Raw genomic sequence first — 56778 nt, 5'->3', positions numbered from 1 at the left:
CCTGGGACCCGGCGGCAGTGGCGTGACCGGCCCCTCCGGCATGCCCGTCCGCTCCCGCGTGCCCGGCATGCCCGCAGCCCGCCGTACCGAACGCCCGGTCGACGGCGCGCTCCAGCTCGTGCGCGAGGAGCACGTGCGCCAGCCTGCTCTGGCTCCTGCTCGCGAAGTCGACCTCGCGCAGCGCCAGGCGGACGCCGTGCACCGCGTCGTCGCACAGCCTGCGCACCTCGGCGAGTCCGGTGCCCGTCGCGGCGATCGGGTTCCACGCGCCGGTCTCCGCGTCCTCCGCCAGGTCCTCGACGGCGTCCAGCAGGTGGGCCAGCCGCCCGAAGAGCCGGCCCGCCTCCTCCAAGGGCGCCTTGTTGCCGGGCCGTCCGGCGAGGACGGCGGTGTAGCCGAAGGCCGCGGCGGTGGCCGTCTCGGTGGGTTCGGTCACCGTCAGCAGCGACGTCCCCGTACCGGCCAGCGCCTCGATGCCGGCCTGCCGTTCGACCGCGTCGACCAGCACCGCGGTGTCGAACCCGAGGTCGGCTCCCGTACGGGCACCGGCGCGGTCCCACTTGGCGGCCACACGGCGCGCCGCCGCGGCGACCGGGCGGCGCGCCAACACGCCGTCGCCGTCGGCGACATGGTCGCGCATCTTCGCCGACGCCAGCACCAGCGAGACCGAAGCGGCGAGCCGCGCGCCCTCGCCCTTGGCCACGGAAGCGGTGCGCATGCCGCGCAGCGGGCACGGGCCCGCCGTGCGCCGCCAGGAGTTGGCGCCCTCGTCCGCCGGTGACTGGGCCTCCACCAGGACCGAGATGACCAGACCGTCGTAGTTGGTGGCCGCGCGTGCGAACTGTCCGTGGTCGCCGCGCAGCGCGAGGCACAGTCCGCACAGATGCGCCATCCATTCCGTGCGCATGGCCTCTGACAACCGGTGCCGGCATGGCCTTATGATCCCGAACAAAACCCAGCCCCCGTGTGTGGTGTGAATGGACCCGGGCATCCTAAACACCTGACCACCCGACCCGACCGGGGCCCTCACCTCGCCCCCGAATCGCCCGCCGTAACCGCATATGCCCAGGTCCAGGGCGCAAGAAGGGGCCTACGGGGTTTCTGACGCACCGCCAACCGGTTTGCACCAGATGCGTCACGAAATGCTCGTCCGGCGGCCATCCGCTTGGCACACCATCCGCATCATGGACGACGATAGGGATGCGGACGGAACACACCGCGTGTGAGAGGAGGCGTTCATGGGATCGGTGCGCAAGGCGAGTGCCTGGCTCGGCCTCGTCGACGACAGCGATGACGAGCGCTACTACGACGACGACTACGCCGAGGGACCCGAGCCCGGCGACTCCTGGGTCACCAACCCCAAGGTGCGCGTGGCGGACGAGGCCGCGCAGGAGCAGGGAACGCGCATCGCCACCGTCACCCCGGACGGCTTCCGCGACGCCCGGGGCATCGGCGAGCTCTTTCGCGAGGGGGTGCCCGTGATCGTCAACCTCACGGGCATGGAGCCCAACGACGCCAAGCGCGTCGTGGACTTCGCGGCCGGGCTGACGTTCGGGCTGCGCGGCTCCATCGAGCGCGTGGCCAACCGCGTCTTCCTGCTGACCCCCGCCGACTACAAGGTGGTCAGCGGCGAGCCGGTGGGGCGGGCGAACGGCGGCTTCTACAACCAGAGCTGAGGTGCGCGGCGCCGGCCGCGCACCCGGGCGAGGGCTTACCGGAACGCGTCGAGACCGGTGAGCGCCTTGCCCAGCACCAGCTGGTGCATCTCCACCGTCCCCTCGTACGTCAGCACGGACTCCAGGTTCGTGGCGTGCCGCATCACCGGGTACTCCAGCGAGATCCCGTTCGCACCGAGGACCGTCCGCGCCGTCCTGCAGATCTCGATCGCCTCCCGCACGTTGTTCAGCTTTCCGAAGCTCACCTGTTCCGGCCGCAGCGTCCCCGCGTCCATCCGCCGCCCCAGGTGGTGGGCCAGCAGGATCCCCTTGTGCAGCTCGACCGCCATGTCCGCCAGCTTGGCCTGGGTGAGCTGGAAGGCGCCGATCGGCTTCCCGAACTGCTCGCGCGTGCGCGCGTAGTCGAGCGCGGTCTCGAAGCTCGTGCGCGCCGCGCCCATCGAGCCCCAGACGATGCCGTAGCGCGCGTGGCTCAGGCAGCTCAGCGGGCCGCGCAGGCCGGTGACCTCCGGCAGCACGGCGTCCGCGGGCAGCCGCACCTCGTCCAGGACCAGCTCGCTGGTGACCGAGGCGCGCAGCGACCACTTGTGCCGGATCTCGGGCGCGGACAGGCCGGGGCGGTCGGTGGGCACGACGAAGCCCCGGATGCCGCCGTCGGTCTGCGCCCAGACCACGGCGACGCCGGCCACCGACCCGTTGGTGATCCACATCTTGCGGCCGGTCAGCACCCAGTCGCCGCCGGCGTCGCGCTTGGCGTGCGTGCGCATGCCCGCGGGGTCCGAACCGTGGTCGGGCTCGGTCAGGCCGAAGCAGCCGATGGTCTCGCCCGCCGCCATCGCCGGCAGCCACCGCTGCTTCTGCTCCTCCGAGCCGAAGCGGTGGATCGCGTACATCGCGAGGGAGCCCTGCACGGAGACCAGGGAGCGGATGCCGGAGTCGGCGGCCTCCAGCTCCAGGCAGGCCAGGCCGTACTGCACGGCGCTCGCGCCCGCGCAGCCGTAACCGCTCAGCTGCATGCCGAGGGCGCCGATCGCGCCGAGCTCGCGGGCGAGCTCCCGGACGACGGGGAGTTCGCCGGACTCGTACCACTGCGCGATGTGCGGGAGGACGCGGTCGGCGGCCCACTGCCTGACGGTGTCCCGGACGGCGCGGTCCTCGTCGGTGAGGAGGTCGTCGATGCCGAGGGGGTCATGCGGGTCGAACACGGGTGCCTCCGGCGGGTGCGGGCGAATGAGTGATCGCTTCGCCAGCACGCTACGGCCGGGTAACCCGGGCGTCCAGCCCCTGGGGGTAGCGGTGGTTCCGGCACCGCCGGACAGCCCCGCGGTGGTGGCTCGCCACTGCGGCGGGGGAAGGGCCCTGAGGGCAAGCCCCCAGTCCCCCGCAGGGGTTTCGGGAAGGGGCGGGACCCGGGCATCTCCCTCCGCCGCGACGGCGGGCAGCCACCCGCTAGCTGACCGGCGGTGCCGAACCCACCTCGGCCGGCGCCGGAGGCGTGGCCGCCCCGCACTCCATCGCCCGTGGCAACCGCAGCGCGGCAACCGCCCCCACCAGCAGCAAGCACGCGCTCAGCGCCAACGTCACGTGCAACCCGTGCACGAACGCGTCGCGCGCGGCGACCCGCAGCGCCGCCCCCGCCGGTCCCCCCAGCCGGGAGGCGACGTCGTAGGCCTCGCCGAGGGAGTGGCTCGCGGAGGCGCCGGCCGCGCTCGGGACGCCGGGGACGGAGGCGACGCCCGGCGCGTAGGCGGCGTTCATGACGCTGCCCAGCAGGGCGATGCCGATGCCCGCACCGAGCTGGTACGAGGTCTCGCCGATCGCCGCGGCGCCGCCCGCGGACTCCGCGGGCGCCTCGCTGAGCATCGACTCGTACGCGCCGAAGAGCGTGGTCTCCAGGCCGAAGCCGAGCAGGACGAAGCAGCCGAAGAGCACTCCGGGCCGGTCGTGGAGGCCCATCGCGGTCAGCGAGGCGACGGCCGCGGCGGTCAGCACGAAGCCGAGGGCGACCATCGCGCGGGGGCCGAGCCACTGGAGCATGCGGGAGCCGACGAGTCCCGCGGCCATCGCGGCGAGCGTGAGCGGCAGCAGCCGCAGCCCGGTCTCCAGCGGGGTGAGCCCGAGGACGAGCTGGAGGTACTGCGCGGCGATCAGCTCCAGGCCGACGAGCGCGAGCATGGCGAGCACGATGCACCCGACGGACGTGCCGAAGGCGGGCCGGGAGAACATCCGCAGGTCGACGAGCGGGTGGGCCCGCCGCCGCTGCCGACGGACGAAGAGGACGAGCAGGGCCGCCCCGACCGCGCCGGGGACGACCGTGCCGAGCGAGAGCGCCTCGCCCGTGCCGGCCCGCTTGACGCCGAGGACGAGCCCGAACAGCCCGAACGCGGCCATCAGCGCGCCGGTCACGTCCCACGGCCCGTCGCGGGGCCCGGTCGACTCGGGCAGGAGCCACCGTCCCACCGGCAGGGCCGCGGCCATCAGCGGGATGTTGATGAGGAAGACCGATCCCCACCAGAAGTGTTCGAGGAGGAAGCCGCCGAGCAGCGGTCCGACCGCCGCGCCCACCGCGGCGACCGCGCTCCACACGCCGACGGCGAGGGCCCGCTCGCGCCGGTCGGGGAAGACCTGGCGGAGGATGGACAGCGTCGCCGGCATGATCATCGCGCCGCCGGCGCCGAGCAGTGCGCGGGCTCCGATGAGCACTTCCGGGGTGGGGGCGAAGGCGGCGAGCGCGGAGGCGGTGCCGAAGAGCCCGTAGCCGAGCAGCAGCACCCGGCGGCGGCCGACGCGGTCGCCGAGAGTACCGAAGAGGATGAGCAGCGAGGCGCACACGAGCGGGTAGACGTCGACGATCCAGAGCAGCTGGATCGCGCCGGGCCGCAGGTCCTCGGTGACGGCCGGGACGGCGACGTGCAGGACGGTCGCGTCGACGGCGACGAGGAGCAGGCTGACGCAGAGGACGACGAGGACGGTCCAGCGGCTCACCCCGGCGCAGGCAGAGGGCCCGTACGGCGGCCGCTGCCGCTGTCCGCGCCGGTACCGCTGCCGGGGGACGCCGCCGGCCCGCGGCGGGCCGGCCGTGGTCGTCCCGGACATTCACACCTCCGTGTCATGCGCTCGCCGCCGCCCGCGGGTCCTGGGGACTGTGGACCGCGTGGCGTCGTCGGCGAGTGACTCGACAGCGTACGCGAGTCCCGGGCACGGATCCGTGTGCTCCGTCACCGTCCGGGCCGATCGTGGAGGCGCTCCGCTCATGCTGGACAATTGATCGGTGACTGATCTTGTTTCTCCCGCCGGTACGGGCGCCGGGGCTCCCCTGCCCCGGGCCGCCCTCCGGGCGTGCGGCGCGCTGCGCCGTGCGCTGCCCGCCCTGCTGGTCTACGCGGGGGTGCGGGCGCTGGGGATCGCGGTCCTCGCGGTGTGGGGGTCCTGCACGGGCAAGAGCCCGCACCAGCTGCTCTCGGCGCGCTGGGACTCCATCTGGTACGCGCGCATCGCCGGGCAGGGCTACGGCTACACGCTCCACCTGCCGGGCGGGAAGGTCCATTCGGACCTGGCGTTCTTCCCGCTGCTGCCCTGGCTGGAGCGGGGCCTGTCCGCGGTCTTCCCGCTGTCCGCGGGGGACGCGGGCCTGGTGGTCAGCGCGGTGTCGTCGCTGCTGGCCGCGTGGGCGGTCTTCCTGATCGGGGAGCGGCTGTACGGGCGCCGGGCGGGGGTGGCCCTGGTGGCGCTGTGGGCGGCGCTGCCGGTCGGCGTCGTGCAGTCGATGGCGTATTCGGAGTCGCTGTTCACGGCGCTGGCGGCGTGGAGCCTGTACGCGGTGCTGACGGGCCGCTGGGTGTGGGCGGGCGCGTTCGCGGCGCTGGCCGGGCTGACGCGCCCGGTGGGTGCGGCGGTGGTCCTGGCCGTGTGGCTCGGGGTGCTGGTCGCGCTGCGGCGCGGGAGGACGGGGGAGCCGCCGCGCCCGGAGCCGCGGGAGCAGGCCCGGATGCTGCTGGGTGCGGTGCTCGCGCCGCTGGGCTGGCTCGCGTACTTCGCGTGGGTGGGCGTGCGGACGGGCGGCCCGGCGGGCTATCTGGACGTGCAGGGCGGCTGGGGCAACGGCTTCGACGGCGGGCTTGCCTTCGGCTCGTTCGTCGCGCAGCGGCTCTTCGGACCGGCGTTCGCCGCGGGGCTGGGGCTGCTGGTGGGCGTGGGTCTGGTGCTGTGGCTGTACGCGGCGTGCGTGCGGCAGCGCCAGCCGCTGCCGCTGCTCGGTTACGCGGGGGCCGTGCTGCTGCTGGCCCTGACGGCGAAGGGGTACTTCGGCTCGAAGCCGCGCCTGATGATGCCGGCGTTCCCGCTGCTGCTGCCGCTCGCGGTCGCCGCCGCGCGGGCACGGCCGGTGCGGGCGGTACTGACGGTGAGCACGGTGGTGCTGGTGTCGGCGGTGTACGGGGCGTTCTGGCTGAACGGCTCGGGTCCCCCGTGATCCTTCCGCCGCCGGTCCGCACCGCCCCGGCCCCTGATCGTTTTCCGGGTGATCGTCCGTACCGGCTCCCGGGCGCCCGGAAAACACCGCGGAACACCCGGGCCAATCCCCGATAAACGACGGCGCGGAATACGAAACAAAACGGCCCCGGCAGCCGTGCGGAGAGGTCCCGGAATTTCCGGTGCGATGGTTGTCCCGGGGAATCGAATGTGGCGCATGTCATGGCTGAGACGCATTCCACATCACATCGTCATCACAAACAGGCCCGATCGGCCGAAGCTTCCTGTCACTCAATGTAACGTCGATTGAGTGCGTACCAACGACGAGCTCGTCCAAGCGGAGGAGCGCCCGACCGACCCCGTGCGGCCGCGGATGACCCGGACCCGCCTCGGGATCTTCGTGGCCACCTCCGTGGTGTACCTGGCGATCGTGGTCGGCGTGCTCACCACGTCCTGGCCGGTGCGGTTCGACTGGCAGGTCATGCTCTTCCGGCCGTACAAGCAGTGGCCGGAGATCCACACCTTCCTCGACTACTTCGTGGTCCTGGGCCAGCGCGGCCCGACCGCCGTCGCGGTGGCCGCCTGGCTGGGCTGGCGCACCTACAAGCAGGGGACGCTGCGCCCGCTGCTGGTCCTCGGCACGTCACTGCTGCTGCTCAACGCGACCGTGGGCGCGGCGAAGATCGGCATGGGCCGGCTCGGTCCGCACTACGCCACCTCGATCGGCTCGAACGAGATGTTCGCGGGCGGCGACATATTTCCCTCCGGGCACACCGCCAACGCCGTGGTGACCTGGGGCGTCCTGGCCTATCTGGCCACCACCAAGCGCACCCGCCGGGTGGCCTCGGTGATCGCCGCGCTCCTCGCGCTGGGCGTCGGCATGACGACGGTCTACCTCGGTACGCACTGGATGAGCGACGTGACCCTCGGCTGGACCGCGGGCCTGCTGGTGCTGCTCGCCCTGCCCTGGTTCGAGGCGCCGATGGCCCGGGCCGAGGTGTGGCTGCTGGCCCTGTGGCGCCGGGTGCGCGAGCGCGGTGTGCTGGTGCCCGTCCCGGTGGCTCCGGTGCCGGTGGCCGCCCCGCGCGCCCCGGCCGACGACGAGCAGCCGGCCCGCGAGCCGGTGGGCGTCGGGAGCCGTACGGCGGGCGTCCGCGCCGGCGAGGGCCGGCCGTACCTGCCGGCCCGGCCGCACACGGCGCGCTCGGAGCGGACCCCGGTCACGCCGACCGGCAGCCGCCGCCCGCCCAACCCGGACCGGGTGCCGCGCACCCCGCTGGGCCCGGCCTCGGGCCGCGGCCGGACGGTGGGCGGCTGACGGACCGTAGCCTTCGCTGCGCACGACGGCGGCCCCGGAACCTCTGCGGAGGTGCCGGGGCCGCCGTATTACGGTCGCCCCCCCGCCAAGGCGCTCATCCCTTCCAGCAGCGCTTCACGACGCCGTCCTCGGCCTCGAAGTTCAGCCGGCCCGCCACGTACTCCATGGTAACGATCGTGCCCGGCGCGAGGGCGCGCACGGTGGACCAGCCGCGGGCGCGGGCCCGCTCGGTCGCGGCGGCGGTGCCGAGGCCCACGTAGGCGGTGAGGTCGTCGTCGGGGTCGGCGGGGAGGTGCGGTAGAGGTGCCATGCCCGTCACCGTAGGCCGCTCCCGCCGCCGGACGGAAGCGGAGGCGGGCGGGGAGCGGGAGGGGGCGGCAGCACGCCGCCGTGGCACCGCCGTCCCCCGGCGGTCACACTTCTGTCACAGAGAACCCGGCGTGGTTTGCCGTGGAATGTTTCACCCCTACGGGGTTTTCGGCGCGGTACCGGGCGTCTTCACAAAGCGTGGGCGGGAAATGCACGACTCCTTTTCCGCACGCTCCCGGAAAACTCGCGAACGAGGGCCCGAATGAGCACACAAGGGACCCGTCGGATATTGCGGGTCCGTGTTCACGGTCATAGGAATGATGCGGTCCGGAAGCATCCGGAATAAATAATTCCGAATCTGAGGCACCCTCGCGCGCCGGGCGCGGGACGAGCATCATGGCGTGAGCCCGCAAGCCCGTCGAGGTGCACGACCGAGCGATCGAGGGAGCGCAGATGGGGACGGACACCGCGCAGGCGACCACCGGCCCGGTGCGGGAGCGCCGACCGGGCAGGCTCGTCGTCGGCTGGCTCACGACCACCGACCACAAGACCATCGGCAACCTCTACCTGATCACCTCGTTCGCCTTCTTCCTGGCGGGCGGCCTGCTGGCGATGCTGATGCGCGCCGAGCTGGCCCGGCCGGGGCTGCAGTTCATGACCAACGAGTCGTTCAACGAGGCCTTCACGGCCCACGGCACGATCATGCTGCTGCTCTTCGCGACCCCGGCCTTCGCCGGCTTCGCCAACGCGATCATGCCGCTGCAGATCGGCTCGCCGGACGTGGCCTTCCCGCGGCTCAACATGTTCGCGTACTGGCTCTACCTCTTCGGCGGCCTGATCGTGGTGAGCAGCCTGCTGATGCCGCAGGGCGGCGCCACCTTCGGCTGGACCGGCTACGCCCCGCTGAACAGCATCGTCCGCTCCCCCGGCATCGGCACCGACATGTGGATCATGGGGCTGGCGCTCTCCGGCTTCGGCACGATCCTCGGCGCGGTGAACTTCCTGACCACGATCATCGGGATGCGCGCCCCCGGGATGACGATGTTCCGGATGCCCGTCTTCACCTGGAACGTGCTCTTCACCTCGGTCCTGATCCTGCTGGCCTTCCCCGTCCTGGCGGCGTCGCTGCTGGTGCTGGAGGCGGACCGGCGGTTCTCGTCCCTGGTGTTCGACTCCGCCGGCGGCGGGGCGCTGCTGTGGCAGCACCTCTTCTGGTTCTTCGGCCACCCCGAGGTCTACATCATCGCGCTGCCGTTCTTCGGCATCATCAGCGAGATCATCCCGGTGTTCTCCCGGAAGCCGATCTTCGGCTATCTGTCGCTCATCGGCGCCACCATGGCCATCACGGCCCTGTCGCTGGTGGTCTGGGCGCACCACATGTTCGCCACCGGGGCGGTGCTGCTGCCCTTCTTCTCCTTCATGTCGTTCCTCATCGCGGTGCCCACCGGCGTGAAGTTCTTCAACTGGATCGGCACGATGCTGCACGGCTCGCTGTCGTTCGAGGCGCCGATGCTGTGGGCCGTGGGGTTCCTGGTGAGCTTCCTCTTCGGCGGCCTGACCGGGGTGATCCTCGCGTCGCCGCCGCTGGACTTCCACGTGACGGACACCTACTTCGTCGTCGCGCACTTCCACTACGTGGTGTTCGGGACGGTGGTGTTCGCGACGTTCGCGGGCTTCTACTTCTGGTGGCCGAAGCTCACGGGCAAGATGCTGGAGGAGCGGCTGGGGAAGGTCCACTTCTGGACGCTGTTCACGGGCTTCCACCTCACCTTCCTCGTCCAGCACTGGCTGGGCGCGCAGGGCATGCCCCGCCGGTACTCCGACTACCTCGCGGCCGACGGATTCACGGCGCTCAACACGGTGTCCACGATCGGCGCGTTCCTGCTGGGCCTGTCCAACCTGCCGTTCTTCTACAACGTCTGGAAGACCGCCAGGTACGGCAAGCCCGTCGGCGTCGACGACCCCTGGGGCTACGGCCGCTCGCTGGAGTGGGCGACGTCCTGCCCGCCGCCCCGGCACAACTTCGTCGCCCTCCCCCGGATCCGCTCCGAGTCGCCCGCGTTCGACCTGCACCACCCGGAGGTGGCCCGGGCCGCCGCCCCGAAGGCGGCGCGAGCGCCCGGGGCGGCCGGCTCCTGACCGTCAGCCCGCGACGGGCGGGCGCTCCTCGATCCGGACCGCCAGGTCGTTGTCGGCCGTGTAGTACGGGCCGGCCTGGGCGGGCGCGTACTCCGCGTCGACGGGCAGCGCGGGGTAGGCGAAGATCTGCTGCTTGTCCACGATGTCGTCGAGGAGGCGGGCGACACGGGCGGGGGCCGAACCGTCCGCCGGGCACAGCCACAGGTCCCAGACGTCCAGGCCGCCCCGCCACTCCGCGGCGAGCCGGGCGTAGTCCAGGGTGAAGGAGAACTCCTGGCCGGCCTCCTCGGCGGAGGCGTCGTCCGCCGGCTTCTCCTGAGCGACCGGAGCCGTGACGACGAGGTCGGGCGCGCGGCGGCAGCGGGCCTCCACGACGGCGCCCGCGAGCCAGGCGGCCGCGTCCGCGACGCGGTGCAGGCGGCCGTGGGCGGTCAGCCCCGAGGCGTCCGGGTGCAGGTCGCCGGCCTCGGCGTGCGGGGCCCGCAGCCAGCTGCGCAGCGAGAGGTTGCCGTGCTTGGTCGCGTACGGGATGCGGACCGCGAGCGGCGAGGTGCTCGGCCCGGGTCTGCGGTCGACCAGCGATCTGAGGTCGGCGAGGCCCGGCACGAGGCGGCGGGGCTCGGCGTCGGCGAAGGCGACGTAGACGTCCCAGCGGCCTTCGGGCAGCGCGACGGTGCTGGGCAGCACGGCGCGCAGCCGCCCCTCGCCGTCGGGCGCGAGCGGCAGGCGGACCTCCTCCGCCTCGTCGTCGCCACGGCGGCGCAGGACCAGCGCGGCGGTCCAGTGGCCCGGTTCGCTGAGGTCGGGGCCGGAGCCGGGGGCGTCGAGGTCGAAGGTGAGCCCGCCCGCGGAGTCCGCGATGCAGTCGGCGCGCGGCGGTGCCGGGGCAGACACGATGGTGCTCTCCTCGGGGGTGGTGGAGCCGCCGGAACCGGCGGCGTTCGCGGGCACGGAGGGTTTGCGGTGCTCGGGCGTCATGCGGCACGCACCCGGCGCAGGGCGGAGCGGCTCGCGTCCGTGGTCCTGAACGCGCTGCTGAGCAGCGCACCACGGGTGCGGTGCAGCGAGCCGCGCAGGGCGCCGCGGGCCACCAGGTCGCCGAAGAGCTGCTCGTAGCGGCCGGCGACCTCCGCCGGGTCGAAGCGGGCGGAGCTCGCGAGCGCCGCGCGGCCCATGCGCTGCCGCAGCTCGTCGTCGTTGATCAGCTTCAGCAGGCCGGCGGCGATCTTGTCGGTCTTGCCGACCGGCACCAGCAGGCCGTCCACGCCGTCGTCGATGATCTCGCCGGGGCCGTGCGGGCAGTCGGTGGAGACCACCGGCAGGCCGCAGCGCATCGCCTCGACGATCGTCATGCCGAACGACTCCAGGCTGGAGGTGACGGCACCGATGGAGCCCTTGACCCACTCGGGGTCCAGGGGATTGGCGGGGCCCATGAGGAAGACGTGGTTGTAGAGGCCGCGCTTGTCGATCAGGGCGCGCAGCTTGGCGCGCTCGGCGCCCGCCCCGTAGATCCGCAGCTTCCAGTCGGGGCGCTCGGCCACGACCTTCTCGAAGGCGCGGATCAGCACGTCGTAGCGCTTGGCGGGGGCGAGCCGGCCGGCGGCGACCACCCACTTGCCGGTGCCGTCGGCCGGGGCCACGGCCGGGGCGGGGATGCTGTTGGGCACGGCCTCTACCCGCACGCCGGGCAGCCGCATCAGCTTGCGGTAGGTCGCGGCGTCGGCCTCGGTCACGGTGGTGACGGCGTCCAGCCGCGGGTAGTGCGTGCGCAGCGTCAGCTTGAGCGGCTGGGAGTGGGTGCTCAGCGTCAGGTGCTCCTGGCCGACCCGGACCGGGCCGCGGCGGGCCTGCTGGGCGATGTGCACGTTGAGGCCGGGGCGGGTGCCCACGACCACGTCGCAGTCCAGGGTGCGCAGGTGCTCGGCGATCCGCCGGTCGGTCAGGGCGCTGTACTGCTTGTAACGGCCCTCGGTGGCGGGGAAGACCGTGGCGGGGCGCTCGTACTCCGGGTCGTCGCCCTCGTAGCCCGGCGTGCCCTTGCGCAGGTCGACCAGGTGGCGCAGGCGCACCTTCCCGCCGGGCGAGAAGACCGGCTCCTCCCGGTGGCGGAAGACGGAGACGACCTCCACGTCGTGCTGCTCGGCGAGGGTGCTCGCGAGGTTGAACGTGGTCCGGATCGTCCCGCCGATGCCGTACGCGTTGTGAATAAGGAATGAGATGTGCATTCGTCCCCAGCCGGTCGCCGCGGACATTCCTTCCAGCCCGCCTACCGGAAGATTAGACCGTGGTACGCGCCGGGAGGTTGGCCCCGATCGCCAACTCGTTACGCGTGACCCCCGCCGCGGATCGCCCGTTGTGCTCTTACGAACCGGGAACCCCCGTGTGATACGCACCGATATCTAGGAGCCACCCGTGCCGCGCATGCTCGACGTCAGTGAGGACGTCCGCGCCGAGATCGGCGACGAAGAGGCCGAACGACTGCTGGGCGGCGTCACCGCCCCGGGCAGCTACGACTGCACGTCCTGCCGCACACCGGGCGACACGGACCGGGAGCGGACCAGCACCGTGCTCTTCGTCGGCGAGGAGACGGCCGTGCTCGCCTTCGCGCACGCCGCCTGCATCCCCTCCCAGGTCGTCGCGGTCTCCGAGGAACAGCTGCAGGGCGCCGTGCGCTCCATCCAGGGCGAGGGCGAGCAGGCCGGTGCGCCCCAGCTGCCGGCGCCCGCCGCCATGCCCACGCTGACCGCCGCGCCCGACGGGCCCGTACAGGCCGAGCTGGGCGTCACCAGCGGCCTCGTGCTGATCAAGGGCGACCTGCACCCGGCGCTCGTCGTCGAGCCGCTCGGGCCGATCGCCCGCCCGGGCACGTCCGGGCCGGTCGACGTCTTCCTGCCGCTCCTGATCGAGCAGGGCTTCGCGCCCGTCGCCACCGTGGAGCAGGTGCCGCCGCCCACCCCGGGCTGGTCGGTGCTGCTGGCCATGGGGCAGCTGCACGCGATCCTGATGCCGGGCGTCGCGGGCGGCCAGCCCAGCGCGTGGTGGCAGGCCCACCAGGCGATGCAGGTGGCCCCCGAGTGGCGCTCGGCGGTGAACAAGACCAAGCGGGTGCTGGTCTTCGCGGCGCCCGTCGGCACGATCGGCTCGCAGCCGCGGGAGGACCTGCTGCGCGAGGCCCTCGACCGGGCGGCGGCCGCCGGCCGGCTCGTCGCCGCCTCCATGCCGCTCGCGGGTACGTGACGAGAGCCGTGCACCCCGTGCACCCCGCCGGACAGGCTCCGGCGGCCCATTACGGGCCGGGCCCGCATCCCCCGGGCCACGGGCTCGTTGGCTCGTATGTGCACTCATACGAGCCTGCCCCGCGGATTCCGTACCCGAACCACATCCCCGGTATGCGCCCACCCCGCGACACCACCCCGCAGAGCCATCCCGTCTCGGTCACCCCGATCTACGATGCGCTCTACTCCGAGTACCGCCGCTCGTTCCGGGCCCTCCCCTTCGACCGTTCCGGCGAGGAGGAGCTGAGGTTCGTGGGCTTCGGTCCGCATCCGCAGCTCGGCTACGGCCAGTACGGCGGGCAGCAGGGCTATGCCGGCCAGCTGGGCTACCACGTCCCGTCGGGCTACCAGAGCGCCTGGGACACGCACTACGGGCGGCAGCGCGGGCACGTGCCCGCGCTGCCGCCCGCACCGCGTGACGGCCGCATGCGCGGCTATTAGCGCACGGAGACTGCGGGGGCCTGCGGCTCCCGCAGTCTCTGCTGCGCTTACTTCTTCCTGCCGCGCTTCTCCCGCACCCGCACCGAGATGTGGATCGGCGTCCCCTCGAAGCCGAACTCCTCGCGCAGACGGCGCTCCACGAAGCGCCGGTAACCGGCCTCGATGAAGCCGGAGGCGAAGAGGACGAACCGCGGCGGCTTCGTGCCCGCCTGCGTGCCGAAGAGGATGCGGGGCTGCTTGCCGCCCCGGATCGGGTGCGGGTGGGCCGCGACGAGCTCGCCGAGGAAGGCGTTCAGCCGCCCGGTCGGCACGCGCGTCTCCCAGCCCGCGAGGGCCGTCTCGATCGCCGGGACGAGCTTCTCCATGTGCCGGCCGGTCTGCGCCGAGACATTGACCCGCGGCGCCCACGCGATCTGCTGGAACTCGGTCTCGATCTCGCGCTCGAGGTAGTAGCGGCGCTCCTCGTCGAGCGTGTCCCACTTGTTGTACGCGATGACGATCGCCCGGCCGGCCTCGACGGCCATGGTGACGATGCGCTGGTCCTGGACGGAGATGGTCTCGCTCGCGTCGATCAGGATCACCGCGACCTCGGCCTTCTCGACCGCGGCGGCGGTGCGCAGGGAGGCGTAGTAGTCCGCGCCCTCCTGGAGGTGGACGCGCTTGCGGATGCCCGCGGTGTCCACGAACTTCCAGGTCACCCCGCCGAGCTCGATCAGCTCGTCGACCGGGTCGCGGGTGGTGCCGGCCAGCTCGTTGACGACGACGCGCTCCTCCCCCGCCACCTTGTTGAGCAGGGAGGACTTGCCGACGTTCGGGCGGCCGATCAGGGCGATGCGGCGCGGGCCGCCGACCGTGGTGCCGAAGCGCTGGGCCGGGGCCTCGGGCAGGGCCTTGAGGACCTCGTCCAGCATGTCGCCGGTGCCGCGGCCGTGCAGCGCGGAGACCGGCATCGGCTCGCCGAGGCCCAGCGACCACAGCATGGCCGCGTCGGCCTCGCCGGAGGGGCCGTCGACCTTGTTGGCGCACAGCACGACGGGCTTGCCGGCCCGGCGCAGCAGCTTGACGACGGCCTCGTCGGTGTCGGTCGCGCCGACCGTGGCGTCCACGACGAAGACGACCGCGTCGGCGGCCTCGATCGCGTACTCGGCCTGGGCGGCGACGGACGCGTCGATGCCGAGGACGTCCTGCTCCCAGCCGCCGGTGTCGACGACCTTGAAGCGGCGGCCGGCCCACTCGGCCTCGTAGGTGACGCGGTCGCGGGTGACGCCCGGGCGGTCCTCGACGACCGCCTCGCGGCGGCCGATGATGCGGTTCACGAGCGTCGACTTGCCGACGTTCGGGCGGCCGACGACGGCGAGCACGGGCAGCGGGCCGTGGCCGGCCTCGCCGAGGGCGCCCTCGACCTCGTCGGCCTCGAAGCCCTCCTGCGCCGCGAGCTCCATGAACTCCGCGTACTCGGCGTCGCCAAGCTCACCGTGCTCGTCGCCGTGGATCTGGTCGTTCATGAAGTCCGTTCCTCGTTCGTATGGTCGGCGGACCCGCGGGTCCGCTACTAAGTCTCGTTCAGCGGCCGGTCAGCCGCTTGGCGTCCGCCAGGTGCGCGCCCAGCCGCTGCTGGATCCGCACGGTCGCCTCGTCCAGCGCCTTGCGCGTGCGGCGGCCGCTGCCGTCGCCCGCCTCGAAGGCGTCCCCGAAGACGACGTCGACCCGGCTGCGCAGCGGCGGCAGGCCGCGCACGAGGCGGCCCTTGCGCTCGGTGCTGCCGAGCACCGCCACGGGCACGATCGGCGCCCCGGAGCGCACCGCGAAGTAGGCGAGGCCGGCGCGCAGCGAGGCGAAGTCGCCCTCGCCCCGGGTGCCCTCGGGGAAGATCCCCAGGACCCCGCCGCGCTCCAGGACGCCCAGCGCCTCCGTGATCGCGGCGCGGTCGGCGCTCGACCGGTCCACCTTCAGCTGGCCGATCCCTTCCAGGAACGGGCCGAGGGGGCCGACGAACGCCTCCTTCTTGATCAGGAAGTGCACCGGCCGGGGCGCGGTGCCCATGAGCATCGGGCCGTCGATGTTGTGGGAGTGGTTCACGGCCAGGATGACCGGCCCCGTGGCGGGCACCCGCCAGGCGCCCAGCACACGCGGCTTCCACAGCCCGTACATCAGGCCTATGCCGATCCGCCGGCCGACGGCGGCACCCCCCGGGGACGCGGTCACGCCGCCCGGCGCTCCTCGACCAAGGTCACCACGCACTCGATGACCTGCTCCAGCGTGAGCTCCGTGGTGTCCACCTCGACCGCGTCGCCGGCCTTGGCCAGCGGCGAGGTCTTGCGGCCGGAGTCGGCGGCGTCCCGCTTGATCAGGGCGGCCTGGGTGGCGGCCAGGTCGGCGGCCTCCTTGCCCTTCAGCTCGCCGCTGCGGCGGGCGGCCCGCGCCTCGGCGGACGCCGTCAGGAAGATCTTGAGGTCGGCGTCGGGCAGCACCGTCGTGCCGATGTCGCGGCCCTCGACGACGATGCCGGCCGGAGCCTCGGCGGCGATCGCCCGCTGCAGCTCGGTCAGGCGCGTGCGGATCTCCGGGACGGCGCTGACCGCGCTGACGGCAGAGGTGACCTCCTGGGTGCGGATCGGGCCCGCGGCGTCGGCACCGTCGACCGTGATGGTCGGCGCGGACGGGTCGGTGCCGGAGACGATCTCGGGCTTGCCCGCGGCCTCGGCGACCGCGGCGGCGTCGTTCACGTCGATGCCGTTGCTCAGCATCCACCAGGTGATCGCGCGGTACTGCGCGCCGGTGTCCAGGTAGCGCAGGCCGAGCTTGGCCGCGACGGCCTTGGACGTGCTGGACTTGCCCGTGCCGGAGGGGCCGTCGATGCCGACGATGACTGCTGCCGGAGCGGTCCGGGCGGCGGTTTCCACGGTGTCAGACACCTTCCTTGTGCACGGGGTGGGGTACGGGGGCTCTTATCAGCCTGCGACAAGGTTACTGGCTCGCGGGCGCGGCCCGGGCACGCCTCATGATCGCCCGGGCGACGAACCCCCCGCCGCGGCGGCGATCGGCCACAGCGGCGGCCGTCGGCGGTGCCGGCCCGGCCCGCGCCCGGACGGCACCGCCGGGCGCCACCGGCGTGGGTGCGCGCCGCCGCGGCGGATCCGAGGACGCGGGCATCCTTGACCGGCGACCGGCCCGGAAGGGCTACTGGCGCAGCGACCAGCCCTGGTCGCGGAGGGCTGCCGTCAGGGACGCCACTGCGCCCGGTTCGACCATGAGCTGGATCAGGCCCGCCTGCTGCCCCGTCGCGTGCTCGATGCGGACGTCCTCGATGTTCACGCCCGCCCGGCCCGCGTCGGCGAAGATGCGGGCGAGCTCGCCCGGCTGGTCGCCGATGAGGACGGTGACCGTCTCGTACGCGGCCGGGGCCGCCCCGTGCTTGCCCGGCACCCTGCTGCGGCCCGTGTTGCCGCGCCGCAGGACGTCCTCCAGGCCGGCCGCGCCCTCCTCCCGCTTGTCGTCGTCCGCGGCCTCCAGCGCGCGCAGGGCCCGTACCGTCTCGTCCAGGTCGGCGGCGACGGCGGAGAGGATCTCGGCGACGGGGCCCGGGTTGGCGGAGAGGATCTCGACCCACAGCCGGGGGTCGGACGCGGCGATCCGGGTCACGTCGCGGATGCCCTGGCCGCACAGCCGCACGGCCGTCTCGTCCGCGTCCTCCAGGCGGGCGGCGACCATGCTGGAGAGCAGGTGCGGGGTGTGCGAGACGAGGGCGACGGCCCGGTCGTGGTCGTCGGCGTCCATGACGACGGGCACGGCGCGGCACAGGGCGACGAGTTCGAGGGCGAGGTTGAGGACCTCGGTGTCGGTGTCCCGGGTGGGCGTGAGCACCCAGGGGCGGCCCTCGAAGAGGTCGGCCGTGGCGGCCATGGGGCCGGAGCGCTCGCGGCCCGCCATCGGGTGCGTGCCGAGGTAGCCGGAGAGGTCGGCGCCGAGCGCCTCCAGCTCGCGGCGCGGGCCGCCCTTGACGCTCGCGACGTCGATGTAGCCGCGGCCGAGGCCGTCCCGGATCGCCGCGGCGAGCGTGGCCGCGACGTGCGCCGGCGGCACGGAGACGATCACGAGGTCCACCGGGCCCTCGGGCTCCCGGTCGGTGCCGGCGCCCCGGGCCGCGGCCGTCCGCGCCGCGTCCGGGTCGTGGTCCCTGAGGTGGACGTGGACCCCGCGGCCCGCGAGGGCGAGCGCGGCGGAGGTGCCGATCAGTCCGGTGCCGATGACGAGGGCGGTTCTCACTGGGAGTCCTTGCGGGTGCGTGGAGCGTGACGGAGGGCGGGCCCGGCCAGCCTATCCAGCCGCTCCTCCGGCCGGGCGGGGCGGGCGCCCTGCGGGACTGCCGGGCCCGCGTCCGGTACAACCATGCACATGATCTACCACGTGGTGCCCCTGGACGACTGGCTGGCCGTGCCCGACCGCCCGTACTCCCCCGCCTCCCTCTCCGAGGACGGCTTCGTCCACTGCTCACCCGACGAGGAGACGACGCTCGCCGTGGCCACGGCCTTCTACAGGGACGTGCGCGGCCCGCTGATGGTCCTCCTGATCGACGAGCACAAGCTGGACGTCCTGGTCCGCTGGGAGGCCGCCGACCCGGCCCCGCCGCCGGGCGTCGACCCGGAGACGCGCTTCCCGCACGTCTTCGGGCGCATCAACCGCGACGCGGTCGAGGGGATGATGGAGATCCAGCGCGACGAGGACGGCCGGGCGACGGGCCTGGCGGTGTGGTCGTGACGGTGTCCGTGCCCCCGGTCGCGCTGGTCACCGAGCACACCGTCTACGCGTGCGTCATGGGCTCGCGCGCCTTCGGGCTGGCCACGGAGGGCAGCGATACGGACCGGCGCGGCGTGTACGTGGCGCCCACGCCGCTGTTCTGGGGCTTCGAGAAGCCGCCGCCGCACGTGGAGGGGCCGGCCGAGGAGCAGTTCTCCTGGGAGCTGGAACGGTTCTGCGAGCTGGCGCTGCGGGGCAACCCGAACATCCTGGAGTGCCTGCACTCCCCCCTCGTCGAGCACGCCGACGCCACCGGGCGCGAGCTGCTGGCCCTGCGGGAGGCGTTCCTCTCCCGCGAGGTCCACCGGACGTACGCGGGCTACGCGGCGGACCAGCGCAAGAGGTTCGCGGCCGACGTGCGGGCGCACGGCACGCCGCGGCGGTGGAAGCCCGTCATGCACGCGCTGCGGCTGCTGATCTGCGGCCGCGACCTGCTGCGCACGGGGTCGCTCGTGCTCGACGTCGGCGACCTGCGCGAGCCGCTGCTCGCCGTGCGGCGGGGCGAGGTGCCCTGGCCCGAGGCGGAGGCGTGGCTGGACCGCCTCGGCGAGGAAGCCGCCGAGGCGGCCCGCACGAGCCCGCTGCCCGAGGAGCCGGACCGGGCGCGCGTCGAGGACTTCCTGATACGCGTACGCCGGGCCTCGGCGGGCTAGGCGGCCGTCCGCGCCCTGACGACGAGGTCGTGCAACGCGTCGTGGGCCTCCTGCGGGGGCTGTTCCGGCAGGCGGGAGGCGGCCTGCGCGCCGTCCAGGACGGCGTGCAGCGCCTCGACGTCCTCCCGCAGCCGGCCGGCGTCCACCAGCCCCCGGACCGGCCCGTGCTCGGCCTCCGCCTTCGCCGCGACCAGCTCGGCGACGTAGGAGGGGGCGCCGACCAGCCCGGTGAGCGTGGGGAGGTGGGCGACGACCTCGCCGCTGCGCATCAGGTGGATGCCGGTGAGGAGCACGCGCAGCGTGTAGAGCAGCGGCTTCAGCTCGGCCTGCTTCTCGAAGAGCCGCCATTGGGTGGTGGCGAACCCGCGGTAGTGGTGCGCGTGGTTGCGGGTGAGCAGGCCGGGAGCGAGGGCGGTCAGCTCGGCATGGACGTCCGTCGTGTGCACGACGAGGGGCGACAGGAGCTGCTCCAGGACGTAGCCGTTGCGGCGCAGCATCAGGCGGGCGAACTTGCGCAGGTCGTGCGTGACGAGGTCCATCTCGACGCCGTCGTGGTCGCCCATCCGCGTACGGGTCTCCTCGCCCTCCCGCAGGCCGATCAGATCGGCTACGGGGAGCAGGTGCACGCCCCGGAGGTCGACGTCGGAGTCCCGGGACGGGAAGCCGTAGAGGTGCGCGCCGGAGACGGTGGCGAACACGATCGCCTGCCCGGCGAGGAGGGACGACAGGTCGGTGGCCGGCAGACCGGCGTCCCGGAGCCTCGCAGCTCCGGGACGTATGGCTTGATCACTCATCGGGCCAGTGTGCCCTGTGGGCGGCGGCCGGTTGACCTTGCTGCGGGTCGCCCGCCGCGGCGTTCCGCGTGGAGGGTGCCCGACACCCTCCACTCCGCCGCGACGGCGATCGGCCGACGCGGCGGCATCCGGCGGTGCCGGACCCGGCTCAGCCCGTACGGCACCGCCGGGCCCCGCCACGGGGGCTGCCCGCCGCGGCGGCGGAAGGGACGTGGCCTGGCCGCGCCGTCAAGCGCGCCCGCCCTGCGAGCCCGCGCCGGGGCGGGCCCGGGGCCCGGAACCCCGACCGGCTAGAGGTCGACCTCGCGCATCAGCATGCCGACCTCCGTGTTCGTCAGGCGGCGCAGCCAGCCCGACTTCTGGTCGCCGAGGGAGATCGGGCCGAACGCGGTGCGGACGAGCTTCTCGACGGGGAAGCCGGCCTCGGCGAGCATGCGCCGCACGATGTGCTTGCGGCCCTCGTGGAGGGTGACCTCGACGAGGTAGTTCTTGCCGGTCTGCTGGATGACGCGGAAGTTGTCCGCGCGGGCGTACCCGTCCTCCAGCTCGATGCCGTTCTTGAGCTGCTTGCCGATGTCCCGCGGCAGCGGACCCGTGATGGCGGCGAGGTACGTCTTCTGCACGCCGTACCGCGGGTGCGTCAGCCGGTGGGCCAGCTCGCCGTGGTTGGTGAGCAGGATGATGCCCTCGGTCTCCGTGTCGAGGCGGCCGACGTGGAAGAGCCGGGTCTCGCGGTTGGTGACGTAGTCGCCGAGGCACTGGCGGCCGTCGGGGTCCTCCATGGTGGAGACGACGCCGGCCGGCTTGTTGAGGGCGAAGAAGAGGTAGGACTGGGTGGCGACGGTCAGGCCGTCGACCTTGATCTCGTCCTTCTCGGGGTCGACCCGCAGGCCCTGCTCGGTGACGATCCGGCCGTTGACCTCGACGCGGGCCATCTCGATCAGCTCTTCGCAGGCACGGCGCGAGCCCATGCCGGCCCGGGCCAGCACCTTCTGCAGGCGCTCGCCCTCCTGCTCCGCGCCGGGGAAGGTCTTGGGCGTCTTCACCTGCGGCTTGTTGTGCCGCTCGCGGTTGCGCTCCTCGATCTTGGCGTCGAGCTCGCGCGGGCGGGCGGGGGCGTAGCCGTGGCCGCGGGCGGGCCCGCTGCTGCGGCCGCCGGAGCCCGCCGTGGAGCTCTTGCGGGGGCCGCCCTTGGCGCCGCCGCGGGCCGACGCGCCGCGGCCGCTCGTGGGTCCGCCGGTGCGGCCGCTGGTGGGACCGCTACGGGTGCGCTCGGCGTCGGGGCCCACGTCGTAGCGGCGCTCCTCGGGGCGCGGACGGCGCGGACGCTCCTGCGGCCTGTCGTCGCGCCGGTCCCCGGAGCGGCCGCCGTCGTAGCGCCCGCCCTCGGAGCGGCCGCCCTCGGAGCGACCGCCACCGTAGCCGCCGCCGGAGCGGCCGCCTTCGGAACGACCGCCGCCACCGTAGCTCCCGCCGCCGGAGCGGCCGCCGCCCGCGCGCCCGCCCCCGGACGCCGGACGTCCTCGACCGCCCCGGTCGTCCCGGTTGCCGCTTCCGCTGTTCCTGCCGCTGCTTCGCATCAAAGTTCCGTCTTGTCGTCCGCTTCGGTGTCCGGTGCGTCCGGATCGAACGACGGCACACCTTCCTGAGTGTCGCCCTCGATCGCCTCCGCCTCGGGGAGGAAGGGCGCGAGCTCCGGGAGCTCGTCCAGGCCGCGCAGGCCCATGCGCTCCAGAAAGTAGTTCGTCGTCCTGTACAGGATCGCACCTGTTTCGGGTTCCGTCCCCGCCTCCTCCACCAGACCCCGCTGGAGGAGGGTGCGCATGACCCCGTCGCAGTTCACGCCGCGCACCGCGGAGACCTTCGACCGGCTGACCGGCTGACGGTACGCGACGACGGCCAGCGTCTCCAGGGCGGCCTGGGTGAGCCGCGCCTGCTGGCCGTCCAGGACGAAGGCCTCGACGGCGTCGGCGTAGGCCGGGCGGGTGAAGAAGCGCCAGCCCCCGGCGACGTGCCGCAGCTCGAAACCGCGCCCCTGGGCGTCGTACTCCGCGGCCAGCCCGGCGAGTGCCTCGGCGATCTCGCGGCGGGGGCGCCGCAGGACCTTGGCGAGGTGTTCCTCGGTAGCGGGTTCGTCGACGACCATGAGGACGGCCTCCAGCGCGGGCCCGAGGTCGAGCCGGGCCACGGCGGAGTCTCCCGCGAGCTCCTCTTCCGCCTCTTCCGCCACTTCCGCTCCGCTCACTGTGCCTTCTCCTCCGGCTCGGTCTCCGGCGCGCGGTCGAACTCGTCCGTCACCAGCGGTTCCGCCCCTTCCTCGCCCGTCCAGCGCACCGACAGCTCTCCCAGGGCCTCGTCCTGGTCGAGGGCGACCGCGCGCTCGCGGTAGAGCTCCAGCAGGGCCAGGAAGCGGGCGACGACGGTCAGGGTGTCGGGGGCGTCGCCGGCCAGCTCCCCGAAGCTGACCCGGCCCGTGATCCGCAGCCGGGCCACGACGACCTCGGCCTGCTCGCGGACGCTGACGAGCGGCGCGTGGATGTGGTCGACGTACACCTGCGGCGCCGGCCTGGGCCGCATGGCCTTGACCGCCAGCTCGGCGAGGCGCTCGGGCCCGATGCCGAGGACGACCTCGGGGAGCAGCTCGGCGTGGTGCGGCTCCAGGCCGACGGTGCGGGGGAAGCGGCGCGACTCGTCGTCCAGCCGGGCGCCGAAGATCTCCGCGACCCGCTTGTAGGCCCGGTACTGCAGCAGCCGGGCGAAGAGCAGGTCGCGGGCTTCCAGGAGGGCGAGGTCGGCCTCGTCCTCGACCTCGGCGGCGGGCAGCAGCCGGGCCGCCTTGAGGTCGAGGAGGGTCGCGGCGACGACGAGGAACTCGGTCGTCTGGTCGAGGTCGAAGTCGGGGCCCATGGCGCGGATGTGCGCCATGAACTCGTCGGTGACCTTGGAGAGGGCGACCTCGGTGACGTCCAGCTTGTGCTTGGCGATCAGCTGCAGGAGGAGGTCGAAGGGCCCTTCGAAGTTCTCCAGGCGGACGGTGAACCGGCCGTCGGCCGCGGGATCCGCCGCCGCGGGGGCCGCACCCCCGGTGGCCGCTGCCGCGGCGGGGTCCGGCTCAGGAACCGGGCCGCCGGCGATCTCCGCCGGGGGCGGCTGTGTCCCGGGGGCCTCCGGCCGGGGGGCCGCCTCCCGGGCCGCATCCGTGCCGGTCGTCCCGGCCGGGGGCGGCTCCACCGCGGCGGTGCCGCTCCCGCCGGCGCCGCCGGCAGGCGCATCCGCGGGGGCCGGGCCCTCTTCGTCCCCGCCGGCGGGCGACCCCGTGCCGGGGCCCAGGCCCAGGCGGCGTCGGGCCGAAGAGAAAGCTGAGCGCATCAGGGGTCCAGGTGCAGGCGGAAACGGGCCGTACGGCCAAGGGGCAGGCTACCGGCGGAAGCCGCCTAGCGGCCGCGCAGGCGCCGTACGAGGATGCTCGCGTCGCCCCGTGACTCCAGGTCGGCGAGGACGACGGCGACGGCCTCCCGCACGATCCTGCCGCGGTCGACCGCGAGGCCGTGCTCGCCGCGCAGCACCAGCCGGGCGTGTTCGAGGTCCATGAGCTCCTCGGCGGAGACATAGACGGTGATCTTCTCGTCGTGGCGCTCCCGGCCGCTGGGCCGGCGCCCCGCCCCGCGCCCGCGGCGGCGGCCCTGCGCGGGCGGGGCGGCCTCGCCCTGGCCCGCGGCCCGGCCGGCGCCCGCGGGGCGCTCCTGCGCGCCCGCGGGGCGGCGCTCGGGGGCGTTCTCCCGGTCGGCCGCGGCGGCACCGCGGCCGCCGTGCTCGGTGCCCGCGCCGGCGGCGCCTTCGGACGTCGTGTCGGAGTCACCGGCCGGGCCGGGCACCCGCGGGCCGCCCTCCCCGTTCGCCTGCCGGCGGGGGGAGGAGGACTGCAGCCCGGACCCCCCGGTCGTACGGAACAGTTCGTCGGCGCCGGGCAGACTCACTCGGCGTGACACCGGGCGAGCACCTCCCTGGCGAGCTGTCGGTAGGCGGCGGCACCCACGGAGTTGGACGCGTACGTGGTGATCGGCTCGCCCGCGACCGTGGTCTCGGGGAAGCGGACCGTACGGCCGATGACGGTGTGGTAGACGTGGTCGTCGAAGGCCTCGACCACCCGGGCGAGGACCTCGCGGCTGTGCACGGTCCGCGAGTCGTACATGGTGGCGAGGATGCCGTCGAGCTCCAGGTCGGGGTTGAGCCGCTCCTGGACCTTCTCGATCGTCTCGGTGAGCAGTGCCACACCGCGCAGCGCGAAGAACTCGCACTCCAGCGGGACGATCACCTTGTGAGCGGCCGTCAGGGCGTTGACGGTGAGCAGGCCGAGCGAGGGCTGGCAGTCGATGACGATGTAGTCGTAGTCGGCGAGCAGCGGCTTGAGGGCGCGCTGGAGCGTCGACTCGCGGGCCACCTCGCTGACGAGCTGGACCTCCGCCGCTGACAAATCGATATTGCTGGGCAGCAGGTCCATGTTGGGCACGGCCGTCTTGAGGAGGACCTCGTCGGCCGACATGCCCCGCTCCATGAGGAGGTTGTAGACCGTCAGGTCCAGCTCCATCGGATTGACGCCGAGGCCGACGGAGAGCGCGCCCTGCGGGTCGAAGTCGACGAGCAGCACCCGGCGTCCGTACTCGGCCAGGGCGGCACCCAGGTTGATGGTCGAGGTGGTCTTGCCGACCCCGCCCTTCTGGTTGCACATCGCGATGATCTTCGCGGGGCCGTGGTCGGTCAGCGGTCCGGGGATGGGGAAGTACGGCAGGGGACGCCCGGTGGGGCCGATGCGCTCGCGGCGCTGCCGGGCAGCGTCGGGCGCGAGGGTGGCCGCGTACTCGGGGTCGGGCTCGTACTCCGCGTCAGGGTCGTAGAAGTGCCCGTCGGGCACGTCCTCGTAGTCGGCGAGCCGCGCGGGATCGACCCCGCCGCGGTCGCCGGCCATGGCGTTCACGTGATGGCCGTCCATGCTCTGGTGGGCTGTCGGTGTGCTCTGGATGTTCTGGTGTGCCGCGAAGGTGTGGACAGCGACGGAGCCGACAGCTTCGAGTCCCCTGGGACTCTGGCCCTGCGCAGACATTCCTGGGTGACCACCCCCGGGAGCAAATGTCGACTCATTCACAAGTCGTCCTACCTCCTTGGTGACCAGGAAACATCTAGATAGGTCAGCGTTGCACCATGCCGACGGTTGGCGACTCTATGGCGTGTCGGCGGTTCGCAGCAACACAATCCGCCGGAGACGGCACGATGTGTCGGCAATCGAACAGGCTTCTGTCAAGGGCCTGCGGCCCCCAACCCGGAAGTTTCGCGGGTGGGTGACCGGGCGTCGGATCCACTCACAAACCGGGCGGAAACGACCCCGGCCGGACCTTGCTGAACAAGGCCCGGCCGGGGGTGCGCTCTTGGCGTGTCGTGTTGACGACTCAGCCGAGCAGGGTGCTCAGTTCGACGAACGGCAGGCCGTGCGCGTCGGCGACGGGGCCGTAAACGACCTGTCCCTCGTGGGTGTTGAGACCCTTGGCGAGGGCGGCGTCGCGGCTGAGCGCCTCCTGCCAGCCGCGGTTGGCCAGCTCCACGATGTAGGGCAGCGTGGCGTTGGTCAGCGCGTAGGTGGAGGTGTTCGGCACCGCGCCCGGCATGTTGGCGACGCAGTAGAAGACCGAGTTGTGGACCTGGAAGGTCGGCTCGGCGTGGGTGGTCGGACGCGAGTCCTCGAAGCAGCCGCCCTGGTCGATCGCAATGTCGACAAGTACACTTCCGGGCTTCATCTTGGCGACGAGCTCGTTGGTGACCAGCTTCGGGGCCTTGGCGCCCGGGATGAGGACGGCGCCGATGACGAGGTCGGCCTCGACGACGGCCTTCTCCAGCTCGTAGGCGTTGGAGACGATGGTCTGCACCTTGGTGCCGAAGACCTTGTCCGCCTCGCGGAGCTTGTTGATGTCCTTGTCGAGCAGGGTGACGTGGAAGCCCATGCCGACGGCGATCTGCGCGGCGTTCCAGCCGGAGACGCCGCCGCCGATGACGACGGCCTTGCCCGCCTGGGTGCCCGGGACGCCGCCCGGCAGGACGCCGCGGCCGCCGGCCGAGCGCATCAGGTGGTAGGCGCCGACCTGCGGGGCCAGCCGGCCCGCGACCTCGGACATCGGGGCGAGCAGCGGCAGCGCGCGGTTGGCGAGCTCGACCGTCTCGTACGCGATCGCCGTGGTGCCGGACTGCAGCAGGGCGTCGGTGCACTCGCGGGAGGCGGCGAGGTGCAGGTAGGTGAAGAGGGTCTGGCCCTTGCGCAGGCGGTGGTACTCCTCCGCGATGGGCTCCTTGACCTTCAGCAGCAGGTCGGCGGTGGCCCAGACCTCGTCGGCCGTGTCCAGGATCGCGGCACCGGCCGCGACGTACTCGGCGTCGGTGATGGACGAGCCGACACCGGCGTTCTTCTCGACGAAGACCTGGTGGCCGTTGCGCACGAGCTCATGCACGCCGGCAGGCGTGATGGCAACGCGGAACTCGTTGTTCTTGACCTCGCGGGGGATGCCGACCTTCACGTCGATCACGGTCCTTGAATCAGAGAAATACAGGCTATTCCGGAAATGCGGGGGCACACCAGAGCAGACCGCGGCGACCGCGGCCCAACCAGTCTAATGAAGGATCCTTCGCTGTCTAGCCTTGCAAAGAGCCAATTTTTTGGAAGACCACTACCGGTTTCGTAGGTAACCCTCCGGCTGTGTCTGGCTCTGGTCCGTCACGGCCCGCCTCCGCCCGCCCCGGCCCGTCCCGGTCAGTCCGGCGGCGCCGTCCTGGTGCCGGGCACCTCGGGCCCGGCCGGAGCGGGGAGGGGCACTATGGCGCCGCCCGGCAGCGCGGCGGCGGAAGCCGCGGGGGCGGAGGAGACGCCCGTCAGCAGCTCACCGGCCGCGGACCGGTGCCCGGCCGCGGCCGCGGGGTCGCCGAGCCGCTCCAGGGTGTCCGCGAGGCGCAGCAGCATCGCGGCCCGCAGCCGGTCGTCGCCCGCCTGCCGTGCGCACTCCACGGCCTCCCGGCAGGTCCGCACGGCGTCCTGCGGCCGGCCCGCGTGCTCGTGCACCCGGGCGATCTCGCCGAGGGCCCGGGCGTGCCCGGGCAGGTCCCGCAGCCGGCGGCACACGGCGGCGGCCGCCCGCCAGTCGCGGAGGGCCTCGTTCCACTGCCCGGCGTAGCTGCGCACGGCGCCCAGCCGGCCGTACAGCCGTGCCTCGTCGGCGAGCTCACCGCGCGTCAGGCGCAGCTCCAGGGCACGCCCGTACCAGTCGACGGCCCGCTGCCAGTCGCCGAGCTCGTGGTACGCGGCGGCGATGGACTCCAGGGAGCGGCTGATCGCGTACGGGTCGCCCGCTCGGCGCGCCGCGTCCAGCGCCTCCCGGTAGCGGCCGAGGGCGGCGGGGGTGCGGCCGGCCCGGGCGTCCAGGTCGCCGATGTTGAGCAGGGCCGCGGCCTTCTCCAGGGGCATCTCGCAGCGCCGGGCCACGTCCAGGACGAGCTGGTGGAGCCCGTAGAGCTCGGGGCCCGCCTCCTCGGCGCCGAAGTGTGCCGTCAGGGCGCGGGTCAGCGCGGACACCAGGCGCCGGGCCAGGGTGTCCAGCCGGCCGTCCTGCACGGCCAGCCGGGCGGCCGCCAGGAGCGCCGGGAGCCGGCAGGTCAGCCACTCCCCCGCGGCCTGCGGCGAGGCGAACCGCAGGGGCCGGGGCAGCTCGGCGAGGCGCTTGCGGGTCAGCGGGTCGTCGGTACGGGTGGCGGCGCGGCACGAGTGCAGCTGGCGGACGGTGCGCTCCAGCATCCGCGCCCGCGCCAGCTCGACCTCGGCGGGCCGCTCCTGAGTCCGCATCAGCTCCCGCAGCATGTCCAGGAGGCAGCCCGGGACCAGGTACTGCGGCGGCAGCGAACCCACGGCGGGCTCGGCCCGCAGCAGGCCGCGGGCCTCGAAGTCCTCCAGGGCGGTCTGCGCGGCGGACACCGAGCAGCCGGCCAGCGCGGACGTGGTGTGGGCGTCCGCGGCACCGGCCGGGGCCAGCGCGAGCAGCCGCAGGATGCGGGCGGAAGGCGCCGGCAGCGCCTCGTAGGCGAGGTGGAAGGCGCGGGCCAGCGGGCGGGCCGCGATGTCGTGGCCGTCGCCGGGCGGCAGCTCCCGCAGCCGCGTGACCGCGTCGACCACGGACAGCTTGGACAGGGCCGCGAGCCAGCCGCCGACCAGGACCAGCGCCGCGGGCTGGCCGCCGCACTCCTCCACCACCGCGTTCGCGGCGGCCGGGTCGCACGTGATGCGGGTGGGGCCGGCGTAGCGCTCCAGGAGCTCGACGCCGGAGGCCGTGTCGAGGCCGCCGAGGGTGCAGGGCCGCACGTCGGGCACGCCGGTCAGCGGGCCCCGCGAGACGGCCACGATCAGGCACTCGGACTTGTCCGGAAGCAGCGGGTCCACCTGCTCGGCGCCCGCCGCGTCGTCGAGCAGCAGCAGCGCGCGGCGGCCCTTGAGGGCGTTGCGCACCGCCTGCGTCAGCTCGTCCTCCTCGGCCCCCGCGGGGACGGGCGCGCCGAGCGCGGTGAGCAGCGCGCGGGCCGTCCGCTCGGTGGGGACGGGGGCGCCGCCGGCCTCGGTGAGCCGGGCGCGCAGCACGCCGTCGGGGTACTGGCCGGCGAGCTGCCCGGCGAGCTCCTCGGCCAGGGCGGTGCGGCCGGAGCCGGGCCGCCCGGCGATGAGCAGGACCCGGCCGCGCGGGCTCTTGCGGCCGGCGAGGGTGTCGAGACCGGCGCGCACGATGTCGGCCCGCAGCTCCTCCAGCTCCCGGCGGCGGCCGACGAAGCCGGGCAGCACGGGGGCCGCCGTACGGGCCGGGCCGCCGGCCGCCGGGACGGACAACCGCCGCCCCGGCGGCACCGCCGCCATCCCGTCGCCGGTCTCCACCGCCTGCTCCGCCACGGGGCACACTCCCGTCCACCTGCCACGAACGAGCCCGCCGCGGCCGCGGTCGAGCACGCGACGAGCCTAGTTCACGGCCCGGCGCGCCCCGGGGAGTCCCGGCCGCCGCTGCAGAAGATCACCTATTCGGTTCTGATGATCGTCGGGCGAAACCCGCCCGCCGTGAGGGCGCTACGCCTCGAACGGCCGCGCCGGCCACTGCGCGTCCGCCGGGCGGAGGGCGTCGAGCCCGTCCCCGGCCAGCGCCGCGGCGAGCGAGAGGACGCCGACGACCAGGCAGTTGTTGTGCAGCTCGCCCGCGAGGACGCCCCGCACCAGCTCCGCCAGCGGCACCCGGGCGAGCTCCATGTCGAGCTCCTCGTGCTCCACCTCGAAGCGCTCGCCCACGACGTCGGAGATCTCGCGGGCCAGGAAGATCCGCACGGCCTCGTCGCAGCCGCCGGGCGTGGTGTAGACGTCGGTCAGCACCCGCCAGTCCTCGGCCTTGACGTGGGCCTCCTCGTACAGCTCGCGCTGCGCGGCGTGCAGCGGGTTCTCGCCGGGCACGTCGAGGAGGCCGGCGGGGATCTCCCACAGCCGCTGCCGGACGGGGTGACGGTACTGGTTGAGGACCAGCACGCGGCCCTCGTCGTCCAGGGCGAGGACGGCGACCGAGCCCGGGTGGACCTGGTAGTCGCGCTTGACGACCGTTCCGTCGGGCATCACCACCTCGTCCGTGCGGACGCTGGTCTTGTTGCCGACGAACGGGGTCGCGGTCGCGTTGACCTGCCACTCGGCGGCGGTGTCCTTGATGCCCATCTACGTCCTCCAGAAAAGCGGAAACCGGGGTGGAGGCCTCCGTGCGGAAACCTTCACCCCGGTCAACCGTATAGGTCAGCCCTGCTGACGCTCGACGGCAGCCTTCACCAGGCCCGCGAAGAGCGGGTGCGGGCGGGTCGGGCGCGAGCGCAGCTCCGGGTGGGCCTGCGTGGCCACCAGGTAGGGGTGCACCTCGCGCGGGTACTCCACGTACTCGACCAGCTTGTTGTCCGGGGAGGTGCCCGAGAAGACCAGGCCGGCCTTCTCCAGCTCGGCGCGGTAGGAGTTGTTCACCTCGTAGCGGTGGCGGTGGCGCTCCTCCACGTACTGCTCGTTGCCGTAGACCTCGCGGACGATGGAGCCCTCGGCGAGCTTGGCCGGGTACATGCCCAGGCGCATGGTGCCGCCCATGTCGCCCTCGCCGGCGACGATGTCGAGCTGCTCGGCCATGGTGGAGATGACCGGGTTGGCGGTGGCCGGGTCGAACTCGGTGGAGTTGGCGCCCTCGATGCCGGCCAGGTTGCGGGCGGCCTCGATGACCACGCACTGCAGGCCGAGGCACAGGCCCAGCAGCGGCACCTTGTTCTCGCGGGCGTAGGTGATCGCGCCGACCTTGCCGTTCACGCCGCGGTCGCCGAAGCCGCCGGGGACGCAGATGGCGTCGACGTCGCCGAGCTGGGCGGCGGCACCGGCCGGGGTCTTGCAGTCGTCGGAGGCGACCCACTTGACCTTGACCTTGGCGCGGTTGGCGAAGCCGCCGGCGCGGATGGCCTCGGTGACCGACAGGTAGGCGTCGGGCAGGTCGATGTACTTGCCGACCAGGGCGACCGTGACCTCGTGCGAGGGGTTGTGGACGCGGTCCAGCAGGTCCTCCCACTGGGTCCAGTTCACGTCGCGGAAGGGCAGGTCGAGCTTGCGGACGACGTAGGCGTCCAGGCCCTCGGTGTGCAGCACCTTCGGGATGTCGTAGATCGAGGGGGCGTCGATCGCGGCGACGACCGCGGCCTCGTCGACGTCGCACATCAGCGAGATCTTGCGCTTGATGGCGGTGGGGACCTCGCGGTCGGCGCGCAGCACGATCGCGTCGGGCTGGATGCCGATGTTGCGCAGGGCGGCCACCGAGTGCTGGGTGGGCTTGGTCTTCAGCTCGCCCGAGGGACCGATGTAGGGCAGCAGCGAGATGTGCACGACGAAGACGTTGTCGCGGCCGACCTCGTGGCGGACCTGACGGACGGTCTCCAGGAACGGCAGCGACTCGATGTCGCCGACCGTGCCGCCGACCTCGGTGATGACGACGTCGACGTCGTCGGTGGCCATGCGGCGGATGCGGTGCTTGATCTCGTTGGTGATGTGCGGGATGACCTGCACGGTGTCGCCCAGGTACTCGCCGCGCCGCTCCTTGGCGATCACGGAGGAGTACACCTGGCCGGTGGTGACGTTCGCCGAGCCGTCGAGGTCGACGTCCAGGAAGCGCTCGTAGTGGCCGATGTCCAGGTCGGTCTCGGCGCCGTCGTTGGTGACAAACACCTCACCGTGCTGGAAGGGGTTCATCGTGCCCGGGTCTACGTTGAGGTAGGGGTCGAGCTTCTGCATCGTGACCCGCAGTCCCCGGGCCTTGAGCAGCGCGCCCAGGCTGGAGGCCGTCAGTCCCTTGCCGAGCGAGGAGGCGACACCCCCCGTGACGAAGAGGTGCTTGGTCGTCGTGGGCTTTGCGGCAATGGCCAAAGGGGGGCTCCCGTGGTCGCGAGTGGAGGGTGCGTACCGGCGTTCACCCGGAGTTTTCGGGGGTGCCGTCGCTGCGGTTGGGGGGTCTTGCGCCCACCGGTCCACGGGGTACCAGGGTATCAGCGCCCCGGCCCGGCCGCTTCCGCCGACGCGTCCCGGCCCCCTGTGTGGCGGTGCGTGGCGGCTGCGTCACAGGCCACCCATTCGGCTCAGATTCGTCCTCCAACCGTCGCGCGTCGCACCAACTCCGCGTCGTATCCTGCTCGGACACATGCAGCGAGCCGGCCGGCACGGCATCATCCCGCCCTCCCCAGCCACCTCCCCCGGCCACCGCCGGGGGCAGTAGGTACCCGCAGGGAGACGCACCTTCCGGAACAGAGCTCGTCTAAAGATCGCTTGACCGCAAGAGGGACCCCCACGGGGTCATGTGGCGCCGTTCGACTGGAGATGACCGTGGCCGGGCGTATCGAGGATTACGCACTCATCGGCGATATGCAGACCGCCGCCCTTGTCTGCCGGGACGGCACGGCCGACTGGCTGTGCCTGCCCCGTTTCGATTCCCATGCCGCGTTCGCCGGTCTGCTCGGCACGGAGGAACACGGCTTCTGGCGGGTCGGCCCCGCGCACCCGTCGGGAGCGGCCCCGCCGCCCGCCGACCGCCGCCGGTACCGGGGGGACTCCCTCGTGCTCGAATCCGAGTGGGACACCCCGCGCGGCACCGTCCGCATCATCGACTTCATGCCGCCGCGCGAGGGCGCGCCCCAGCTGATCCGGATCGTGGAGGGCGTCAGCGGGCGGGTGCCGATGCGCTCCGCGCTGCGGATGCGCTTCTCCTACGGCCGGGTCGTGCCCTGGGTGCACAAGGTCGGCGACCGCACGGTGGCCGTGGCAGGCCCGGACTCGGTGTGGCTCGACACCACCGCCGACACCTTCGGCAAGGACCTCACCACCTACTCCGACTTCACCGTCTCCCCCGGCGAGCGCGTCGCCTTCACCATCAGCTGGCAGCCCTCGCACCGCGAGCCGCCCGCCCTGCCCGACCCGGAGGGCTCCCTGGCGGCCACGGAGGAGTTCTGGCGCGAGTGGGTCGAGCACTGTACGTACCACGGGCCCTACCGGGACGCCGTGATCCGCTCGCTGATCACGCTCAAGGCGCTCACGTACGCCCCCACGGGCGGCATCGTCGCCGCCCCGACGACCTCCCTGCCCGAGGAGATCGGCGGCGTCCGCAACTGGGACTACCGCTACACCTGGCTGCGCGACGCGGCGATCACCCTCTCCTCGCTGCTGCGCACCGGCTACCGCGAGGAGGCCCGCGCCTGGCGCGAGTGGCTGCTGCGCGCGGTCGCCGGCGACCCCGAGAACCTGCAGATCATGTACGGCATCGCCGGCGAGCGCGAGCTGGGCGAGGCCGAGCTGCCGTGGCTGCCCGGCTACGAGGACTCCACGCCCGTCCGGGTCGGCAACGGCGCCGCCGACCAGCTCCAGCTCGACGTCTACGGCGAGGTCACCGAGGCCCTGCACCTGGCCCACATGACGGGCCTCGCCCGCAACGACTACGCGTCGGTGCTGCAGCTGCGCCTGATCGGCTACCTCGAGGACCACTGGAACGAGCCCGACGAGGGCATCTGGGAGGTCCGCGGCCCGCGCCGCCACTTCGTGCACTCCAAGGTGATGGCCTGGGTGGCCGTCGACCGCACCATCAAGCTCATCGAGTCCGGTGACGTGGACGGGCCCCTGGAGCGGTGGCGCGAGCTGCGCGACGACATCCACCGGGACGTGTGCGAGAAGGGCTACGACAAGGAGCGCAACACCTTCACCCAGTCCTACGGGTCGAAGGAGCTGGACGCCTCCCTGCTGCTCATCCCGCAGATGGGCTTCCTGCCGCCCGACGACAAGCGCGTCATCGGCACGATCGAGGCCATCCAGCGCGAGCTGTCCACGCCCGACGGCTTCGTGCTGCGCTACCCCACCGCGGGCGAGGAGGCCGGGGTCGACGGCCTGGAGGGCGACGAGGGCGCCTTCCTCGCCTGCTCCTTCTGGCTCGCGGACGACCTGGCGATGATCGGCCGGGTCGACGAGGCGCGGCAGCTGTTCGAGAAGCTGCTGGCCCTGCGGAACGACCTGGGGCTGCTGGCGGAGGAATGGGACCCGCGGCTGCAGCGGCAGGTGGGGAACTTCCCGCAGGCGTTCAGCCACGTGCCGCTGATCGACACGGCGCTGCGGTTGACGGCGTCCTCCGCGTTCGGGGGGTAGCGCGTACGTACGGGTCCGGCCGGCCGGTCATTCCGCCGGACCCTCACCGTGGGGGTTGCTCTCCCCCAGCTACCGCTGGGGGTACCCCCAGGCGGCGGGATCACTTTCCTGCGCTGCGGGGGTCGCGTCTCCGGTCGGGGCCGTCCTCTCCCTCCGCAGGACCCGTCCGCCGCGGGTGCGCGGGGCCGAAAGGACCAGCCTCTTTCTTCTCCGCCGCAGGGCGGTCCGGTCGCACGCACCGGCTGCGCCCCGAAGGGGCGCGGGGAACTGCGCGACCAGCCACGACGCACCCGCAGATGACGTACCGGACTTCCATCGGAGCGCTAGCGCCTCCGGAGGCCGAAGTACAGGGCGCACGCGCTCACCGGCAGCACAAGGACCGCCGCCGCGGCGTTCAGGCCCCCGTACCCGCTGAAAGCGACGAACGCTCCGGAGAGCGCCCCGCCCGCCGCCCCCACCAGGTTCATCAGCGTGTCCGAGGCGCCCTGCACCTCGGACCGGTGCTCCGCGTCCACCGACTCGCTCAGCAGCGTGGAGCCCGCGACGGTCGCGCACGACCACGCGACACCCAGCAGGAAGAGACCTGCCGCGATCGCCCACTGCCGGCTGCCCGCCGTGCCCGCTAGCAGCGTCGCCGCCACGAAGACCACCTGCCCGGCCAGGATCACCGGTACCCGCCCGAACCGGTCCGCCGCCTTGCCCACCAGGGGCGAGAGCGCGTACATGCCTGCGATGTGCAGGCTGATGGTGAAGCCGACGACGCTGAGCGAGGCCCCGTGGTGGGCGAGGTGCACCGGCGTCATCGTCATCACCGACACCATCACGGCATGCCCGAGGACCAGCGCGGTCAGCCCCGTCAGCGCGGAGGGTGACGCGGCCACGTGTCGCAGGGCGCCGCTCATTCGGGTAAGGAAACGGGCCTGCTGCGCGGGCGCCGCCGCCGCGTCGAGACGGGCCGCCAGCAGCAGCGGGTCGGGGCGCAGCCGGGCGCGGATCACGGCCGCTCCGGCGAGGAACGCCGCGCAGGAGAAGACGAACGTGCCCGACGCCTCGGGAAGCCCGACGGCGCGGGCGACGGCGGCTCCGGGCCCGGTGAGGTTGGGTCCGAGGACGGCGCCGACGGTCGCCGACCAGACGACGAGGGAGAGGGCGCGGGCCCGGCCGTCCTTCTCGGCGAGGTCGGTGGCGGCGTAGCGGGACTGGAGGTTGGCGGCGGTGCCGGAGCCGAGGAGGAGCAGGCCGAAGAGGGCGAGCGGGGCCCACCCGAGCGCGGCGCCGGCGAGTACGGTCAGCGCGCCCGCGGAGGCGATCAGCCAGCCGGTGCTGAGGCCGGCGCGGCGGCCGCGGGCCCGGGAGAGGGCGGCGAGCGGTACGGACAGCAGCGCGGCGCCGAGCGTGACGAGGGTGGTGGCGAAGCCGGCGGCGGCCTCGGAACCGGTGAGGTGCTCGATGAGCAGGCCGCCGGAGGAGATCACCGCACCCATGCCGATGCCGATGACGACCTGGGCGGTCATGAGGACGTTGACCGTACGGCGCTGGACGGCGGCGCGGTCGGGCGGAGCGGCGTCCCCGCCCCGGGATATGCCGGAGGGGACGGACGCGTTTCTCTCGGGGGCTGCGGTCATGGGGGCCAGGGTAGGGGCGGTAACGGACCGCGCATAAGGCGTATTGCCGCGGGGCGCGGGGCCGCGACACGGACCTGGATTCTCCCCCCAGCGGCGAGCAACCCCCACCGGGGTCTGGGGGTCCCCCAGCGGTAGCCGGGGGAGGCGCCCGCCCCGCAGCAAGCCCGTATCTGACAACCCCGCCGGACGGCGGCTAGGTTCCGCCTCATGGAACCGCACGTCTCCCAAGGCATCACCGTGGCCCAGGCCCTGGAACTGCCCACCCTGCGGAAGGGTCTCCCCGAGGTGCTCGCCGCAGGCGACCGGCTCGACCGGTCCGTCCGCTGGGTGCACGCCGGCGAGGCCCCGAACATCGCCGCCCTGCTGAAGGGCGGTGAGCTCCTGCTGACGACGGGCCTGGGAGTGGGCAGCCGCCCCGCCGAGCAGCGCGCCTTCGTCCGGGGGCTGGCCGAGCGGGGCATCGCGGCGCTGGTCGTGGAGCTGGGCGCGCGGTTCGCGACGCTGCCGGCCGCGGTGGTGGACGCGGCCCGCTCGTGCGGGCTGCCGCTGGTGCAGCTGCACCGGGAGGTGCCGTTCGTCGCGGTGACGGAGGAGATCCACACCGAGCTCGTCAACGAGCACTACGCCCTGCTGCGGCGCGCCGAGGAGGTGCACCGGCGCTGCACGGAGGTGCTGCTGGGCGGCGGCGGGGTGCCGGAGGTGCTGCGGCTGTTCGCGGGCTTCGCGGGCAATCCCGTGTTCCTGGAGACCCCGGACGGGCGGCTGCTGTACGCGGCGGGGCCGGAGGGCTCTGCGGGCGGTACGGATCCGCTGCAGGTGTGGGAGAGGCTGCGGCCGCAGGCGGGCCGGCCGGCCGGGGCCGTGGTCACCGACGTTCCGGGGCACGGGCCGGGGCCGGGCGCCGTGCGGGCCCGGCTGGCCGTGCTGCCGGTGGACGCGCCGCTGGCGCCCGTGCACCGGATCGCGGCGGAGCGTACGGCCGGGCTGCTGGCGGTGGTCCTGCTGCAGGCGCGGCAGGAGGAGGAGCTGGCGGCGCGCGGCCGCGGCGACTTCCTGGCCGATCTGGCCGAGGGCCGGGTGGCGGCGGCCGAGGCGCCGGCGCAGGCGCGGGTGCTGGGCTTCCGGCCCGGTTCCGGTCCGCTGCTGCCCCTGGTGATGCGGCCGGCCACGGACCTGGCTCCGGCGGAGGGCCGGGCGGCGCTGGCCTGCGCGGTGCAGGAGGAGCTGGCCGGGGTGGGGGTGCCCGTGCTGCTGGGCGTCCGGCTGCCGGAGGGCCGGGTTCCGTTGCTGGTGGGCCTGCGGGACGCGGCGGAGCGGGCCGCGGTGGCCGGCCGGGTGGCGGCGGCGCTGCGGGCGGGTGCGGAGCGGGCGGGGTTCCCGGCGCCCGTCGTGGTGGCCGGCGCGCCGGCGACGTGGGAGACGGCGGGCGCGGAGCTGCGGCACGCGGCCGAGGCGGCGACCGCCGCCCAGGGGCTGCCGGACCGGCCCTGGCACGACGTGCGGCGGCTCGACGTCGACGTGCTGCTGTGGCGGCTGCGCTCCCAGGGCGATCTGGCGGCGTTCGTCGACCGGGTGCTCGGCCCGCTGATCGCGCACGACGCCGCCGCGCGGCCGGCGCTGCTGCCCACGCTCACCGCGTACCTCGCGCACGCGGGCCGCAAGGCGGAGACCGCGCGCGAGCTCCACCTCAACCGGCAGACGCTCTACGACCGGCTGGCCCGGATCGGGCGGCTGCTGGGCGTGGACCTGGAGGATCCGGAGACGGTCCTGTCGCTGGGCCTGGCGCTGCGCGCCCGACGTCACACGGAATGGATTTGACCTGCGCAGATGCACCGGGCTCTACTCGAACAGTGACCGGTATGAACGAAAATGACGCTGCGGGCGGCGGCGCCGTGGCGGGCCGCGAGGACCTGCGGGCGGACTGCGGCAGCTGCTTCGCGCTGTGCTGCGTCGCGCTGCCGTTCGTGGCCTCGGCGGACTTCGCCGCGAGCAAGGACGCCGGGAAGCCGTGCGGCAACCTGCGGCAGGACTTCCGCTGCGGCATCCACACCGGGCTGCGGAAGAAGGGCTACTCCGGCTGCACCGTCTACGACTGCCAGGGCGCGGGGCAGAAGGTCTCCCAGGTCACCTTCGGCGGGCGCGACTGGCGGCAGGACCCGGGGACGGCCCGGCAGATGTTCGCCGTCTACCCCGTCATGCGGCAGCTGCACGAGCTGCTCTGGTACCTGGCCGAGGCCCTCGCCCTGCCGGCCGCCCGGCAGCTGCACGCCGAGATCCGCCGCGTGCACGACGCCGTCGAGCGGCTGACCCACGAGAGCCCCGAGGCGATCCTGGAGGTGAACGTGGCGGTGCGCCGGCAGGAGGTCGGTGAGCTGCTGCAGCGCACCAGCGAGCTCGTACGGGCGCAGGTCCCGGGCAAGAAGAAGAACCGGCGCGGGGCCGACCTCATGGGGGCGAGGCTGCGCGGCGCGAACCTCCGGGGCGCCCAGCTGCGCGGGGCCTACCTGATCGCCGCCGACCTGAGCGGGGCGGACCTGCGGACGGCCGACCTCCTCGGGGCCGACCTGCGCGACGCGGACCTGAGCGGCGCCGACCTCACCGGAAGCGTCTTCCTCACCCAGGCGCAGCTCAACGCGGCGCGGGGCGACGCGCGCACGAAGCTGCCGGCGGGGCTGAGCCGCCCGGCGCACTGGGGGGTAGCGGCCCCTAGCGGTTCGTGACCAGCTCGTCGTAGACGCTCAGGACGTGGGCGACCGTGTCGTCCTCCGTGGGCCAGGTGGCCGCCTGGGCGCGGCCGGCCGCGGTGAGCTCGGCACGACGGGCGGGATCGGCCAGCAGACGGCTCACCGCCCCGGCGAGGGCGGCGGAATCCCCGTACGGGACGAGCTCGGCCGCGGCGCCGACGAGGTCGGGGACGCCGCCGACCGCGGTCGCGACCAGGGGGACGCCCGCGTGCAGCGCCTCCTGGGCGAGCAGGGAACGGGCCTCCCAGCGGCTCGGCATGATCGCGACGTCGGCCGTGGCGAGCAGCGCGGGCACGTCGTCGCGGCGGCCGATCAGACGGACCGGCAGGCCCTCGTCCTCGATGCGGCGCTGCAGCAGCGGGCGCTTCGACCCCTCGCCCGCGACGACCAGCAGCGGCTCGGGATCGAGCTCGCGCCACGCGCGGGCCGCGTCCAGCAGCGGGCCGTGCCCCTGGCCCGGCTCCAGGCGGCCCGCGGTGACCAGCAACGGGCGGGCCACCGCGCCCAGTTCGGCGCGGGTCTTGTCCTTCGGCTCGTCCTCGTCGTCGTCCGCGGCCCGGCGCGGGGCGGGCACGGCCGCGGGGGCCAGCCGGGCGTCCCGCGCGCCGCGCGTCCGGGCCCGGTCGACCAGCTCCGACGTCACCCCGAGGACGACGGCCGCGGCACGGGCCGCGCGCCGCTCCATCAGCCGTACGAACCGACCGCGGGCGCCTTCCACGGGCCGCGTCGTGTGCCAGGTGACCACCAGGGGAGTGCTGCGGCCGCGCAGCGCCAGGGCCGCGAGGACGGCGGAGCGCAGGCCGTGCGCGTGCACGACGTCGGCGCCGGCGCCGGCCGCGCGGATGCCGGCCACGGCCAGGGCGTCCGGCCACGACCACAGCGGGGCGAAGGCCGCGCCCGCGGCCGTGAACCCGTACCCCTCGCCCGTCGGCTGCGGGGCGCACACGGTGACCCGAACGCCGCGCGCCACCAGGCCGGCCGCCAGCGACCGCACGTGCGCGCCGCTGCCGGCTCCCCCGCTGCCCAGCACTTGCACCGCGTGCAGGGGCGGTCGCCCTTGGGGTGCGGGTGTACTGCTCACGCGGGGAGGACTCCTGATTCGGCGTCGGCAACGGCATCGGCAATCGGCGTCGGAGAGGGCGTACGGCGCAGTGCTGCCGCCCAGGATGCCAGCGCCCGCCGGCATCACGGGACCACCGTCTCGCGGGTTGAGCGCCCTACCTCGCCCGCACATCCGCGGATTCACTCACATAGGTGATTTCTCGCGTCCATGGCGAGGGCCGTGCCCACCAGTGCGGCGGCGTGCAGGGCGAGCCCGGCACGGCCGTTGCCGACCGCGACGGCGAGCCCGAGGCCCGCGCCGAGCGCGTGGGCGCCGGTGTCTCCGAGCATGGTCCGCTCGGCGAGATCGTCCGCGATCAGCGCGGCCGCGGCGCCCATCGGGGCGGCCGCGAGGGGTGCGGAGCCGCGGCGGGCGAGCCCCGGCGCGGCCAGGGCGAGCACGGCTCCGGCCGCCCGTCCCGGCCTGACGTCCAGCAGGTTGACGAGGTGCGCGGACCCGGCGATCACCACCGCGGCGAGCGCCTTGTCGAGCGGCCGCTCCTTGACGACCGCCCCCGCGGCGCAAGCGGCCGCCCCGATGCCGATGAGCTTCACGGCACCACTGGTGACCTCACCCCGCCGCAGGGCCCCCAGGTGTGCCCGGAAACCCCGCCGGGGATCCCCGGCCCCCGCGAAGTCGTCGTAGGCCCCGCACGCCGCGGCGGCGACCACGGTCAGGGCACCGGCCGCCCGGGCGCGCGGCGGCAGCCCGGCGGCCGCGGCCAGGGCGAGGGCGGTGCCGGCGGCCGCGGCGGGGCCGGCGTGGAGGTGGACGGTGCGGCCGGCGTGATTGGTGCGCTCCCATACGGCGCCCCGGCCGCTGCGCCTCCGTGCGGCCTCGTAAACCCCGCGCGCCACGGCGGCCCCGCAGAGCGCCGCCTTCCCGACTGCCCTCGAAGTGATCATGGCCCGACCCTACGACTCCCTGCCGAGGGGCTTGCCGCCCCCCACGCCCGGCCGACCCGGCACCGCCGGACACGCCGCGGGGGTCACTCACCACGGCGGCGGAAGGACCCGCCAGCACCGCAGCACGGGTAAGCACGCCGAACGGAATGCGCTCACCCCCACCGCTCAGCCCGGCACCGCCGGACACGCCGTGGGGGTCGCTCAGCGCGGCGGCGGAAGGCAGATGCCGGCCGCTCTCACCTCGCCGCAACGGCGATCGACCACAACGCCGCAACCCGGCGAGGCCGAACCGAAACACGCCACCCCGCCAAAGACGACCCCGCGGCGCCGAACGGCCCCACACCCCCGAGGAAGGCCCGACCGCCCGGTCACTCTCACCTCGCCGCAACGGCGATCAACCACGACGCCGGAGCCCGGCGAGGCCGGGCCGGGCTCGGTCCGTACGGCCCGCGCACCCGCGCCGGAGGCGCCCCGTACCGCCTACGCGCCCCCGCCGGAGGCGCCCCGCGCCGTGGCGAGGAGTTCTTCCGCGTGGGCGCGGGCCAGTTCGGAGTCTTCCTGGCCCGCCAGCATGCGGGAGAGCTCGCGGATGCGGTCCTCGCCCTCCATGGCCTGGACGCCGCTGCGCGTCACCGATCCCTCGTGGGTCTTCTCCACCACCAGGTGCCGGTCGGCGAAGGCCGCCACCTGCGGAAGGTGGGTGACCACCACGACCTGGGCCGTGCGCGCGAGCCGCGCGAGGCGGCGGCCGACCTCGACGGCCGCCTTGCCGCCGACGCCCGCGTCCACCTCGTCGAAGAGGTACGTCGGGACGGGGGCGGAGCCCGCGAAGACGACCTCGACGGCGAGCATGACGCGCGAGAGCTCACCGCCGGAGGCGCCCTTGGCGATGGGCCGGGGGACCGCCCCGGGGTGGGGGGCGAGGAGGAGCTCGACCTCGTCCGCGCCGTGCGGGCCGTAGGCGACGGCGCGGCCACCGACCTCGATGCCGCTCTCCGCCTCGCTCTCCGCCACCTCGGTCTGGCGGATCGAGAAGCTGACGCGGGCGTGCGGCATGGCCAGCTCGGCGAGTTCGGCGGTGACCGCTTCGGCGAACCGCTCCGCGGCCTCGGCCCGCGCGTCGCTCACGGCCTGGGCGAGGCCGCCCAGCTCGGCGCGGAGCGCGTCCCGTTCGGCGGTGAGTTCCCCGATCCGCTCGTCGTCGCCGTCGAGCTCGCCGAGCCGCGCGGCGCCCTGTTCGGCCCAGGCGAGCACTTCGGCGATGTCCTGCCCGTACTTGCGCGTGAGCTGCGTGAGCGCGGCGCGCCGCTCTTCCACGGCGGCGAGCCGCAGCGGGTCGGCGTCGAGGTCGGAGGCGTACCCGGCGAGTTCCCCGGCGACGTCGGACAGCAGGATGCCGATCTCGCCGATGCGGTCGGCGAGGGCGGCGAGCGCCGGGTCGTGGGACCGCACGGCTTCCACGGCGCGGTGCGCGCCGGCGACGAGCGTGGCGGCGTCGATGCCTTCGGGGTCCTCCGGATTGCCCGCGAGCGCGGCGTGCGCGGCGGTGGCGGCGGAGGCGAGGGACTCCGCGTGCCCGAGCCGCTCCGCCTCGGCGGCGAGCTCGGCGTCCTCGCCGGGGAGCGGCTCGACGGCGGCGACCTCGTCCAGCCCGAACCGCAGCAGGTCGGCTTCCTGGGCGCGCTCGCGGGCCCGCGTGGTCAGCTCGGCGAGCCCGGCGGTGACGGCGCGCAGCCGGCGGTAGGCGTCGGCGTACTTGGCGAGGGGCGCGGCCACCGCGTCGCCCGCGTACCGGTCGAGGGCCTGCCGCTGCCGCGCGGGCCGCAGGAGCCCCTGCTGGTCGGTCTGCCCGTGGACGGCGACGAGGTCGTCCGCGAGCTCGCCGAGGAGCCCGACGGGCACGCTGCGCCCGCCCAGGTGCGCCCGGGAGCGCCCCTCGGCGGAGAGGGTGCGGCTGACGAGCAGGGTGCCGTCGTCCAGTTCGGCGCCCGCTTCCTCGGCCCGCAGCGCCACGGGCGACGCGGGGTCGACGGCGAGCCGCCCCTCGACGACCGCGGACCGGGCCCCCATCCGCACCAGCGCGGGGTCGGCCCGGCCGCCGAGCAGCAGACCGAGGCTGGTGACGACCATGGTCTTGCCCGCGCCGGTCTCGCCGGTCACCGCGGTGAAACCTGGCGACAGCTCGACGACGGCGTCGTCAATGACGCCCAAGGACCGGATCCGCATCTCCTCCAACACGGATACGACCATACGAGGTTCCGGGGCCCCCTCGCGACGGCCACCCCCACCGACCCCCCTGGGGGAATCCCCACCACCGTTCCGGGTGATCTCCCCATGGCCCCGGGGGACCCCGGAGGAGGAGTCTGATGGCGCCCGCAAAGCCCTTCCCTGCCCCATGAGGTCGGTATGCCCGTTCGTCCCTGTTCCTCCCGTGCCGCCGCGCTCCTCCTCGCCGCGGCGGTGGCCGTGACCACCGCCGCCGGCACGGCGAGCGCGGTCGCCCACGGCCCCCGCCCGGCAGCGCCCGCGGCGCTCGACGGCGTGTGGCGCATGGACGGCTACGGCACGGTCGCGGTCGTCGAGGACGGCGGCCGCAAGCTGCGCACGTACGAGACCACGGCGGTCAGCTGCCTGCCCGGTGCCCTCACCGCCGCCCGTACGGACCCCTCCGGCCCCTTCCGGCAGGACGGCGAGGCCGCCCTCACGGTGACCCCGCAGGGGCGCGACACGGCGCGGCTGGCGTTCGGCGACAACGTGGGCCACCGCACGCTGCGCCGCATCCCCGCGCTGCCGTCCGGCTGCGAGAGCGCCTCCGCCCCGGACCCGCACGCGGATCCGCGGAAGGTCTTCGACACGTTCTGGCAGACCTACGCCGAGAACTACCCGTTCTTCGCCGCCCGGCACGTCGACTGGAACGCCGTCCGCGACCGCTACCGCCCCCGGATCACCGCCGGCACGAGCAAGCCCGAGCTGTTCCGCATCCTGTCGGACATGATCCGGCCGCTCCACGACGGGCACACCGGACTGGTCGACCCGGACGACCCCGCCGGCTACTTCTCCGGGCACCGCCAGGACACCGTCATTCCCGACGCGACGGCGCGGGCCCGGATCGACCAGGCCGTCGCCGGCAGCGTCACGAAGGCAGGCGCCGGCCTGCAGCGCTCCTGGGCCGGCGGAAAGATCACCTACGCGGAGCTCCCCGGCCGGACGGGCTTCCTCCGTATCACCGCGTTCCTGGGCTACGGCCAGGGCAACGACTACGAGGCCGACAAGGCCGCGCTGCACGCCGCCCTCGACGAGGTCTTCACCGCCGCCCGCACCACCGGCCCGGACGCCCTGCGCGGCCTCGTCCTCGACCTGCGCCTCAACGGCGGCGGCTCGGACCGCCTCGCCCTGGACGTGGCCGAACGGCTGACCGCCCGGCCGTACACGGCCTACCTCAAGCACGCACGCGACGACGCCCGCGACCCCCGCCGGTTCACCCCGGCCGAGCCGGTCCGGGTCACCCCGCACGACGGCCCGGTCTACACCGGCCCGCTGACGGTACTCACCGGCCGGCTCACCATGAGCGCGGGCGAGACGCTCACGCAGGCGCTGCTGCAGCGCGGCCCGAAGCCCACGCTCATCGGCGAGAACACGCAGGGCCTGTTCTCGGACCGGCTCATGCGCACCCTGCCGAACGGCTGGCAGTTCTGGCTCCCGAACGAGGAGTTCCTGAGCGCGAAGGACGGCCGGACGACGTACGACGGCACGGGCATAGCCCCGGACGTCCGCGCGCCCGTCTTCGCCGAGGAGGACCTCACGACCGGGAACGACCCGGCCCTGACGAAGGCACTGGAACTCCTGCGGGCCGCGAAGCGCTGAAACCCCCGCGGCACGGCACCGCCGGTCACCTGCGTCGTGGTGATGCGCCGTTGCGGCGGCGGCAATGTCCGCCGCCACGGCGCGCAACCCCCGGCAACCCGGCCGGCGGTGCCGGGCCGCCCTCAGCCCGAGGGCACCGGAGCCCCGCCGGGAACGCTAGTGCGGCGCCCCGCGCCACCCCGCCACCGGCAGCGCGAACTTCGCCACCAGCCGGTCCGTGAAGGACGCGTGGTGCAGCCGGGCCAGCCGCACCGGGACCGCTCCCCGCCGCACCTCCACCCGCGCTCCCGCGGGCAGTTCCACCGTCCGGCGGCCGTCGCACCACAGGACCCCGTTCGGGGTCTGCGGCTGGACCTCGACCGCCAGGACCGAGTCCGGCGCGGTCACCAGCGGCTTGGCGAACAGCGCGTGGGCGCTGATCGGCACCATCAGCAGCGCCTCGACCTCGGGCCAGACCACGGGCCCGCCCGCCGAGAAGGCGTAGGCCGTGGAGCCGGTCGGGGTCGCGCACACGACGCCGTCGCCGCCGAAGCGGGAGACGGGGCGCCCGTCGACCTCGGTGACGACCTCCAGGAGCCGTTCCCGCGCGGCCTTCTCCACGGACGCCTCGTTGAGCGCCCAGTCGGTGTGCACGACGTGCCCGTCGGTCAGGACGGCGACGTCGAGCGTCATGCGCTCCTCGACCTCGTAGGCCCGGGTGACGACCCGGTCCACGACCTTGTCGAGGTCGTCCCGCTCCGCCTCGGCGAGGAAGCCGACGCGGCCGAGGTTGACGCCGAGCATGGGCACGCCGGAGCGGCGCGCGAACTCGGCGCCGCGCAGCAGCGTGCCGTCGCCGCCGAGGACGACGAGGAGTTCGCAGCCCTCCAGGACGTCCGGCCGGCCCGGGCCCGCCTCGACCAGCTCGACCTCGGACGGCAGCGGCAGGTCGGCCGCCTCCTCGGCGAGGACCCGTACGCCGATCCCGCACCGCAGCAGTCCCTGGACCACGAGTTCGGCGCTGCGGATGGCCGCCGGGCGGCCCGTGTGCGCGAGCAGGAAGACGGTGCGTCCGCCTTCGGCGGCCGCCTCCCGCTCCCCCGCCCCTGTTGTTGCTGTTGTCGCCTGTGATGCTGCTTCTGAAGTCGTCAACGCGGCCCCTCCGCCACTGCACGGTCAACGTCCGCCGGGTCCAGTTCGGGCGCTCCGGCTCGCAGCCACAGAAAGTACTCGACGTTGCCCGAGGGACCGGGCAGCGGGCTGGCGGTCACGCCGAGCACGCCCAGTCCCAGTTCGGCGGCGCGGGCGGCGACGCCGCGCACGGCCTCGGCCCGCAGCTGGGTGCTGCGCACGACGCCGCCGCTGCCGAGCCGCTCCTTGCCGACCTCGAACTGCGGCTTGACCATGAGCACCAGGTCGGCGTCGGGCGCGGCGCAGCGCACGAGGGCGGGCAGCACCAGGCCGAGCGGGATGAAGGACAGGTCGCCGACGATCAGGTCGACGGGGATGTCGTCGATCTGCTCCAGCGTGAGCTCGCGGACGTTGGTGCGGTCCTTCACGGTGACCCGCTCGTCGCTCTGCAGCGACCACGCGAGCTGCCCGTAGCCGACGTCGGCGGCGACGACGTGCGCGGCGCCGGCGCGCAGCAGGACGTCGGTGAACCCGCCCGTGGACGCCCCCGCGTCGAGGGCGCGGCGGCCCTCGACCTTCAGCCCGCGCGGCACGAAGGCGGCGAGCGCGCCGGCGAGCTTGTGACCGCCGCGGGAGACGTAGTCGGGGTCGCTCTCGTCCTGGGTGACGACGATCGCGGCGCTGAGCTCGACCTGGGTGGCCGCCTTGGTCGCGACGGTGCCGCCGACGGTCACCCGGCCCGCCGCGATGAGCTGGCTCGCGTGCTCGCGGGAGCGGGCGAGTTTACGGCGCACGAGCTCGGCGTCGAGTCGGCTGCGTCGCGGGCGGGTCACTGCCACGGGTGGTTCAGCTCCTGTTGTCGTACGAAGCGGGAGCGCCCGGAGCGGCGGGTGCCCCGGACGGGCCGGGGCCCCGGTCGAGCGCGCTCAGCGCGTCCCGCAGGCCCCGGTGTACATCCTCGTACACCTCCAGGTGGCCGCTCACGGCGAGGTGGTCGGCGTCGGCCAGCCGGACGAGCTGCGCGTCGACGGCGGGGTCGCCGGCCGGAGTGCGGGCGACCCCGATCGGCTGCGGCCCGGGCCCGTCCGGCCCCTCGGCCTCGCCCGGCTCCGGATCCACCGGAGTCTGCGCGGGAGTCATCGCATCGCTCATGGCCCCGACGCTACCCCGGAACGGCGCCTGTGCGGCGTACGCGGCCCGCTGCGGTACCGTCCCTGGTGATGGCGACGATCGAGGAGTGCCGCGCCGCACTCGACAGACTGGCGGAGAACCTCGCGGGAGCGAAGGGCGAGCTCCGTGACGCGGCCGCGCCCGACCGCTCGCTCAGCTGCCACATCACCGATCTCGACGTGACCTTCACCGGCCACCTCGTGGGCGGGCACATCCAGGACGTGGAGACGCGGCCGGGCACGCCCGAACGGCGGGAGGAGATCGCCCTGACGATGTCGGGCGACGACCTGGTGGCCCTGGTGGACGGGCGGCTGAACTTCGCGAAGGCGTGGGCCGCCGGCCGGGTCAGGGTCCAGGCGAGCCTGCGCGACGTCCTGCGGCTGCGGTCGCTCCTGTAGCTCCCGCCGGCCCCTGCGGCACGCCGGCCGCTGCGGCCCACGGGCCCCGGTCACTTCTGCGGCGCGAAGACCCTGGCCTTGCGCGCGGCCGGCACCACCAGCGGCGTCCCCGTCTCCGGGTCGTCGATGACCTGGCACCGCAGCCCGAACACCCGCTCCACGAGCCCGGCGGTGACGACGTCCCCCGGCGCGCCCTCCGCGACGACCTCGCCGTCGCGCATGGCGATCAGGTGGGTGGCGTAGCGGGCGGCGTGGTTGAGGTCGTGGAGGACGGCGACGAGGGTGCGGCCCTGCTCCTCGTGGAGCTGGGCGCACAGGTCGAGGACCTCGATCTGGTGCTGGATGTCCAGGTACGTGGTGGGCTCGTCCAGCAGGAGCAGCGGGGTCTGCTGGGCGAGGGCCATGGCGATCCAGACCCGCTGGCGCTGGCCGCCGGAGAGTTCGTCGACGTGCCGGTCGGCGAGGGCGTCGACGCCGGTGGCGGCCATGGACTCGGTGACGATCCGCTCGTCCTCGCGCGACCACTGGCGCAGCAGGCCCTGATGGGGGTAGCGGCCGCGGGCGACGAGGTCGCCGACGGTGATGCCGTCGGGCGCTGTGGAGGACTGCGGGAGCAGCCCGAGCGTGCGGGCGACCCGCTTCGCCGGGTACGAGCCGATGGCGGCGCCGTCGAGCAGGACGGAGCCGGCGGCCGGCTTGAGCATGCGGGCGAGGGCGCGCAGCAGCGTGGACTTGCCGCAGGCGTTGGGGCCGACGATGACGGTGAACGACCGGTCGGGGATCGCGACCGAGAGGTTCTCGGCGATGACGCGCTGGTCGTAGGCGAGCGTGACGGATTCGGCCGTCAGTCGGCTCATGGTGCGGTCTCCTTGCTGAAGGGTCGTCGTACTCGTACCGGGCCGGGGCCGCCCGGCTGCGCCCCGTCCATCACACCCGCCCCGCCTTCCGCTCCGTGAACAGCAGCCACAGCAGATAGCAGCCGCCGAACATCCCGGTGAGCGCTCCGACGGGCAGCTTGTCGGCCCCGAAGAGCCGCTGCGATGCCCAGTCGGCGCCGACGAGCAGGGCCGCGCCCATGGCCGCGGCGGCGAAGAGGCCCGGCCCGGCGGCGCGGGTCAGCCGGCGGGCGAGCTGCGGCGCGGCGAGCGCCACGAAGCCGATGGGACCGGCGGCGGCCGTGGCGGCTGCGGTGAGCAGCACCGCGGAGGCCATGACCACGAGCCGGGTCCGCTCGGCCCGTACGCCGAGGGCGTACGCGGCGTCGTCGCCCATCTCCAGCATCCGCAGCGCGCGCCCGTGCCCGAGGACGAGGGGGAAGAGGACGGCGGCCGCGATGAGCAGGGGCCGCACCTGTTCCCAGTCGCGGCCGTTGAGGGAGCCGACCATCCAGATCATGGAGCGGGTGGCGTCGACGAGGTCGGCCTTGGTCATCAGGTAGTCGCGCAGGCCGGTGAGGACGGCGGCGGCGCCGATGCCGACGAGGACGAGCCGGTAGCCGTTGATGCCCTTCTTCCAGGCCAGGAGGTAGACGGCGAGGCCGGTGACGACGCCGCCCGCCACGGCTCCGGCGGCCACGGCGAACGGGTCGCCGTGGAAGAGGACGATGACGACGAGCGCGCCGGCCGCGGAGCCCTGGCCGAAGCCGATGACGTCCGGGCTGCCCAGCGGGTTGCGGGAGACGGACTGGAAGACGGCGCCGGCCAGGCCGAGGCAGCCGCCGGCGAGGAGGCCGACGAGGACCCGCGGCAGCCGCAGGTCGTGGACGATCACGTCCTGGGCGGGGGTGCCGCCGCCGGTGAGCGTGCGGACGACGTCGGCGGGCGACATGGGGAAGTCGCCGGTGCCGATGAGGGCCACGGACGCGGCTGCGGCGAGGGCCAGGAGCAGCAGGACGACGAGGACGGCGCGGGAGTCGACGCGCAGGGAGAGGCCACCGCCGGTACGGACGGTTCGTGTACGGATGGTTCGTGTACGGGCGGTTCGTACGGTTCGTGGGGACGGGCTCACTGCTGGGCCACCCTCCGGCGCCGTACGAGGTGGATGAAGACGGGTCCGCCGATGACGGCGGTCACGATGCCGGCCTGGAGTTCGCCGGGCCGGGTGACGACCCGTCCGAGGACGTCCGCGCCGAGCAGCAGCACGGGCGACAGGACGGCCGCGTACGGCAGGATCCAGCGCTGGTCGGGGCCGGTGAGGGCGCGCACGAGGTGCGGCACGATCAGGCCGATGAAGACGATGGGCCCGCACGCGGCGGTCGCGGCGCCGCACAGCAGGGTGACGGCGGTCAGCGCGAGGACGCGGGTGCGGGCGGGGCGGGTGCCGAGGGCGCGGGCGCTGTCGTCGCCGAGGGCCATGGCGTTCAGCGGCCGGGCGAGCGCGAGGGCGAGCAGGGTGCCGGCGGCGATGAAGGGCAGGACCTGCCGGATGACGTCCGCGTCGGCGGAGGCGAGCGAGCCGACGGTCCAGAAGCGCATCCGGTCGAGTGCGGCGGAGTCCATCAGCTGGACGGAGTTGACGTAGCCGTAGAGCGCGTACGTCACGGCGGTGCCGGCGAGCGCGAGCCGGACGGGCGTGGCGCCCCGGCTGCCGCCGAGCACGTGGACGACGGCGGCGACGACGGCCGCGCCGAGGAGCGCGAACCACACGTAGTCGCCGGCCGAGCTGACGCCGAGGAAGGTGATGGCGGATACGACGGCCGCCGCTGCGCCCGCGTTGACGCCGAGGATGCCCGGTTCGGCGAGCGGGTTGCGGGTGAGGGCCTGCATCACGGCGCCGGAGAGCCCGAGGGCGGCGCCGGCGAGCAGGCCGAGCAGGGTGCGGGGCAGGCGGACGTCGCGCACGATGACGTCGGCCTCGCCGTGCGAGGTGTGGAACAGCCCGTGCCAGACCGCCTCCAGCGGCAGCGGTTTGGCGCCGATGGCGACGCTCGCGATCGCGACGAGCAGCAGCAGGCCGGTCGCCGCGAGCAGGCCGACGGCCCGGGCGGCATTCCGTTTACGGCTTGCCGGGGGTATCTGCGGCGGCCGCGGAGCGGCGGCCGCCGGGGGCTCGGGGGGACTGTCAACCAACACAGATCTTAGGTTAGCCTACCCTTAACTCCCCCCGTTCTTGCCTCATTCTTGAGAGAAGCGCACCACCATGAGCACCCCCCGCACCCTCCGCAACTCCCGCGCCTCCTTCTTGTCCCGCCGCGGCCTGCTGGCCGCAGGCGGCGCCCTCGGGGCCGGCGCCCTCCTGACGGCCTGCGGCGGCGGCTCGAAGGGCTCCGCGGACGGGGACTCAGATTCCGCTTCCGGCCCGTGGACGTTCAAGGACGACCGCGGCGAGACCGCCAAGGCCTCCCGCACCCCCAAGAAGGTCGTCGCCTTCACCGGAACCGCCGCCGCCCTCCACGACTTCGGCGCCGAGTGCACCGCCGTCTTCGGCCCGACCGTCCTCAAGGACGGCAAGCCCGACCCCCAGGCCGGCGACCTCGACGTCGCCAAGCTGACCGTCCTCGGCAACGCCTGGGGCGAGTTCAACGTCGAGAAGTACGCCGCCCTCTCCCCCGAACTGCTCGTCACCAACATGATCCAGGGCACGGAGCTCTGGTACGTGCCGGACGAGAGCAAGAAGAAGATCCTCGGCTTCGCCCCCAGCGTCGGCATCAACGTCTCCAAGGTGTCCCTCACCCACGTCATCGGGCGCTACGCCGAACTCGCCGCCTCCCTCGGCGCCGACCTCGGGGCGAAGCGGGTCACCGACGCCAAGGCCCGCTTCGAGAAGGCCTCCGAGACCCTCCGCAAGGCCGCGCAGGCCAACAAGGGCCTCAAGGTCCTCGCCGCCTCCGGCTCCGCCGACCTGCTCTACGTCTCCGACCCCGCCGTCTACGCCGACCTCACCTACTTCACGTCCCTCGGCATCGACTTCGTCGTCCCCGGCAAGGTCACCGGCGGCTTCTTCGAGAGCCTCAGCTGGGAGAACGCCGGCAAGTACCCCGCGGACCTGATCCTCCTCGACAACCGCACCTCCGCCCTCCAGCCCAAGGACCTCGCCGCCAAGCCCACCTGGGCCGGGCTGCCCGCCGTCAAGGCCGGCCAGATCAGCCCCTGGCTCAGCGAGCCGCGCTACTCCTACGCCGGGTGCGCACCGCTCGTCGAGGCCCTCGCCGAAGCCGTCCAGAAGGCCAAGAAGGTCGCCTGACACCTGACAAGCGAAGCCGCACGACGAGCGAAAGGGGAACACCCCGCATGGCCGGCACCACCACCCTCCCGTACCGCTTCTTCGACCTGGAGGTCCTCCGCACCGAGCGGATCAGCCCCGCGATGATGCGGGTCACCTTCGGCGGCGAGGAGCTCCGCGACGTCGTCGCCGGCGGCCGCGACCAGCGCTTCAAGCTGTTCCTGCCGCAGCCCGGCCAGGACGCGCCCGTGCTGCCCGCCGCCCGCGACGAGACCTGGTTCACCGAGTGGCGGGCCCAGGACCCGGCCGTACGGGCCTTCATGCGCACCTACACCGTGCGGGACATGCGCCACGGCCGGGACGGCGCGGCCCCGGCCGAGATGGACGTCGACTTCGCCGTCCACGGCGACGCGAACGGGCACGGCGGCCCCGCCACGAACTGGGCCCAGGCCGCCCGCCCCGGCGACCGCGTCACCGTCCTCGCCCCCGTCGTCGAGGACAACGGCGGCGTCGACTTCCAGCCGCCCGCGGACACGGACTGGGTCCTGGTCACCGCCGACGAGACCGCGCTGCCGGCCGTCGCCGGCATCCTCGCCTGGCTCCCGGCCGGCACCCCCGCCAGGATCTGGATCGAGGTCCCCCACGCGGAGGACGTCCAGGACCTGCCCACCGAGGCCGACGCCGAGATCACCTGGCTCGTACGGGGCGCGGCCGAGCCGGTCCTGAGCGCCGTCCGCGCCGCGGACCTCCCCGCCAGCAAGCCCTACGCCTGGCTCGCCGGCGAATCCGGCACGGTCCGCGGCCTCCGCCGCCACCTGGTCAACGACCGCGGCCTGGACCGCCGCACGGTGACGTTCACGGGCTACTGGCGCCGGGGAGCGACGGAGGAGGACCTCCTGGCGGAACTGACCTGATCCGTCGACGGCCCACCGTCATCCAGTGGGCTGGGCACAGCTCAGCCCGTCCCGGCACCAACTCAGCCCGTCCGGCGTTTGAGGACGAGCGCGTTCAACGCGATACGGGGGTCCGGGGGCTTGCCCCCGGTTACGGGAAGGGGCGGGTAGGGGAAAGACCCACCCGCCCCCAGCCACGTCACAGCCCGAGCAGAGCCACCGCCTTGGCGGAGTCCCGCGCACACACACCGGGCCCCGCCGCCGTCCACGCCGCAGCGCACAGCGCCCGCAACCCGTCCAGCGGATCCCCCTCACCCTCCAGGGCAAGCGCGCCACCATCGACGGAAGCCGTCCACCCCCCGCACCGGAACCCGTCCCCGGCGGCACCAACCTCCGGCTGCGACACGAGCAGCCCCCGCAGATCCGCCGCCACGAACGTCGGCCGGTGCTCCGGCCGCGCAGCAATCACCTGCGCGGCCGTGGTCACACCGGTCAGCACCAGCAGCGAGTCCACCCCGCCCACGTGCGCGCCCTCGATGTCCGTGTCGAGCCGGTCGCCGACGACCAGCGGCCGCTCGGCCCCCGTCCGCAGCACCGTCTCCCGGTGCATCGGCGGCTGCGGCTTGCCCGCCACCTGCGGCGTGGCGCCCGTGGTTATCCGGACGACCTCCACGGCCGAGCCGTTGCCCGGGGCGATACCGCGCCCGCTGGGGATCGTCAGGTCCGTGTTGGACGCGAACCACGGCACGCCGGCCGCCACCGCGTAGGACGCCTCCATGAGCCGCGACCACGGCATGTCCGGGCCGCCGTAGCCCTGCGCGACGGCAGCGGGGTCGTCGTCCGCCGAGTCCACCGGCACGAGCCCGCGCTCCTGCAGCGCCACCCGCAGCCCCTCGGCGCCGATCACCAGCACCCGGGACCCGGCGGGCACCTGCTCGGAGATCAGCCGCGCCACGGCCTGGGCCGAGTTGATCACGTCGGAGGGCTCGGCCGGGACGCCCAGCCGGGTCAGGTGGGCGGCCACGGTCTCGGGGGTGCGTGCGGCGTTGTTCGTCACGTAGGCGAGGTGCATCCCGCCCTCGCGGGCCGCCCCCAGCGAATCGACGGCGTGCGCGATGGCCTCGCCGCCCGCGTACACCACGCCGTCGAGGTCGAGCAGCGCCGTGTCGTAGGCCTCGCCGAGGGGCCGCTCACTGCCGTCGGGCCGCGTCCGGACGGTCTGATTCATCCTGTACTCGCTCCTTGTGCTGTACGTCTCTTCCACGATCATTGCTCACGGGGCCATGAGACATAACATTTCCTTATGAGCACTCCAGGCCGAGCAGGGAAAGCAGGGCAAGGACTTCAACTCGCCCCCTTCCGAGGGCTGCGCTATGTCCCGGAGCGGGTCGGCAGCATCGCCGCCGTCACCTCGCCACCGTACGACGTCGTCGTGCGGCCCGACGGGTTGCGTCACCTGGAGACCGCCGACCCGCACAACATCGTCCGGCTGATCCTCCCCCAGGCCGCGAGCGCCGCCGACCGGCACCGGCTGGCCGCGGAGACGCTGCGCCGCTGGCAGGACGAGCAGGTCCTCGCCGCCGATCCGGAGCCCGCGCTGTACGTGTACGAGCAGCGGGGCGGCGGCATCCTGCAGCGGGGTCTCATCGGCGCACTGCGCCTCAGCCCCCGTGAGGAGGGCGTCGTCCTCCCCCACGAGGACGTCATGCCGCACATCGTCGAGGACCGCGCGGCCCTCATGCGCGGCACGGGAGCCAACCTCGAACCGCTGCTCTTCTCCTACCGGGGCAACGGCAGCACGACAGGCGCGGCGGCCGTCATCGACCGCGTCACCGCGACCCCGCCGCTGCTGTCCACCACGACCGACGACGGCTACGCGCACCGCCTGTGGTCCGTCACCGACCCGGACGACCTCGAACAGATCGGCAAGGACCTCTCGCAGCAGCACGCCCTCATCGCCGACGGCCACCACCGCTGGGCGACGTACCTGCGGCTGCGCGCCGAGCAGCCCGCGCCCGGCCCCTGGGACTTCGGCCTCGTGCTGCTGGTGGACACCGCCCGCTACCCGCTGCGCGTACGGGCCATCCACCGTCTGCTGCACCGGCTGCCGGTCTCCGAGGCGCTGGCCGCCGTCGAGGGCGTCTTCCGCGTCCGCACCGTCGACGGCCCCCTGCCGGCGGCGCTCGACGCGCTGGCGGAGGCGTCCGAGGAGCCGGGCAACGCCTTCGTCCTGGCCGGCGACGGCCGCTTCCACCTCCTCGACCGCCCGGACCCGGCCCTGCTGGCCCGCCTGGTCCCGGCGGACCGCCCGGAGGCCTGGCGGAGTCTGGACGCCACGGTCCTGCACTCGGTCCTCCTGGAGCACGTCTGGCAGGTGCCGGACGACCCGGAGCACATCGGCTACATCCACGAGACGGCCGCGGCCGTGAAGCAGGCCGAGCGGCACGGCGGCACGGCCGTGCTGATGCACCCGGTCAAGGAGGACGTGGTCCGGGAGCTGGCGGAACAGGGCGTGACCATGCCGCGCAAGTCCACCTCGTTCGGCCCCAAGCCGGCGACGGGTCTGGTGCTGCGGAGCCTGGCCCTGAACTGAGGCGAACCACGAAGACGAAGAGGGCGCCACCCCGGTACGGGATGGCGCCCTCTTCGCCGTTACGTCAGCGGTCAGCTCTTGTCGTCGTCCGCCTTGGGGGCCTCGACGGGCTCCTCGGCGGGCTTCTCAGCGGACTCGGTGGCCTCGGCCGCGGCCTTGGCCTCGGTCTCGGTCTCAACCTTGACCTCGGCCTCGGCCTCGGGCGCGGTCTCCTCGGCGGCCTCATCGTCGTCGGACTCCACCAGGGCGTCCGTGAACTCGACGCCGTCGAGCTCCGCGAGGCGGTCGGAGGCGTCCGTCTGGCCGCCCTGGTCCGCTTCGAGGGCCTTGGCGAACCACTCGCGGGCCTCGCTCTCGCGGCCGACCTCCAGCAGCGCGTCGGCGTACGCGTAGCGCAGGCGCGCGGTCCACGGCTGGACCGAGTTGGAGGCCAGCTCGGGGCTCTGCAGCGTCACGACGGCGGCGTCGGCCTGGCCCATGTCCTTGCGGGCACCGGCGGCGACCAGGCGCATCTCGACCTGGCCGGCCTTGTCGAGCTTGTTGACCTCGGGCTCGCCGGCCATGGCCAGCGCGCGCTCGGGGCGGCCCATGCCGCGCTCGCAGTCGGCCATCACGGGCCAGAGCTCGACGGAGCCGGTCATGCGGCGGGCCGCACGGAACTCGGCGAGGGCCTCGGAGTACTTGCCCGTGGCGTACGAGGCGAAGCCGGCGGCCTCGCGGACGGCGGCGACGCGCGAGGCGAGACGCAGCGCGATCCGGGAGTAGGCGTAGGCCTGCTCCGGGTCCTCGTCGAGCAGGTTGGCGACCATGACGAGGTTGCGGGCGACCTCTTCGGCCAGGCCCTTCGGCAGGCTCATGAGCTCCTGCCGCACGTCCGCGTCGATCTCGTCGCCGGTGACGTCGTCGGGGATCGGCAGGCGCTTCACCGGCTCGCGGTCGCTGCGGTCCCGGTCGCGGTCGTCGCGGCGCCCGTAGCCGCCGGAGCGGTCGTCACGGCCGCCGCGGTAGCCGCCGCCCTGGCGGTCGTCACGGAACGAACGGCGGGGACCGCGGTCGTCGCGACCGCCGCGGTAGCCACCGCGGTCGTCGTCGCGACGGGGGCCGCGGTCGTCGCGACGGTCGTCACGGCGGAAACCGCCACGGTCGTCGTCGCGACGCGGGCCGCGGTCGTCACGGCGGTCGTCACGGCGGAAGCCACCGCGGTCGTCGTCGCGACGGAAGGACGGACGGTCGTCACGACGCTCATCGCGACCGCCACGGAAACCACCGCGGTCATCGTCGCGACGGGGGCCACGGTCGTAGCCGCCGCGGTCGTCGCGGCGCGGGCCACGGTCATCGCGACGGTCGTCGCGACGGAAGCCACCGCGGTCGTCGTCGCGACGCGGGCCGCGGTCGTCACGGCGGTCGTCACGGCGGAAAGAGGGACGGTCGTCGCGACGGAAGCCGCCACGGTCGTCGTCGCGGCGCGGCGCGCGGTCGTCACGGCGGAAGGACGGGCGGTCGTCACGACGCTCGTCACGGCCACCGCGGAAGCCACCGCGGTCGTCGTCACGACGCGGGGCACGGTCGTCACGCGGGAAGGACGGGCGGTCGTCACGGCCACCACGGAAGCCGCCGCCGCGGGGGCGGTCGTAGCCGCCGCGGTCGTCGCGGCGCGGGCCGCGGTCATCGCGACGCTCGTCGCGGCCGCCACGGAAGCCACCGCGGTCGTCGTCGCGGCGCGGCGCGCGGTCGTCACGGCGGAAGGACGGGCGGTCGTCACGACGCTCGTCACGGCCGCCACGGAAACCACCGCGGTCGTCATCGCGGCGCGGGCCGCGGTCGTCACGGCGGTCGTCACGGCGGAAGCCACCGCGGTCGTCGTCGCGACGGAAGGACGGACGGTCGTCACGGCGGCCGAAGCCGCCACCGGTCGGGCGCCCGCCGCGGTCGTCGTCGCGGCGCGGGCCGCGGTCGTCGCGACGCTCGTCACGGCGGAAACCGCCGCGGTCGTCATCGCGACGGAAAGAGGGGCGGTCGTCACGGCGGCCGAAGTCACCGCCGGCCGGGCGTCCACCGCGGTCGTCACGGCGCGGGCCACCGCGTCGGTCGTCGCGGCGGAAACCGCCGCGGTCGCCACCCGAACGATCGTCGGGGTAGTTGGTGGGCATCGACGTGACTCCTGTCTTCAGGTACCGCAGTCATTCTCGCGCAGCCGGACGGCCGGCGCGCTTCGGCAGAAAATAAAAAAGGACCCTTGGTCCCAGCGTGAACGCTGGGACCAAGGGTCCTTGAAGTATTGTTCGGCGGCGTCCTACTCTCCCACACGGTCCCCCATGCAGTACCATCGGCGCTGAAAGGCTTAGCTTCCGGGTTCGGAATGTTACCGGGCGTTTCCCTAACGCTATGACCACCGAAACCCTATCGGTTTCGAGCGAACAAGCACACTCTTCAATTAAGTGGTTCTGCTCAAACCAGCAACTGTTCGTTGCTTCAGAACTAACACAGTGGACGCGAGCAACTGAGGACAAGCCCTCGGCCTATTAGTACCAGTCAGCTCCAACCGTTACCGGTCTTCCACACCTGGCCTATCAACCCAGTCGTCTACTGGGAGCCTT

The 56778-nt window shown here is 73.9% G+C and carries 48 protein-coding genes, 2 rRNA genes and 1 pseudogene (1 of these 51 only partly in view); 16 read left to right on the top strand and 35 right to left on the bottom strand.

Annotation, left to right across the window (positions count from 1 at the left end; all coding sequences use genetic code 11):
• Positions 1-952 carry the 5' portion of a DUF5685 family protein gene (locus ACOTKD_RS35605; protein ID WP_424893123.1) on the bottom strand. 329 nt of this gene lie to the left of the window's left edge, so 952 of the gene's 1281 nt are visible here — the first part of the coding sequence; its start codon is at positions 950-952; its stop codon lies off the left edge, out of view.
• 286 nt (positions 953-1238) lie between these two features.
• Between ACOTKD_RS35605 and ACOTKD_RS35600 the strand changes: the two genes are divergently transcribed.
• Positions 1239-1676: a cell division protein SepF gene (locus tag ACOTKD_RS35600; protein WP_424893122.1), complete on the top strand. Its 438-nt coding sequence runs from the start codon at positions 1239-1241 to the stop codon at positions 1674-1676.
• Positions 1677-1711: 35 nt separating this feature from the next.
• On the opposite strand, the gene ACOTKD_RS35595 is transcribed toward ACOTKD_RS35600, so the two are convergent.
• Positions 1712-2908 carry an acyl-CoA dehydrogenase family protein gene (locus ACOTKD_RS35595; protein WP_424893162.1) on the bottom strand — a complete coding sequence of 399 codons (1197 nt, stop codon included), beginning with the start codon at positions 2906-2908 and terminating at the stop codon, positions 1712-1714.
• A 217-nt stretch (positions 2909-3125) separates the two neighbouring features.
• On the bottom strand, positions 3126-4772 hold the full coding sequence (locus ACOTKD_RS35590) for an MFS transporter (RefSeq protein ID WP_424893121.1): 1647 nt from the start codon (positions 4770-4772) through the stop codon (positions 3126-3128).
• Positions 4773-4947: 175 nt separating this feature from the next.
• On the opposite strand from ACOTKD_RS35590, the gene ACOTKD_RS35585 reads away from it, so the two are divergent.
• On the top strand, positions 4948-6147 hold the full coding sequence (locus ACOTKD_RS35585; protein WP_424893120.1) for a glycosyltransferase family 39 protein: 1200 nt from the start codon (positions 4948-4950) through the stop codon (positions 6145-6147).
• A gap of 309 nt (positions 6148-6456) precedes the next feature.
• Entirely contained in the window at positions 6457-7464 is a 1008-nt protein-coding gene (locus ACOTKD_RS35580; RefSeq protein ID WP_424893119.1) for a phosphatase PAP2 family protein, read from the top strand.
• 94 nt (positions 7465-7558) lie between these two features.
• On the opposite strand, the gene ACOTKD_RS35575 is transcribed toward ACOTKD_RS35580, so the two are convergent.
• The gene (locus ACOTKD_RS35575; RefSeq protein ID WP_424893118.1) at positions 7559-7774 is read right to left on the bottom strand and encodes an I78 family peptidase inhibitor; all 216 of its coding nucleotides are present in this window, start codon (positions 7772-7774) and stop codon (positions 7559-7561) included.
• A 452-nt stretch (positions 7775-8226) separates the two neighbouring features.
• Between ACOTKD_RS35575 and ctaD the strand changes: the two genes are divergently transcribed.
• Complete coding sequence (gene ctaD / locus ACOTKD_RS35570; RefSeq protein ID WP_424893117.1) at positions 8227-9912, top strand: cytochrome c oxidase subunit I; 1686 nt, start codon at positions 8227-8229, stop codon at positions 9910-9912.
• Between the two features lie 3 nt (positions 9913-9915).
• Here the strand turns inward: ctaD and ACOTKD_RS35565 are convergent, their stop codons facing one another.
• Together ACOTKD_RS35565 and ACOTKD_RS35560 are read right to left on the bottom strand one after the other, a co-directional pair.
• Complete coding sequence (locus ACOTKD_RS35565) at positions 9916-10890, bottom strand: hypothetical protein (protein WP_424893116.1); 975 nt, start codon at positions 10888-10890, stop codon at positions 9916-9918.
• Positions 10887-12137, bottom strand: coding sequence for a glycosyltransferase family 4 protein (locus ACOTKD_RS35560; RefSeq protein WP_424893115.1), 1251 nt, complete (start codon positions 12135-12137; stop codon positions 10887-10889). The genes ACOTKD_RS35565 and ACOTKD_RS35560 overlap by 4 nt, the downstream gene beginning before the upstream one ends.
• A gap of 196 nt (positions 12138-12333) precedes the next feature.
• Between ACOTKD_RS35560 and ACOTKD_RS35555 the strand changes: the two genes are divergently transcribed.
• Both ACOTKD_RS35555 and ACOTKD_RS35550 read left to right on the top strand, forming a co-directional pair.
• The gene (locus ACOTKD_RS35555; protein WP_424893161.1) at positions 12334-13149 is read left to right on the top strand and encodes a hypothetical protein; all 816 of its coding nucleotides are present in this window, start codon (positions 12334-12336) and stop codon (positions 13147-13149) included.
• Positions 13150-13301: 152 nt separating this feature from the next.
• On the top strand, positions 13302-13628 hold the full coding sequence (locus tag ACOTKD_RS35550; RefSeq protein ID WP_424893114.1) for a hypothetical protein: 327 nt from the start codon (positions 13302-13304) through the stop codon (positions 13626-13628).
• A 47-nt stretch (positions 13629-13675) separates the two neighbouring features.
• On the opposite strand, the gene der is transcribed toward ACOTKD_RS35550, so the two are convergent.
• The 4 genes from der to ACOTKD_RS35530 form a co-directional block, all read right to left on the bottom strand.
• The gene (gene der / locus ACOTKD_RS35545) at positions 13676-15133 is read right to left on the bottom strand and encodes a ribosome biogenesis GTPase Der (RefSeq protein ID WP_424893113.1); all 1458 of its coding nucleotides are present in this window, start codon (positions 15131-15133) and stop codon (positions 13676-13678) included.
• 58 nt (positions 15134-15191) lie between these two features.
• A complete protein-coding gene (locus ACOTKD_RS35540) occupies positions 15192-15779 on the bottom strand; it encodes a lysophospholipid acyltransferase family protein (RefSeq protein ID WP_424893160.1) in 588 nt (195 codons plus the stop codon).
• 50 nt (positions 15780-15829) lie between these two features.
• On the bottom strand, positions 15830-16543 hold the full coding sequence (cmk, locus tag ACOTKD_RS35535) for a (d)CMP kinase (RefSeq protein WP_424893112.1): 714 nt from the start codon (positions 16541-16543) through the stop codon (positions 15830-15832).
• A 265-nt stretch (positions 16544-16808) separates the two neighbouring features.
• Positions 16809-17894: a prephenate dehydrogenase gene (locus tag ACOTKD_RS35530; protein WP_424893111.1), complete on the bottom strand. Its 1086-nt coding sequence runs from the start codon at positions 17892-17894 to the stop codon at positions 16809-16811.
• A 129-nt stretch (positions 17895-18023) separates the two neighbouring features.
• Between ACOTKD_RS35530 and ACOTKD_RS35525 the strand changes: the two genes are divergently transcribed.
• Both ACOTKD_RS35525 and ACOTKD_RS35520 read left to right on the top strand, forming a co-directional pair.
• Positions 18024-18386: a DUF952 domain-containing protein gene (locus ACOTKD_RS35525; protein WP_424893110.1), complete on the top strand. Its 363-nt coding sequence runs from the start codon at positions 18024-18026 to the stop codon at positions 18384-18386.
• An 8-nt stretch (positions 18387-18394) separates the two neighbouring features.
• A pseudogene (locus ACOTKD_RS35520) lies at positions 18395-19122 on the top strand (nucleotidyltransferase domain-containing protein); the annotation flags it as partial.
• On the opposite strand, the gene ACOTKD_RS35515 reads toward ACOTKD_RS35520, so the two are convergent.
• From ACOTKD_RS35515 to ACOTKD_RS35470, 10 genes are all read right to left on the bottom strand, one after another.
• Positions 19075-19872 carry a nucleotidyltransferase domain-containing protein gene (locus ACOTKD_RS35515; protein ID WP_424893109.1) on the bottom strand — a complete coding sequence of 266 codons (798 nt, stop codon included), beginning with the start codon at positions 19870-19872 and terminating at the stop codon, positions 19075-19077. The pseudogene ACOTKD_RS35520 and the gene ACOTKD_RS35515 overlap by 48 nt on opposite strands.
• Before the next feature lie 290 nt (positions 19873-20162).
• Complete coding sequence (locus ACOTKD_RS35510; RefSeq protein WP_424893108.1) at positions 20163-21452, bottom strand: pseudouridine synthase; 1290 nt, start codon at positions 21450-21452, stop codon at positions 20163-20165.
• Positions 21452-22018 carry an SMC-Scp complex subunit ScpB gene (scpB, locus tag ACOTKD_RS35505; RefSeq protein WP_424893159.1) on the bottom strand — a complete coding sequence of 189 codons (567 nt, stop codon included), beginning with the start codon at positions 22016-22018 and terminating at the stop codon, positions 21452-21454. The genes ACOTKD_RS35510 and scpB overlap by 1 nt, the downstream gene beginning before the upstream one ends.
• 95 nt (positions 22019-22113) lie before the next feature.
• Positions 22114-23241 carry a segregation and condensation protein A gene (locus tag ACOTKD_RS35500; protein WP_424893107.1) on the bottom strand — a complete coding sequence of 376 codons (1128 nt, stop codon included), beginning with the start codon at positions 23239-23241 and terminating at the stop codon, positions 22114-22116.
• Positions 23242-23306: 65 nt separating this feature from the next.
• The gene (locus ACOTKD_RS35495) at positions 23307-23861 is read right to left on the bottom strand and encodes a hypothetical protein (protein ID WP_424893106.1); all 555 of its coding nucleotides are present in this window, start codon (positions 23859-23861) and stop codon (positions 23307-23309) included.
• Complete coding sequence (locus ACOTKD_RS35490; RefSeq protein WP_120757898.1) at positions 23846-24973, bottom strand: ParA family protein; 1128 nt, start codon at positions 24971-24973, stop codon at positions 23846-23848. The genes ACOTKD_RS35495 and ACOTKD_RS35490 overlap by 16 nt, the downstream gene beginning before the upstream one ends.
• 343 nt (positions 24974-25316) lie before the next feature.
• The gene (gene ald, locus ACOTKD_RS35485; protein ID WP_424893158.1) at positions 25317-26432 is read right to left on the bottom strand and encodes an alanine dehydrogenase; all 1116 of its coding nucleotides are present in this window, start codon (positions 26430-26432) and stop codon (positions 25317-25319) included.
• 233 nt (positions 26433-26665) lie between these two features.
• Complete coding sequence (locus ACOTKD_RS35480) at positions 26666-28837, bottom strand: tetratricopeptide repeat protein (RefSeq protein ID WP_424893105.1); 2172 nt, start codon at positions 28835-28837, stop codon at positions 26666-26668.
• A gap of 171 nt (positions 28838-29008) precedes the next feature.
• Entirely contained in the window at positions 29009-29635 is a 627-nt protein-coding gene (locus tag ACOTKD_RS35475; protein ID WP_424893104.1) for an NUDIX domain-containing protein, read from the bottom strand.
• A 75-nt stretch (positions 29636-29710) separates the two neighbouring features.
• Positions 29711-31360 carry a CTP synthase gene (locus tag ACOTKD_RS35470; protein ID WP_286157535.1) on the bottom strand — a complete coding sequence of 550 codons (1650 nt, stop codon included), beginning with the start codon at positions 31358-31360 and terminating at the stop codon, positions 29711-29713.
• 447 nt (positions 31361-31807) lie between these two features.
• On the opposite strand from ACOTKD_RS35470, the gene ACOTKD_RS35465 reads away from it, so the two are divergent.
• Positions 31808-33616: a glycoside hydrolase family 15 protein gene (locus ACOTKD_RS35465; protein ID WP_424893103.1), complete on the top strand. Its 1809-nt coding sequence runs from the start codon at positions 31808-31810 to the stop codon at positions 33614-33616.
• Positions 33617-33939: 323 nt separating this feature from the next.
• Here the strand turns inward: ACOTKD_RS35465 and ACOTKD_RS35460 are convergent, their stop codons facing one another.
• Positions 33940-35241, bottom strand: coding sequence for an MFS transporter (locus ACOTKD_RS35460; protein ID WP_424893102.1), 1302 nt, complete (start codon positions 35239-35241; stop codon positions 33940-33942).
• A 207-nt stretch (positions 35242-35448) separates the two neighbouring features.
• On the opposite strand from ACOTKD_RS35460, the gene ACOTKD_RS35455 reads away from it, so the two are divergent.
• Together ACOTKD_RS35455 and ACOTKD_RS35450 are read left to right on the top strand one after the other, a co-directional pair.
• Positions 35449-37059: a PucR family transcriptional regulator gene (locus ACOTKD_RS35455; RefSeq protein WP_424893101.1), complete on the top strand. Its 1611-nt coding sequence runs from the start codon at positions 35449-35451 to the stop codon at positions 37057-37059.
• Positions 37060-37100: 41 nt separating this feature from the next.
• Complete coding sequence (locus ACOTKD_RS35450; protein WP_424893100.1) at positions 37101-37961, top strand: pentapeptide repeat-containing protein; 861 nt, start codon at positions 37101-37103, stop codon at positions 37959-37961.
• Here ACOTKD_RS35450 and ACOTKD_RS35445 read toward each other — a convergent pair.
• The 3 genes from ACOTKD_RS35445 to recN all read right to left on the bottom strand — a co-directional run bounded on the left by ACOTKD_RS35445 (position 37948) and on the right by recN (position 42242).
• Entirely contained in the window at positions 37948-39066 is a 1119-nt protein-coding gene (locus ACOTKD_RS35445; protein ID WP_424893099.1) for a glycosyltransferase family 4 protein, read from the bottom strand. The genes ACOTKD_RS35450 and ACOTKD_RS35445 overlap by 14 nt on opposite strands.
• 161 nt (positions 39067-39227) lie before the next feature.
• Positions 39228-39992 carry a hypothetical protein gene (locus ACOTKD_RS35440; RefSeq protein WP_424893098.1) on the bottom strand — a complete coding sequence of 255 codons (765 nt, stop codon included), beginning with the start codon at positions 39990-39992 and terminating at the stop codon, positions 39228-39230.
• A gap of 480 nt (positions 39993-40472) precedes the next feature.
• Positions 40473-42242 (bottom strand): DNA repair protein RecN, encoded by a 1770-nt coding sequence (recN, locus tag ACOTKD_RS35435; RefSeq protein ID WP_424893097.1) that lies wholly within the window; start codon positions 42240-42242, stop codon positions 40473-40475.
• A 156-nt stretch (positions 42243-42398) separates the two neighbouring features.
• On the opposite strand from recN, the gene ACOTKD_RS35430 reads away from it, so the two are divergent.
• Positions 42399-43856 (top strand): S41 family peptidase, encoded by a 1458-nt coding sequence (locus tag ACOTKD_RS35430; protein ID WP_424893096.1) that lies wholly within the window; start codon positions 42399-42401, stop codon positions 43854-43856.
• A 156-nt stretch (positions 43857-44012) separates the two neighbouring features.
• On the opposite strand, the gene ACOTKD_RS35425 is transcribed toward ACOTKD_RS35430, so the two are convergent.
• From ACOTKD_RS35425 to ACOTKD_RS35415, 3 genes are read right to left on the bottom strand one after another with little or no spacing between them, the layout of a single operon-like run.
• Positions 44013-44987, bottom strand: a complete 975-nt coding sequence (locus tag ACOTKD_RS35425; protein ID WP_424893095.1) for an NAD kinase — start codon at positions 44985-44987, stop codon at positions 44013-44015.
• Positions 44984-45799: a TlyA family RNA methyltransferase gene (locus ACOTKD_RS35420; RefSeq protein ID WP_106681408.1), complete on the bottom strand. Its 816-nt coding sequence runs from the start codon at positions 45797-45799 to the stop codon at positions 44984-44986. Before ACOTKD_RS35420 ends, ACOTKD_RS35425 begins: the two co-directional genes overlap by 4 nt.
• Positions 45800-45812: 13 nt before the next feature.
• The gene (locus ACOTKD_RS35415; protein ID WP_424893094.1) at positions 45813-46118 is read right to left on the bottom strand and encodes a hypothetical protein; all 306 of its coding nucleotides are present in this window, start codon (positions 46116-46118) and stop codon (positions 45813-45815) included.
• 68 nt (positions 46119-46186) lie between these two features.
• Here ACOTKD_RS35415 and ACOTKD_RS35410 point away from each other — a divergent pair, with 68 nt between their 5' ends.
• A complete protein-coding gene (locus ACOTKD_RS35410; protein ID WP_030369499.1) occupies positions 46187-46534 on the top strand; it encodes a sterol-binding protein in 348 nt (115 codons plus the stop codon).
• A 50-nt stretch (positions 46535-46584) separates the two neighbouring features.
• On the opposite strand, the gene ACOTKD_RS35405 is transcribed toward ACOTKD_RS35410, so the two are convergent.
• The 3 genes from ACOTKD_RS35405 to ACOTKD_RS35395 form a co-directional block, all read right to left on the bottom strand.
• Positions 46585-47391 (bottom strand): ABC transporter ATP-binding protein, encoded by an 807-nt coding sequence (locus ACOTKD_RS35405; protein ID WP_424893093.1) that lies wholly within the window; start codon positions 47389-47391, stop codon positions 46585-46587.
• A 70-nt stretch (positions 47392-47461) separates the two neighbouring features.
• Positions 47462-48541: a FecCD family ABC transporter permease gene (locus ACOTKD_RS35400; protein ID WP_424893092.1), complete on the bottom strand. Its 1080-nt coding sequence runs from the start codon at positions 48539-48541 to the stop codon at positions 47462-47464.
• A complete protein-coding gene (locus ACOTKD_RS35395; protein ID WP_424893091.1) occupies positions 48538-49605 on the bottom strand; it encodes an iron chelate uptake ABC transporter family permease subunit in 1068 nt (355 codons plus the stop codon). Before ACOTKD_RS35395 ends, ACOTKD_RS35400 begins: the two co-directional genes overlap by 4 nt.
• Positions 49606-49672: 67 nt before the next feature.
• On the opposite strand from ACOTKD_RS35395, the gene ACOTKD_RS35390 reads away from it, so the two are divergent.
• Complete coding sequence (locus ACOTKD_RS35390) at positions 49673-50716, top strand: ABC transporter substrate-binding protein (RefSeq protein WP_424893090.1); 1044 nt, start codon at positions 49673-49675, stop codon at positions 50714-50716.
• A 47-nt stretch (positions 50717-50763) separates the two neighbouring features.
• Positions 50764-51609 (top strand): siderophore-interacting protein, encoded by an 846-nt coding sequence (locus tag ACOTKD_RS35385; protein WP_424893089.1) that lies wholly within the window; start codon positions 50764-50766, stop codon positions 51607-51609.
• A gap of 178 nt (positions 51610-51787) precedes the next feature.
• Here the strand turns inward: ACOTKD_RS35385 and ACOTKD_RS35380 are convergent, their stop codons facing one another.
• Positions 51788-52816 (bottom strand): HAD-IIA family hydrolase, encoded by a 1029-nt coding sequence (locus ACOTKD_RS35380; RefSeq protein WP_424893088.1) that lies wholly within the window; start codon positions 52814-52816, stop codon positions 51788-51790.
• A gap of 75 nt (positions 52817-52891) precedes the next feature.
• Here ACOTKD_RS35380 and ACOTKD_RS35375 point away from each other — a divergent pair, with 75 nt between their 5' ends.
• Positions 52892-54181: a DUF1015 domain-containing protein gene (locus ACOTKD_RS35375; RefSeq protein WP_424893087.1), complete on the top strand. Its 1290-nt coding sequence runs from the start codon at positions 52892-52894 to the stop codon at positions 54179-54181.
• A 71-nt stretch (positions 54182-54252) separates the two neighbouring features.
• Here ACOTKD_RS35375 and ACOTKD_RS35370 read toward each other — a convergent pair whose 3' ends face one another.
• The 4 genes from ACOTKD_RS35370 to ACOTKD_RS35355 form a co-directional block, all read right to left on the bottom strand.
• On the bottom strand, positions 54253-55053 hold the full coding sequence (locus ACOTKD_RS35370) for a hypothetical protein (RefSeq protein ID WP_424893157.1): 801 nt from the start codon (positions 55051-55053) through the stop codon (positions 54253-54255).
• A gap of 50 nt (positions 55054-55103) precedes the next feature.
• Positions 55104-56300 (bottom strand): hypothetical protein, encoded by a 1197-nt coding sequence (locus ACOTKD_RS35365; RefSeq protein ID WP_424893086.1) that lies wholly within the window; start codon positions 56298-56300, stop codon positions 55104-55106.
• Between the two features lie 161 nt (positions 56301-56461).
• Positions 56462-56578: ribosomal RNA gene (gene rrf / locus ACOTKD_RS35360) — 5S ribosomal RNA — on the bottom strand.
• Between the two features lie 105 nt (positions 56579-56683).
• Positions 56684-56778: ribosomal RNA gene (locus ACOTKD_RS35355) — 23S ribosomal RNA — on the bottom strand; the annotation flags it as partial.

Source organism: Streptomyces sp. XH2, assembly GCF_049725035.1.
Lineage (GTDB): Bacteria > Actinomycetota > Actinomycetes > Streptomycetales > Streptomycetaceae > Streptomyces > Streptomyces roseoverticillatus.
The sequence above is the reverse complement of the archived record's forward strand: the minus strand, read 5'-3'. Positions and strand labels throughout refer to the sequence as shown.

Coding starts and splice junctions, on each gene's coding strand:
- ACOTKD_RS35510 (WP_424893108.1), bottom strand. CDS start 21,452: ATGCGAAGCAGCGGCAGGAACAGCGGAAGCGGCAACCGGGACGACCGG.
- ACOTKD_RS35410 (WP_030369499.1), top strand. CDS start 46,187: ATGGCGACGATCGAGGAGTGCCGCGCCGCACTCGACAGACTGGCGGAG.
- recN (WP_424893097.1), bottom strand. CDS start 42,242: ATGGTCGTATCCGTGTTGGAGGAGATGCGGATCCGGTCCTTGGGCGTC.
- ACOTKD_RS35380 (WP_424893088.1), bottom strand. CDS start 52,816: ATGAATCAGACCGTCCGGACGCGGCCCGACGGCAGTGAGCGGCCCCTC.
- der (WP_424893113.1), bottom strand. CDS start 15,133: ATGAACGACCAGATCCACGGCGACGAGCACGGTGAGCTTGGCGACGCC.
- ACOTKD_RS35565 (WP_424893116.1), bottom strand. CDS start 10,890: ATGACGCCCGAGCACCGCAAACCCTCCGTGCCCGCGAACGCCGCCGGT.
- ACOTKD_RS35415 (WP_424893094.1), bottom strand. CDS start 46,118: ATGAGCGATGCGATGACTCCCGCGCAGACTCCGGTGGATCCGGAGCCG.
- ACOTKD_RS35600 (WP_424893122.1), top strand. CDS start 1,239: ATGGGATCGGTGCGCAAGGCGAGTGCCTGGCTCGGCCTCGTCGACGAC.
- scpB (WP_424893159.1), bottom strand. CDS start 22,018: ATGGTCGTCGACGAACCCGCTACCGAGGAACACCTCGCCAAGGTCCTG.
- ACOTKD_RS35525 (WP_424893110.1), top strand. CDS start 18,024: ATGATCTACCACGTGGTGCCCCTGGACGACTGGCTGGCCGTGCCCGAC.
- ACOTKD_RS35490 (WP_120757898.1), bottom strand. CDS start 24,973: ATGTCTGCGCAGGGCCAGAGTCCCAGGGGACTCGAAGCTGTCGGCTCC.
- ACOTKD_RS35515 (WP_424893109.1), bottom strand. CDS start 19,872: ATGAGTGATCAAGCCATACGTCCCGGAGCTGCGAGGCTCCGGGACGCC.
- ACOTKD_RS35375 (WP_424893087.1), top strand. CDS start 52,892: ATGAGCACTCCAGGCCGAGCAGGGAAAGCAGGGCAAGGACTTCAACTC.
- ACOTKD_RS35390 (WP_424893090.1), top strand. CDS start 49,673: ATGAGCACCCCCCGCACCCTCCGCAACTCCCGCGCCTCCTTCTTGTCC.
- ACOTKD_RS35455 (WP_424893101.1), top strand. CDS start 35,449: ATGGAACCGCACGTCTCCCAAGGCATCACCGTGGCCCAGGCCCTGGAA.
- ACOTKD_RS35590 (WP_424893121.1), bottom strand. CDS start 4,772: ATGTCCGGGACGACCACGGCCGGCCCGCCGCGGGCCGGCGGCGTCCCC.
- ACOTKD_RS35555 (WP_424893161.1), top strand. CDS start 12,334: ATGCTCGACGTCAGTGAGGACGTCCGCGCCGAGATCGGCGACGAAGAG.
- ACOTKD_RS35440 (WP_424893098.1), bottom strand. CDS start 39,992: ATGATCACTTCGAGGGCAGTCGGGAAGGCGGCGCTCTGCGGGGCCGCC.
- ACOTKD_RS35540 (WP_424893160.1), bottom strand. CDS start 15,779: ATGTACGGGCTGTGGAAGCCGCGTGTGCTGGGCGCCTGGCGGGTGCCC.
- ctaD (WP_424893117.1), top strand. CDS start 8,227: ATGGGGACGGACACCGCGCAGGCGACCACCGGCCCGGTGCGGGAGCGC.
- ACOTKD_RS35430 (WP_424893096.1), top strand. CDS start 42,399: ATGCCCGTTCGTCCCTGTTCCTCCCGTGCCGCCGCGCTCCTCCTCGCC.
- ACOTKD_RS35500 (WP_424893107.1), bottom strand. CDS start 23,241: ATGCGCTCAGCTTTCTCTTCGGCCCGACGCCGCCTGGGCCTGGGCCCC.
- ACOTKD_RS35460 (WP_424893102.1), bottom strand. CDS start 35,241: ATGACCGCAGCCCCCGAGAGAAACGCGTCCGTCCCCTCCGGCATATCC.
- ACOTKD_RS35560 (WP_424893115.1), bottom strand. CDS start 12,137: ATGCACATCTCATTCCTTATTCACAACGCGTACGGCATCGGCGGGACG.
- ACOTKD_RS35450 (WP_424893100.1), top strand. CDS start 37,101: ATGAACGAAAATGACGCTGCGGGCGGCGGCGCCGTGGCGGGCCGCGAG.
- ACOTKD_RS35575 (WP_424893118.1), bottom strand. CDS start 7,774: ATGGCACCTCTACCGCACCTCCCCGCCGACCCCGACGACGACCTCACC.
- ACOTKD_RS35550 (WP_424893114.1), top strand. CDS start 13,302: ATGCGCCCACCCCGCGACACCACCCCGCAGAGCCATCCCGTCTCGGTC.
- ACOTKD_RS35405 (WP_424893093.1), bottom strand. CDS start 47,391: ATGAGCCGACTGACGGCCGAATCCGTCACGCTCGCCTACGACCAGCGC.
- ACOTKD_RS35385 (WP_424893089.1), top strand. CDS start 50,764: ATGGCCGGCACCACCACCCTCCCGTACCGCTTCTTCGACCTGGAGGTC.
- ACOTKD_RS35475 (WP_424893104.1), bottom strand. CDS start 29,635: ATGGGCATCAAGGACACCGCCGCCGAGTGGCAGGTCAACGCGACCGCG.
- ACOTKD_RS35465 (WP_424893103.1), top strand. CDS start 31,808: ATGACCGTGGCCGGGCGTATCGAGGATTACGCACTCATCGGCGATATG.